This window comes from Acidimicrobiia bacterium (assembly GCA_030584185.1).
GTDB lineage: Bacteria > Actinomycetota > Acidimicrobiia > Spongiisociales > UBA11373.
In genome coordinates, this window is sequence record CP129495.1 from 1706670 (window position 1) to 1761415 (window position 54746).

Annotated in this window: 70 protein-coding genes and 1 pseudogene (2 of these 71 cut by a window edge); 61 read left to right on the forward strand and 10 right to left on the reverse strand. The window is 68.6% G+C overall.

The window, feature by feature from the left end; all coding sequences use genetic code 11:
• The 17 genes from rpsC to map form a co-directional block, all read left to right on the forward strand.
• Window positions 1–488, forward strand: partial view of a 30S ribosomal protein S3 gene (rpsC, locus tag QY307_08760; GenBank protein WKZ82165.1) — the 3' portion only. 604 nt of this gene lie to the left of the window's left edge; the window shows 488 of its 1092 coding nt (coding positions 605–1092); its start codon lies beyond the left edge, outside the window; the stop codon is at window positions 486–488.
• Between the two features lie 3 nt (window positions 489–491).
• Window positions 492–905, forward strand: a complete 414-nt coding sequence (rplP, locus tag QY307_08765; protein WKZ82166.1) for a 50S ribosomal protein L16 — start codon at window positions 492–494, stop codon at window positions 903–905.
• Window positions 902–1123: a 50S ribosomal protein L29 gene (gene rpmC, locus QY307_08770; protein WKZ82167.1), complete on the forward strand. Its 222-nt coding sequence runs from the start codon at window positions 902–904 to the stop codon at window positions 1121–1123. Before rplP ends, rpmC begins: the two co-directional genes overlap by 4 nt.
• On the forward strand, window positions 1120–1377 hold the full coding sequence (gene rpsQ / locus QY307_08775; protein WKZ82168.1) for a 30S ribosomal protein S17: 258 nt from the start codon (window positions 1120–1122) through the stop codon (window positions 1375–1377). The genes rpmC and rpsQ overlap by 4 nt, the downstream gene beginning before the upstream one ends.
• Window positions 1374–1742: a 50S ribosomal protein L14 gene (gene rplN, locus QY307_08780; GenBank protein ID WKZ82169.1), complete on the forward strand. Its 369-nt coding sequence runs from the start codon at window positions 1374–1376 to the stop codon at window positions 1740–1742. Before rpsQ ends, rplN begins: the two co-directional genes overlap by 4 nt.
• On the forward strand, window positions 1742–2047 hold the full coding sequence (gene rplX / locus QY307_08785) for a 50S ribosomal protein L24 (GenBank protein WKZ82170.1): 306 nt from the start codon (window positions 1742–1744) through the stop codon (window positions 2045–2047). The genes rplN and rplX overlap by 1 nt, the downstream gene beginning before the upstream one ends.
• The gene (rplE, locus tag QY307_08790; protein ID WKZ83783.1) at window positions 2047–2610 is read left to right on the forward strand and encodes a 50S ribosomal protein L5; all 564 of its coding nucleotides are present in this window, start codon (window positions 2047–2049) and stop codon (window positions 2608–2610) included. Before rplX ends, rplE begins: the two co-directional genes overlap by 1 nt.
• Window positions 2610–2795 (forward strand): type Z 30S ribosomal protein S14, encoded by a 186-nt coding sequence (locus tag QY307_08795; protein WKZ82171.1) that lies wholly within the window; start codon window positions 2610–2612, stop codon window positions 2793–2795. Before rplE ends, QY307_08795 begins: the two co-directional genes overlap by 1 nt.
• Complete coding sequence (gene rpsH / locus QY307_08800) at window positions 2792–3190, forward strand: 30S ribosomal protein S8 (GenBank protein ID WKZ82172.1); 399 nt, start codon at window positions 2792–2794, stop codon at window positions 3188–3190. Before QY307_08795 ends, rpsH begins: the two co-directional genes overlap by 4 nt.
• Entirely contained in the window at window positions 3190–3732 is a 543-nt protein-coding gene (gene rplF, locus QY307_08805) for a 50S ribosomal protein L6 (protein ID WKZ82173.1), read from the forward strand. Before rpsH ends, rplF begins: the two co-directional genes overlap by 1 nt.
• Entirely contained in the window at window positions 3729–4079 is a 351-nt protein-coding gene (gene rplR, locus QY307_08810) for a 50S ribosomal protein L18 (protein ID WKZ82174.1), read from the forward strand. The genes rplF and rplR overlap by 4 nt, the downstream gene beginning before the upstream one ends.
• Window positions 4076–4669: a 30S ribosomal protein S5 gene (gene rpsE, locus QY307_08815; GenBank protein WKZ82175.1), complete on the forward strand. Its 594-nt coding sequence runs from the start codon at window positions 4076–4078 to the stop codon at window positions 4667–4669. The genes rplR and rpsE overlap by 4 nt, the downstream gene beginning before the upstream one ends.
• A gap of 11 nt (window positions 4670–4680) precedes the next feature.
• Window positions 4681–4866, forward strand: coding sequence for a 50S ribosomal protein L30 (gene rpmD, locus QY307_08820; GenBank protein ID WKZ82176.1), 186 nt, complete (start codon window positions 4681–4683; stop codon window positions 4864–4866).
• A complete protein-coding gene (rplO, locus tag QY307_08825) occupies window positions 4857–5300 on the forward strand; it encodes a 50S ribosomal protein L15 (GenBank protein WKZ83784.1) in 444 nt (147 codons plus the stop codon). Before rpmD ends, rplO begins: the two co-directional genes overlap by 10 nt.
• Before the next feature lie 110 nt (window positions 5301–5410).
• Entirely contained in the window at window positions 5411–6709 is a 1299-nt protein-coding gene (secY, locus tag QY307_08830) for a preprotein translocase subunit SecY (protein ID WKZ82177.1), read from the forward strand.
• Between the two features lie 87 nt (window positions 6710–6796).
• Window positions 6797–7351, forward strand: a complete 555-nt coding sequence (locus tag QY307_08835; protein ID WKZ82178.1) for an adenylate kinase — start codon at window positions 6797–6799, stop codon at window positions 7349–7351.
• Window positions 7348–8094, forward strand: coding sequence for a type I methionyl aminopeptidase (gene map, locus QY307_08840; protein ID WKZ82179.1), 747 nt, complete (start codon window positions 7348–7350; stop codon window positions 8092–8094). The genes QY307_08835 and map overlap by 4 nt, the downstream gene beginning before the upstream one ends.
• A gap of 37 nt (window positions 8095–8131) precedes the next feature.
• Here map and QY307_08845 read toward each other — a convergent pair whose 3' ends face one another.
• On the reverse strand, window positions 8132–9160 hold the full coding sequence (locus QY307_08845; protein ID WKZ82180.1) for a hypothetical protein: 1029 nt from the start codon (window positions 9158–9160) through the stop codon (window positions 8132–8134).
• A 259-nt stretch (window positions 9161–9419) separates the two neighbouring features.
• Between QY307_08845 and rpmJ the strand changes: the two genes are divergently transcribed.
• The 16 genes and pseudogenes from rpmJ to glmS all read left to right on the forward strand — a co-directional run bounded on the left by rpmJ (window position 9420) and on the right by glmS (window position 21611).
• A complete protein-coding gene (rpmJ, locus tag QY307_08850; protein WKZ82181.1) occupies window positions 9420–9533 on the forward strand; it encodes a 50S ribosomal protein L36 in 114 nt (37 codons plus the stop codon).
• Window positions 9534–9537: 4 nt separating this feature from the next.
• The gene (gene rpsM, locus QY307_08855) at window positions 9538–9921 is read left to right on the forward strand and encodes a 30S ribosomal protein S13 (protein ID WKZ82182.1); all 384 of its coding nucleotides are present in this window, start codon (window positions 9538–9540) and stop codon (window positions 9919–9921) included.
• Window positions 9922–9934: 13 nt separating this feature from the next.
• The gene (gene rpsK / locus QY307_08860; protein ID WKZ82183.1) at window positions 9935–10333 is read left to right on the forward strand and encodes a 30S ribosomal protein S11; all 399 of its coding nucleotides are present in this window, start codon (window positions 9935–9937) and stop codon (window positions 10331–10333) included.
• On the forward strand, window positions 10334–10960 hold the full coding sequence (gene rpsD / locus QY307_08865; GenBank protein WKZ82184.1) for a 30S ribosomal protein S4: 627 nt from the start codon (window positions 10334–10336) through the stop codon (window positions 10958–10960).
• A 12-nt stretch (window positions 10961–10972) separates the two neighbouring features.
• Complete coding sequence (locus tag QY307_08870; GenBank protein ID WKZ82185.1) at window positions 10973–11923, forward strand: DNA-directed RNA polymerase subunit alpha; 951 nt, start codon at window positions 10973–10975, stop codon at window positions 11921–11923.
• Window positions 11923–12270, forward strand: a pseudogene (rplQ, locus tag QY307_08875) (50S ribosomal protein L17). Before QY307_08870 ends, rplQ begins: the two are co-directional and overlap by 1 nt.
• A gap of 18 nt (window positions 12271–12288) precedes the next feature.
• Complete coding sequence (locus tag QY307_08880; GenBank protein ID WKZ82186.1) at window positions 12289–12783, forward strand: hypothetical protein; 495 nt, start codon at window positions 12289–12291, stop codon at window positions 12781–12783.
• 20 nt (window positions 12784–12803) lie between these two features.
• The gene (locus tag QY307_08885; GenBank protein ID WKZ82187.1) at window positions 12804–15068 is read left to right on the forward strand and encodes a chloride channel protein; all 2265 of its coding nucleotides are present in this window, start codon (window positions 12804–12806) and stop codon (window positions 15066–15068) included.
• 33 nt (window positions 15069–15101) lie between these two features.
• Window positions 15102–15887 (forward strand): LLM class F420-dependent oxidoreductase, encoded by a 786-nt coding sequence (locus tag QY307_08890; protein WKZ82188.1) that lies wholly within the window; start codon window positions 15102–15104, stop codon window positions 15885–15887.
• Between the two features lie 31 nt (window positions 15888–15918).
• The gene (locus tag QY307_08895) at window positions 15919–16407 is read left to right on the forward strand and encodes a YIP1 family protein (protein WKZ82189.1); all 489 of its coding nucleotides are present in this window, start codon (window positions 15919–15921) and stop codon (window positions 16405–16407) included.
• A complete protein-coding gene (gene truA / locus QY307_08900) occupies window positions 16407–17138 on the forward strand; it encodes a tRNA pseudouridine(38-40) synthase TruA (protein ID WKZ82190.1) in 732 nt (243 codons plus the stop codon). The genes QY307_08895 and truA overlap by 1 nt, the downstream gene beginning before the upstream one ends.
• A gap of 164 nt (window positions 17139–17302) precedes the next feature.
• Window positions 17303–17764 (forward strand): 50S ribosomal protein L13, encoded by a 462-nt coding sequence (gene rplM, locus QY307_08905; GenBank protein ID WKZ82191.1) that lies wholly within the window; start codon window positions 17303–17305, stop codon window positions 17762–17764.
• Window positions 17761–18153, forward strand: coding sequence for a 30S ribosomal protein S9 (gene rpsI / locus QY307_08910; protein WKZ82192.1), 393 nt, complete (start codon window positions 17761–17763; stop codon window positions 18151–18153). Before rplM ends, rpsI begins: the two co-directional genes overlap by 4 nt.
• Window positions 18154–18187: 34 nt before the next feature.
• A complete protein-coding gene (gene glmM / locus QY307_08915) occupies window positions 18188–19525 on the forward strand; it encodes a phosphoglucosamine mutase (protein ID WKZ82193.1) in 1338 nt (445 codons plus the stop codon).
• Window positions 19526–19532: 7 nt separating this feature from the next.
• On the forward strand, window positions 19533–19730 hold the full coding sequence (locus QY307_08920) for a hypothetical protein (protein WKZ82194.1): 198 nt from the start codon (window positions 19533–19535) through the stop codon (window positions 19728–19730).
• 54 nt (window positions 19731–19784) lie between these two features.
• Window positions 19785–21611, forward strand: a complete 1827-nt coding sequence (gene glmS, locus QY307_08925) for a glutamine--fructose-6-phosphate transaminase (isomerizing) (GenBank protein ID WKZ82195.1) — start codon at window positions 19785–19787, stop codon at window positions 21609–21611.
• Window positions 21612–21621: 10 nt separating this feature from the next.
• Here glmS and acpS read toward each other — a convergent pair whose 3' ends face one another.
• The 3 genes from acpS to QY307_08940 are packed head-to-tail and all read right to left on the reverse strand — an operon-like array spanning window position 21622 to window position 24038.
• Window positions 21622–21996 (reverse strand): holo-ACP synthase, encoded by a 375-nt coding sequence (gene acpS, locus QY307_08930; protein ID WKZ82196.1) that lies wholly within the window; start codon window positions 21994–21996, stop codon window positions 21622–21624.
• A gap of 29 nt (window positions 21997–22025) precedes the next feature.
• Window positions 22026–22901: a DUF368 domain-containing protein gene (locus QY307_08935; GenBank protein ID WKZ82197.1), complete on the reverse strand. Its 876-nt coding sequence runs from the start codon at window positions 22899–22901 to the stop codon at window positions 22026–22028.
• 24 nt (window positions 22902–22925) lie between these two features.
• Entirely contained in the window at window positions 22926–24038 is a 1113-nt protein-coding gene (locus QY307_08940; GenBank protein ID WKZ82198.1) for an META domain-containing protein, read from the reverse strand.
• An 86-nt stretch (window positions 24039–24124) separates the two neighbouring features.
• Here QY307_08940 and QY307_08945 point away from each other — a divergent pair, with 86 nt between their 5' ends.
• From QY307_08945 to groL, 10 genes are all read left to right on the forward strand, one after another.
• Window positions 24125–25537: an NAD(P)H-hydrate dehydratase gene (locus QY307_08945; protein ID WKZ82199.1), complete on the forward strand. Its 1413-nt coding sequence runs from the start codon at window positions 24125–24127 to the stop codon at window positions 25535–25537.
• Window positions 25534–26628, forward strand: coding sequence for an alanine racemase (gene alr / locus QY307_08950; protein WKZ82200.1), 1095 nt, complete (start codon window positions 25534–25536; stop codon window positions 26626–26628). The genes QY307_08945 and alr overlap by 4 nt, the downstream gene beginning before the upstream one ends.
• Complete coding sequence (locus QY307_08955) at window positions 26625–27515, forward strand: P1 family peptidase (protein ID WKZ82201.1); 891 nt, start codon at window positions 26625–26627, stop codon at window positions 27513–27515. The genes alr and QY307_08955 overlap by 4 nt, the downstream gene beginning before the upstream one ends.
• Complete coding sequence (locus QY307_08960; protein WKZ82202.1) at window positions 27512–28123, forward strand: uracil-DNA glycosylase; 612 nt, start codon at window positions 27512–27514, stop codon at window positions 28121–28123. The genes QY307_08955 and QY307_08960 overlap by 4 nt, the downstream gene beginning before the upstream one ends.
• Window positions 28120–28572, forward strand: a complete 453-nt coding sequence (gene tsaE, locus QY307_08965; GenBank protein ID WKZ82203.1) for a tRNA (adenosine(37)-N6)-threonylcarbamoyltransferase complex ATPase subunit type 1 TsaE — start codon at window positions 28120–28122, stop codon at window positions 28570–28572. The genes QY307_08960 and tsaE overlap by 4 nt, the downstream gene beginning before the upstream one ends.
• Window positions 28569–29273: a tRNA (adenosine(37)-N6)-threonylcarbamoyltransferase complex dimerization subunit type 1 TsaB gene (gene tsaB, locus QY307_08970; GenBank protein WKZ82204.1), complete on the forward strand. Its 705-nt coding sequence runs from the start codon at window positions 28569–28571 to the stop codon at window positions 29271–29273. The genes tsaE and tsaB overlap by 4 nt, the downstream gene beginning before the upstream one ends.
• On the forward strand, window positions 29264–29758 hold the full coding sequence (gene rimI / locus QY307_08975) for a ribosomal protein S18-alanine N-acetyltransferase (GenBank protein WKZ82205.1): 495 nt from the start codon (window positions 29264–29266) through the stop codon (window positions 29756–29758). The genes tsaB and rimI overlap by 10 nt, the downstream gene beginning before the upstream one ends.
• Window positions 29755–30762 carry a tRNA (adenosine(37)-N6)-threonylcarbamoyltransferase complex transferase subunit TsaD gene (gene tsaD, locus QY307_08980; GenBank protein WKZ82206.1) on the forward strand — a complete coding sequence of 336 codons (1008 nt, stop codon included), beginning with the start codon at window positions 29755–29757 and terminating at the stop codon, window positions 30760–30762. The genes rimI and tsaD overlap by 4 nt, the downstream gene beginning before the upstream one ends.
• A gap of 131 nt (window positions 30763–30893) precedes the next feature.
• Window positions 30894–31205, forward strand: coding sequence for a co-chaperone GroES (groES, locus tag QY307_08985; GenBank protein WKZ82207.1), 312 nt, complete (start codon window positions 30894–30896; stop codon window positions 31203–31205).
• Window positions 31206–31227: 22 nt separating this feature from the next.
• A complete protein-coding gene (groL, locus tag QY307_08990) occupies window positions 31228–32859 on the forward strand; it encodes a chaperonin GroEL (protein WKZ82208.1) in 1632 nt (543 codons plus the stop codon).
• 75 nt (window positions 32860–32934) lie between these two features.
• On the opposite strand, the gene QY307_08995 is transcribed toward groL, so the two are convergent.
• The gene (locus tag QY307_08995; protein WKZ82209.1) at window positions 32935–33537 is read right to left on the reverse strand and encodes a GNAT family protein; all 603 of its coding nucleotides are present in this window, start codon (window positions 33535–33537) and stop codon (window positions 32935–32937) included.
• A gap of 32 nt (window positions 33538–33569) precedes the next feature.
• On the opposite strand from QY307_08995, the gene QY307_09000 reads away from it, so the two are divergent.
• Genes QY307_09000 through QY307_09025 form a run of 6 tightly spaced genes read left to right on the forward strand, consistent with a single transcriptional unit; the run spans window position 33570 to window position 37076 of the window.
• Window positions 33570–34121 (forward strand): CoA pyrophosphatase, encoded by a 552-nt coding sequence (locus tag QY307_09000; protein WKZ82210.1) that lies wholly within the window; start codon window positions 33570–33572, stop codon window positions 34119–34121.
• A 55-nt stretch (window positions 34122–34176) separates the two neighbouring features.
• Complete coding sequence (locus QY307_09005; GenBank protein ID WKZ82211.1) at window positions 34177–34605, forward strand: Fur family transcriptional regulator; 429 nt, start codon at window positions 34177–34179, stop codon at window positions 34603–34605.
• Between the two features lie 33 nt (window positions 34606–34638).
• The gene (locus QY307_09010; GenBank protein ID WKZ82212.1) at window positions 34639–35289 is read left to right on the forward strand and encodes an energy-coupling factor ABC transporter permease; all 651 of its coding nucleotides are present in this window, start codon (window positions 34639–34641) and stop codon (window positions 35287–35289) included.
• Window positions 35286–35588 carry a PDGLE domain-containing protein gene (locus tag QY307_09015; GenBank protein ID WKZ82213.1) on the forward strand — a complete coding sequence of 101 codons (303 nt, stop codon included), beginning with the start codon at window positions 35286–35288 and terminating at the stop codon, window positions 35586–35588. The genes QY307_09010 and QY307_09015 overlap by 4 nt, the downstream gene beginning before the upstream one ends.
• Window position 35589: 1 nt before the next feature.
• Window positions 35590–36342 (forward strand): cobalt ECF transporter T component CbiQ, encoded by a 753-nt coding sequence (gene cbiQ, locus QY307_09020; protein WKZ82214.1) that lies wholly within the window; start codon window positions 35590–35592, stop codon window positions 36340–36342.
• Window positions 36339–37076, forward strand: a complete 738-nt coding sequence (locus QY307_09025; protein WKZ82215.1) for an ATP-binding cassette domain-containing protein — start codon at window positions 36339–36341, stop codon at window positions 37074–37076. Before cbiQ ends, QY307_09025 begins: the two co-directional genes overlap by 4 nt.
• On the opposite strand, the gene QY307_09030 is transcribed toward QY307_09025, so the two are convergent.
• The 5 genes from QY307_09030 to QY307_09050 are packed head-to-tail and all read right to left on the reverse strand — an operon-like array spanning window position 37052 to window position 40891.
• Complete coding sequence (locus QY307_09030) at window positions 37052–37741, reverse strand: aquaporin (GenBank protein ID WKZ82216.1); 690 nt, start codon at window positions 37739–37741, stop codon at window positions 37052–37054. The genes QY307_09025 and QY307_09030 overlap by 25 nt on opposite strands.
• On the reverse strand, window positions 37738–38373 hold the full coding sequence (locus tag QY307_09035; GenBank protein ID WKZ82217.1) for an arsenate reductase ArsC: 636 nt from the start codon (window positions 38371–38373) through the stop codon (window positions 37738–37740). The genes QY307_09030 and QY307_09035 overlap by 4 nt, the downstream gene beginning before the upstream one ends.
• The gene (locus QY307_09040) at window positions 38346–39023 is read right to left on the reverse strand and encodes a helix-turn-helix domain-containing protein (protein ID WKZ82218.1); all 678 of its coding nucleotides are present in this window, start codon (window positions 39021–39023) and stop codon (window positions 38346–38348) included. Before QY307_09040 ends, QY307_09035 begins: the two co-directional genes overlap by 28 nt.
• A gap of 56 nt (window positions 39024–39079) precedes the next feature.
• Window positions 39080–39775: a DUF554 domain-containing protein gene (locus QY307_09045; protein WKZ82219.1), complete on the reverse strand. Its 696-nt coding sequence runs from the start codon at window positions 39773–39775 to the stop codon at window positions 39080–39082.
• A gap of 33 nt (window positions 39776–39808) precedes the next feature.
• Entirely contained in the window at window positions 39809–40891 is a 1083-nt protein-coding gene (locus QY307_09050; protein WKZ82220.1) for a HEAT repeat domain-containing protein, read from the reverse strand.
• Between the two features lie 69 nt (window positions 40892–40960).
• On the opposite strand from QY307_09050, the gene trpS reads away from it, so the two are divergent.
• The 12 genes from trpS to mdh form a co-directional block, all read left to right on the forward strand.
• Window positions 40961–41938, forward strand: coding sequence for a tryptophan--tRNA ligase (trpS, locus tag QY307_09055; protein ID WKZ82221.1), 978 nt, complete (start codon window positions 40961–40963; stop codon window positions 41936–41938).
• 51 nt (window positions 41939–41989) lie between these two features.
• Window positions 41990–43147, forward strand: coding sequence for a GuaB3 family IMP dehydrogenase-related protein (locus tag QY307_09060; GenBank protein WKZ82222.1), 1158 nt, complete (start codon window positions 41990–41992; stop codon window positions 43145–43147).
• A complete protein-coding gene (gene guaA / locus QY307_09065) occupies window positions 43144–44691 on the forward strand; it encodes a glutamine-hydrolyzing GMP synthase (GenBank protein WKZ82223.1) in 1548 nt (515 codons plus the stop codon). Before QY307_09060 ends, guaA begins: the two co-directional genes overlap by 4 nt.
• A gap of 85 nt (window positions 44692–44776) precedes the next feature.
• A complete protein-coding gene (locus QY307_09070; protein ID WKZ82224.1) occupies window positions 44777–46822 on the forward strand; it encodes a response regulator in 2046 nt (681 codons plus the stop codon).
• Between the two features lie 34 nt (window positions 46823–46856).
• Window positions 46857–49058, forward strand: a complete 2202-nt coding sequence (pcrA, locus tag QY307_09075) for a DNA helicase PcrA (protein ID WKZ82225.1) — start codon at window positions 46857–46859, stop codon at window positions 49056–49058.
• Between the two features lie 40 nt (window positions 49059–49098).
• On the forward strand, window positions 49099–49491 hold the full coding sequence (locus QY307_09080; GenBank protein WKZ82226.1) for a cobalamin B12-binding domain-containing protein: 393 nt from the start codon (window positions 49099–49101) through the stop codon (window positions 49489–49491).
• Between the two features lie 9 nt (window positions 49492–49500).
• Window positions 49501–50652 (forward strand): ADP-forming succinate--CoA ligase subunit beta, encoded by a 1152-nt coding sequence (gene sucC / locus QY307_09085; protein ID WKZ82227.1) that lies wholly within the window; start codon window positions 49501–49503, stop codon window positions 50650–50652.
• Window positions 50652–51527 carry a succinate--CoA ligase subunit alpha gene (sucD, locus tag QY307_09090; GenBank protein ID WKZ82228.1) on the forward strand — a complete coding sequence of 292 codons (876 nt, stop codon included), beginning with the start codon at window positions 50652–50654 and terminating at the stop codon, window positions 51525–51527. The genes sucC and sucD overlap by 1 nt, the downstream gene beginning before the upstream one ends.
• Before the next feature lie 51 nt (window positions 51528–51578).
• Window positions 51579–52226, forward strand: coding sequence for a uridine kinase (gene udk / locus QY307_09095; protein WKZ82229.1), 648 nt, complete (start codon window positions 51579–51581; stop codon window positions 52224–52226).
• Window positions 52227–52278: 52 nt separating this feature from the next.
• Window positions 52279–53139 carry a bifunctional 5,10-methylenetetrahydrofolate dehydrogenase/5,10-methenyltetrahydrofolate cyclohydrolase gene (locus tag QY307_09100; protein ID WKZ82230.1) on the forward strand — a complete coding sequence of 287 codons (861 nt, stop codon included), beginning with the start codon at window positions 52279–52281 and terminating at the stop codon, window positions 53137–53139.
• 63 nt (window positions 53140–53202) lie between these two features.
• Complete coding sequence (gene icd / locus QY307_09105) at window positions 53203–54405, forward strand: NADP-dependent isocitrate dehydrogenase (protein WKZ82231.1); 1203 nt, start codon at window positions 53203–53205, stop codon at window positions 54403–54405.
• Between the two features lie 77 nt (window positions 54406–54482).
• On the forward strand, window positions 54483–54746 hold the beginning of the coding sequence (gene mdh, locus QY307_09110) for a malate dehydrogenase (GenBank protein WKZ83785.1). 678 nt of this gene lie beyond the right edge of the window; 264 of the gene's 942 nt are visible here — the first part of the coding sequence; its start codon is at window positions 54483–54485; its stop codon lies beyond the right edge, outside the window.

Consider the following 54746-nt stretch of genomic DNA (forward strand, 5'->3'; position numbering starts at 1 on the left):
TCTACAAGGGCGACGTCGTCGCCTCGTTGTCGGCCACCCGGGAGAAGATCGCCGCCGAGGCGGCGCTCGCCGCCGGTGGTCCGGCTTCGCGTCGCGCACCCGCCAAGGCGCGCGCCGAGCAGGCCGCCGGTGAGAGGCCGCGCACCCTGATCGAGGCAGGCGGCGGCAAGCGCCTGGTCGAGGCAGGGGGCGGCAAGCGCCTGGTCGAGGCAGGGGGCGGCCGTCGCGTCGACGCCGATTCGGCCGAGGCAGAGTTCGAGGAAGAGAGGGCGACCGCCGACGAGACGATCGACGTCAAGTCGGCGGACGAGACGCCGGCCACCGAGCCTGCAGAGGCCACCGAGGCCGCAGAGGCCGCCGAGGCTCCGACGAGCCCTCCGGCGGAGGAGGCGTCGCCCAAGAAGAAGCCCGTTCGGCGCCGCAAGGCCGCCGGCGAGGATGCTGCGGCGGATGCCCCGGCAGCCGACGAGGAAGAAGGGAAGAGCTGAGCCATGCTGATGCCCAAGCGCACCAAATGGCGCAAGCAGCAGCGAGGGAGCATGACCGGCTCCGCCAAGGGCGGTACCAGGGTCTCCTTCGGCGACTTCGGCCTTCAGGCCCTCGAACCGGCCTGGATCACCGCCCGCCAGATCGAGGCCGCTCGTGTCGCCATGACCCGTCACATCAAGCGCGGCGGGAAGGTCTGGATCACGATCTTCCCGGACAAGCCGGTCACTCAGAAGCCGGCCGAGACCCGGATGGGGTCGGGCAAGGGCAACCCCGAGTTCTGGGTCGCCGTGGTCAAGCCCGGGCGGATCATGTTCGAGCTCTCCGGGGTGGATGAGCCGCTCGCCAGAGAGGCGCTTCGACTCGCCGGCCACAAGCTGCCGGTGCGGACCAAGTTCGTGACACGGGAGGAAGCATGAAGGCCACCGACCTGCGCGACCTCTCCTATGAGGAGTTGACTGCGAAGCTGGACGAGGCGAAGACCGAGCTCTTCAACCTCCGGTTTCAGCTCGCCACCAACCAGTTGGACAACATTGCCCGGATCAGGACCGTGCGCCGCGAGGCCGCCCGTATCGCCACCGTGATGCGGGAGCAGGAGATCGAGGCCTACACGCGGATGGAGGAAGAACAGCGATGAACGAGCGCGCACGCCGCAAGGTGCTCACCGGTGTCGTGGTCTCTGATGGAGCCGAGAAGACCGCCATCGTCGAGATCGTGGAACTGAGCCGCCATCCGATCTATCACAAGACGGTTCGCTCGACCAAGCGGCTGCACGTGCACGATGAGGCCAACGACGCCCACATCGGTGACACGGTCAAGGTGATGGAGACCCGTCCGCTGTCCAAGACCAAGCGCTGGCGTCTGGTCGAGATCGTGGAGCGTGCCCGATGATCGGCCAGGAGAGCAGGCTGAAGGTGGCCGACAACACCGGTGCCCGTGAGGTGCTTTGCATCCGGGTGCTGGGCGGCTCCGGTCGCAGGTACGCCGGGATCGGTGACGTCATCGTCGCCACCGTGAAGGACGCCGTCCCCGGCGGCACGGTGAAGCGCGGCGAGGTCGTGAAGGCGGTCGTGGTTCGCACCCACAAGGAGCGTCGCCGGCCGGACGGAACCTACATCCGGTTCGACGACAATGCCTGTGTGATCATCAACGATCAGCAGCAGCCGCGCGGCACCCGCATCTTCGGGCCGGTTGGCCGCGAGCTGCGCGACAAGAAGTTCATGAGAATCGTTTCGCTCGCCCCGGAGGTGCTGTGATGCGATTGCGAAAGGGCGACACCGTGAAGGTGGTCTCGGGCAAGGACAAGGGCAAGGAGTCCCGCATCGCCCGGGTGATGCCCAAGGAGGGCAAGCTGATCGTGGAGGGTGTCGCCACCGCCAAGCGTCACACCAAGCCCCGCGGGCAGACCATGCAGGGCGGCATCGTGGACAAGGACATGCCCATCGACGCTTCCAATGTGATGATCGTCTGTCCCACCTGCGGTCCGACGCGCATCGGGCAGCGGTTCGATGGCGACGGCCACAAGCGTCGCGTCTGCGTCAAGTGTGGAGGTGACCTGTGATTCCGCGGCTCAAGCAGGAGTACGCCGATCGAGTGGCGAGCGAGATCAAGGAGTCGCTGGGTCTCGACAACCCGATGCTGGTGCCCCGCCTCTCCAAGATCGTGGTCAACATGGGCCTTGGGGATGCCGTCAATGACAAGAACGTCGTCGAGTCGGCACTCACCGACCTCGCCACCATCACCGGGCAGAAGCCGCGTGTCAACCGGGCTCGGCGTTCGGTGGCCAACTTCAAGCTGCGTGAGGGCATGCCGATCGGCGTCTCGGTGACCATGCGTGGTGACCGCATGTGGGAGTTCTTCGATCGACTCATCTCGGTGGCGATCCCACGGATTCGCGACTTTCGCGGGCTCAACCCGAAGTCGTTCGACGGGCGCGGAAACTACACGTTCGGCGTGACCGAGCAACTGATCTTTCCCGAGATCGACTACGACAAGGTGGCGAAGGTGAGAGGGATGGACATCACCATCTGCACGACGGCGGGCGACGACGAGGGCGGCAAGGCCCTCCTCGACGCCTTCGGTTTCCCCTTCCGCCGCCCCCAGACCCAGCAGGCAGGTGTTTGATGGCAAAGAAGTCCCTTATCGCCAAGGCGAGTCGCGAGCCCAAGTTCAAGGTGCGCGGGTACAGCCGTTGCGGGCGGTGCGGAAGGTCGCGAGCCTTCCTCCGTCGTTTCGGCATGTGCCGGATCTGTGTGAGGCAGCTGGCCCATCGCGGCGAGCTTCCCGGCGTGAGAAAGGCGTCCTGGTGATGATGACCGACCCGGTTGCCGACATGCTCACACGGATCCGCAACGCCTCCCAGGCGCTCCACGCCACGGTTGCGATGCCCGCATCCAAACTCAAGGAGGAGATCGCCCGCATCCTCGTGGCCGAGGGCTACGTGGCCTCGTACGAAGTGAAGGGTTCCGGGGTGCGACGCACTCTCGAGCTGACCCTGCGCTACGGCGCAGACCGCAAGCGGGTCATCGAGGGCCTGCGGCGGGTGTCGAGCCCGGGAAGCCGCATCTACGTGGGGGCCGACGAGATTCCCAGGGTCAACGGCGGCCTCGGCGTCGCCGTCGTCTCCACTTCCCAGGGCCTGCTCCCGGACCGCGAGGCGCGTCGGCGCCGTCTCGGCGGCGAAGTCCTCTGCGAGGTGTGGTGATGAGCCGGATCGGCAACGCCCCCGTCGCCGTGCCCTCCGGGGTGGAGGTTGCCGTCGACGGCGTACGCGTGACGGTCAAGGGCCCGCGCGGGTCGCTGACGCGTTCCTTCCCCGACCTGGTGTCGTTCACCGTCGACGAGGGCGTGGTCACCGTGTCGCGCGCCGATGACGAGCGCCGGTCGAAGGCGATGCACGGGCTCAGCCGCGCCCTGCTGGCCAACATGGTCACCGGTGTCTCCAGCGGCTTTCGCCGCGAGCTGTCGCTGGTCGGTGTCGGATATCGCGCCGCCCAGCAGGGGAATGGAGTCGAACTACAGGTCGGATTCTCCCACCCGGTGAAGATCGATGCCGTCGACGGGGTGGAACTCGAGGTTCCCGAGCCGACGAAGATCGTCGTCTCCGGGATCGACAAGGAGTTGGTGGGGCAGGTGGCCGCCGACATCCGGTCGGTTCGTCCCCCGGAGCCATACAAGGGCAAGGGGATTCGGTACTCGGACGAGACCATTCGCCGCAAGGCCGGCAAGTCGGGAGTTTCACGATGAAGACCAGGGACAAGGCGCGCACCCGCCGCCACCTTCGGGTACGGCGCAAGCTGAGCGGTTCCACGGCACGGCCGCGATTGGCGGTGTTTCGCAGCAACCGTTACATATATGCCCAGGTGATCGACGACGAGTCGGGTCGCACCGTGGCGGCGGCTTCCTCCCAGGAGCCGGCGCTGAGGGAGCGGACGCTCTCCGTGGGCACCGCCGCCGAGGTCGGCCGTCTGCTGGCAGAGCGCTGCAAGGCGGCGAAGGTGACCACGGTGGTCTTCGACCGTGGCGGATTCGCCTACCACGGACGGATCAAAGCGCTGGCCGATGCGGCTCGCGAGGGAGGTCTTGAGTTTTGACGTCGAGAGATTCGCGTGACAGACGCAGGGGTGACGGCTACGCCGCCGATGGTCCCCAGTTCGAGGAACGCGTCATCCACATCAATCGTGTGTCCAAGGTGGTGAAGGGCGGTCGTCGCTTCTCCTTCACGGCACTGGTCGCCGTGGGCGACGGTGCCGGAAAGGTGGGTGTCGGTTACGGCAAGGCCAAGGAGGTCCCCACCGCCATCCAGAAGGGGATCGAGAGCGCCCGCAAGACGATGAAGCCGGTGCCGATGGCGGGGACCTCGATCATCCACGAGGTGATCGGCGTCCACGGGGCTTCGCGCGTCCTGGTGAAGCCTGCCGCCCCCGGGACCGGTGTGATCGCCGGCGGGGCGGTACGTCAGATCCTCGAGGCTGCAGGCATTCGCGACGTGCTGGCCAAGTCGCTTGGATCGGCAACCCACATCAACGTGGCGCGAGCCACGCTCGATGCGCTTCGTTCGCAGCGGCGACCGGACCAGGTTGCCAAGCGACGTGGCAAGACCGCCGAGGAGGTCACCCCTCCTGCACTTCTCGCCGCCTACCGGGCCGCCGAGCTGGGCCGCGCCGCCCGGTCGGATACCTGAGGGGATAGGCGATGGCCAAGGGAATGCTCAAGATCAGGCTCGTGCGCAGCACCATCGGCGAGAAGCCGAAGACGCGCGGCGCCGTGCGCAGCCTCGGGCTGCGACGCATCGACCAGGTGACCGAACGACCGGACACCCCGGACGTCCGTGGCCTGATCGCCGCAGTGGCCCATCTCGTGGAGGTCGAATCCGAATGAAGTTGCATCATCTGAAGCCGGCAGCCGGCTCGAAGAAGGATCGGATTCGCGTCGGACGCGGTGAAGGCGGCCGGCGCGGAAAGACCGCCGGACGGGGCACCAAGGGCGACAAGGCCCGGGGCAGCACGCCGGCCTGGTTCGAGGGTGGGCAGATGCCGATCTACCGGCGGCTGCCGAAGCTCAAGGGTTTCAAGAACATCAACCGGGTCGAGTACGCCGTGGTGAACGTCGGACGCCTCAACGACTTCCGCAAGGGGAGCGTCGTCGGACCCGACGAGCTGCGCGCCGCCGGACTGATCAAGAAGCGCGGTTTGGTCAAGGTGCTGGGACAGGGCGAGCTCGACAAGGAGCTGACCATCAGGGCCCACGCCTTCAGTGTCGGCGCCATCGAGCGTATTCTGGCGGCGGGTGGCACCGCCGAAGTCATCGAATGAACGGTCGGCAGCGACTCGCCGGGCCGCGGGCGGAGATGCCGCCGGTCGCCGTCCCCGAAGCCCCGGTCGCCGGCACCCACCACCCGAAGTCCTAGAGAGGGGCCCGAGCAGTGCTCTCCGTCTACCGCAACATGTTCCGGATCCGGGATCTCCGGAACAAGGTGCTGTTCACGCTCGGCATCTTCGCCGTCTACCGGTTGGGTGCCGCCATTCCGGTGCCCGGCGTCGACCTCGATGCCGTCAAGGCCTTCGCCGACCAGGCGGAGTCGGCCGGGATCGTGGGCCTTCTCAACCTCTTCTCCGGAGGCGCCCTGGAGACCTTCTCGGTGTTCTCCCTGGGGATCATGCCCTACATCACCTCGTCGATCATCATGCAGCTGCTCGCCGTGGTCATCCCCAAGCTGCAGCGGCTGCAGGAGGAGGGTGAGGCGGGCCGCAAGGTGATCACCCAGTGGACCCGGTACATCACGGTGATCCTCGCCCTGCTGCAATCGACCGGCCTCACCTACCTGTTCCACCGGGGCACCCTCACCGGTGGAATCGACCTGGTCCCCAACTACACCCCGGGACGGGTCTTGATCATCGCCATCACCCTCACCGCCGGGACGGCTTTCATCATGTGGCTGGGTGAGCTCATCTCGCAGCGCGGCGTCGGCAACGGCATGTCGTTGATCATCTTCGTGAGCATCGTCAGCCAGATCCCGGCTCAGTTCGCCATCCTGGCGACCTCGGCCGGCGGTTACGCCAACGCCAAATTCATCGGCGTGTCGCTGATGTTCCTGGTGCTCACCGCCGGGATCATCTTCGTGGATCAGGGACAGCGCCGGATTCCGATCCAGTTCTCCAAGCGGATCCGGGGGCGGCGCATGCTGGGCGGACAGAGCACCTACATCCCGTTGAAGGTGAACACGGCCGGGGTGATTCCGGTGATCTTCGCCTCCAGCTTCCTCTACTTCCCGGCACTGGTCGCCTCGTCGATTCCGGCGGAGGGGTTCTTCGGGCCGATCCGGCGGTTCATCGACAACAACCTCGTGAGCGGAAACTCGTGGTGGTATGTGATCCTGTTCGGCCTGCTCATCATCTTCTTCACCTACTTCTACACGGCCATCCAGTTCGATCCGGCCCGACAATCGGACATGATCCAGCGGCAGGGCGGGTTCATCCCCGGCATCAGGCCGGGCTCGCAGACCACGCGCTACCTGGAGCACATCCTCAGCCGGATCACGCTGCCCGGTTCGCTGTTCCTGGCGGCGGTGGCGGTGCTGCCGTCGATCGTGGCGATCTTCTTCGGCCTCTCGCTCGGGTTCTCCGGGATCTCCATCCTGATCGTCGTCGGCGTGGCGCTGGAGACGATGAAACAGATCGAGAGCCAGCTGATGATGCGCAACTACGAGGGATTCCTGTCGTGAGGTGTGGCGCTCCCCTCGAGTCGGGGAGGCGGCCGGAGGGGATCTTTCGACGGGCGCCGGGTGGGAGTCGTGCCCGGTTGCAGGCAGATGGGTAGGCGGATCCTGCTCCTCGGGGCCCCGGGTGCCGGCAAGGGCACCCAGGCGGAGCTGCTCTGTCGAGCCCTTGGAGTTCCCCACATCTCCACCGGTGCGATGCTCAGGGAGCACGTGGCCGACGGCACCGCCCTGGGACTGCGGGCGGCGGCGATCATGGAGGCGGGCGATCTGGTGCCAGACGACCTGGTGGTGGCCATGGTCGACGAGCGCCTGGCCCGTCCCGACGCCGCTTGTGGCTTCCTGCTCGACGGATTCCCGCGCACCCTGAATCAGGCCGAGGCACTCGATGCCGCCGTCGGCGCCGAGGCACTCGATGCCGTGATCGCCATCGAGGTGCCTGAAGAGGAGCTCGTGGCCCGAGCCCTTGCTCGTGGCCGCAGCGATGACAGCGTCTCTTCCATTCGCAACCGGTTGGATGTCTACCGGCGCGACACTGAGCCCCTCATCGACCACTACCGCCGATCGGGGCGAGTCGTCCGGGAGGTCGATGGCGTCGGTGCCATCGACGAGGTCCTGAGCAGGATCGTCGCCACCCTGGCCTCATGATGACCATCAAGTCTGAGGCCGACTTCGCCGCGATGCGGCGCGCCGGCCGCATCGTCGCCCGGATCCACGAGGCACTTCGCGATGCGGCGTCACCAGGGGTCAGTCTGCTCGATCTGGATGCCATCGCCGCCCGGATCGTTCGAGACGGCAAGACGACCTCCAACTTTCTCGGGTACCACGGCTTTCCGGCCGTGACCTGCCTGTCGGTCAACGAGGAGATCGTTCACGGCATCCCCTCGGCCAGGCGCCTCGAGGAGGGCGACATCCTCAGTGTCGACGCCGGTGCCGTGTACGAAGGCTGGCACGCCGATGGGGCGATCACCTTCCCGGTGGGTGCCGTACCCGAAGAGACCAGTCGGCTGCTGGCGGTGACCGAGAAGGCCATGTGGGCCGGAATCGAGGCGGCGACCATCGGCACCCGGATCGGCGACCTGGGAGCGGTCATCGGAGCCGTCGCCGAAGAGGCCGGCTACGGGATCGTGCGCGACTACACGGGACACGGCATCGGCCGGGCGATGCACGAGGAGCCTCAGATCCCCAACTTCGGACGGCCCGGAACCGGAATGCGCCTCCGACGGGGGATGGCGGTGTGTCTCGAACCGATGTTCAACCTCGGCGGCGACGACACCCGCGTCCTCGAAGATGGCTGGACCGTCGTCACCGCCGACGGTTCGCTCTCGGCCCACTTCGAGCACACCGTCGCCATCACTCCCGATGGGCCGCAGGTGCTGACACTGGCCTGAGCGGGCGCCTCTCGGACGGAGGTGGCGACTGCTGTCCTCAGCCGCCCAGACGGAGGCGGTCCCACTCCGCCAGCGCCGGCCTTTCCGATCCTTCGGCCGTGATCAGGCCCATCCCCGAGAAGAGGGCCGCGGTGACGGCCAGGTCTGGGGGGGCGTCGACGAACAACGGATCGGGATCGGCAGGAAAGAACCACACCACGAAGGCCATGCGATGGCGGTCGGCAACTCGCCCCAGCCAGGTGACGTACTCCGCCTGACCCGCCGGGTCGTCGTCGCCGGGCCAACCCGTCTCGGCCACCACGAGCGGCCTTCCCAGACGGGCGAGCTCGTCCAGGGCGTCGTCGGGGGGCACATCGGTCGCTCCGAACACGGTGGGGTAGATGGACAAGCCGATGAGGTCCATCGCCGCGGCGAGGGTCGCCGACGAATCGGGGTCGATCGGGCTGTCGGCCTGCAGCGAGACCAGCGTCTCGATGTCGGGGTGGGTGGCGTCGATGTGCTCGCCAAGGTCGACCGCCAGCTGCTCGAGAGCGGCCCCGAGCGCCTCGTCGTGTTGGGCCACGAGGTTGATCTCCACGCCGACGTTCACCCAGGCCGGGTGCAGCCGTTCGACGAGCAGGTCGATCCAGGCCCTGGCCGCATCGAGTGCCTCGGACGAATCGGGCGGTGGCGGGACGCCGCCCTCGGCGCAGTCCGGGGCCATGGCGTCGCGGCCGATCGCCGAGAACGAGGTGGCCAGGTACACCGCCGATCCTTCGGGGGTCTGCTCCTGGCGAAGGCGCAGGGCCGCCTCCACCGAGTCCGGCAGGGGCGAACCGCTGGTGAGGGCGCCCCAGGGAACGCAGTCGTCGAGGTGGTGGGCGACGAGGTCGCCGTGCTCTGCCGCTATCCGATACGAGGTGAGGACCCCATCCAGGGAGGGTCGTGCCGGAAACGGAGTGAAGCCGAAAAGCGTTTCGGACCCGTAGGGGCCACCGACTGTGGGGGACGGGGTGGTGGCATCGATGCCGCCGTTCGACCCGCAGGCGGCGACGACGAGCACCAGTGCCAGGAGCGTCTTCGGCACGCCCGTAGAGTAGGTTCGCTCGACCGATCGATGGCGGTCGCACCCCGATCCCCGGACTTGTGACAATCCGCCGCTCGCGTTACTCTTCCGGTCCGGCCCTTCGGGGCCCATTTGGTGTGTGTGCAGCGGCGTGCCCCCGGGTGTGCCTGCTGTCCGGCTAGACGAAACCAACCAGCGCGATTCGGGCGTCGTCGTCGGGACCTCCAGATCACCCTTCGTGGGTGACCGGTGCGCCCGCCGACAGTGCCCGGGAGAGATCATGAAAGTACGTCCCAGTGCCAAGAAGATGTGCGAGAAATGTCGCATCATCAGGCGGCGCGGGCGCGTATGGGTGATCTGTTCCAACCCGCGTCACAAGCAGCGGCAGGGGTAGTCAGATGGCACGAATCTCCGGGGTGGACCTGCCCCGCGACAAGCGAGTTGTGATCGGCCTTACCTACATCTTCGGGGTGGGCAACAGCCGCGCCCTGGAGACCTGCCATGCGGCCAAGGTCTCCCCCGACACCAAGGTACGCGACCTCACCGACGACGAGGTCAACCGTCTGCGACGGACCCTCGACGACTCCGAGTTCCGAGTCGAAGGCGACCTGCGTCGTGAGGTCGCCCAGAACATCAAGCGCAAGGTCGAGATCGGCAGCTACCAGGGGGTGCGGCATCGTCGCAACCTCCCGGTGAACGGCCAGCGCACCCACACCAATGCGCGCACCCGGAAGGGGCCGCGCGTCGCCATCGCCGGCAAGAAGAAGGCCGTGAAGAAGTAGTCGGCTCGGAGGAGTGCACCAGTTGGTAGAGAAGAAGAAGTCGAGGCGCCGGGAACGGAGGAACATCCTCCACGGCGAAGCGCACATCACCGCCAGTTTCAACAACACGATCATCAACATCACCGACCTCGATGGGAACACCGTCGTATGGACCTCGGGGGGGACGGTCGGGTTCAAGGGATCCCGGAAATCCACCCCGTACGCCGCCCAGGTCGCCGCCGAACAGGCGGCACGCCGTGCCGGTGAGTACGGGATGCGCAAGGTGGACGTGATCGTTCGGGGTTCGGGTGCCGGCCGTGAGACCGCCATTCGTACCCTGCAGACCATGGGCATGGAGGTCACAGGCATCAAGGACGTCACTCCTCTGGCCCACAACGGTGTGCGCCTCAACAAGCGGCGGAGGAAGGGCTAGATGGCACGCTACGTCGGACCCGCCTGCCGGCTTTGTCGCCGTGAGCGCACCAAGCTGTTCCTCAAGGGAGCGCGTTGCGAGTCGAGCAAGTGCGCGATCGAGCGCAAGCCCTATCCGCCGGGGGAGCACGGCAAGGGACGGATCCGTGAGACCCAGTACCTGATCCAGCTTCGCGAGAAGCAGAAGACGCGCCGCATCTACGGCGTGCTCGAGAAGCAGTTCCGCAGGTACTACGCCGAAGCGGCGCGCAGCAAGGGGATCACGGGCGAGAGCCTCCTCCAGATCCTCGAGAGCCGGCTCGACAACGTGGTGTTCCGCGCCCACTTCGCCGAGTCCCGGGCTCAGGCCCGGCAGCTGGTCAACCACGCCCACTTCCGGGTGAACGGCCGCCGGGTCGACATTCCTTCGTACCGCGTCCGGCCCGGCGACGTGATCACGATGCGGGAGCGCAGCAAGGGGATCCTCCCCGTACAGCACTCGGTCGACACCGCCTCTCGGCGTGCCGCAGTCGAGTGGCTGGACGTGGAGGTAGCCGATCGCAAGATCACCGTCGTGAGCCTGCCGAGCAGGGCTCAGATCGACACCCAGGTTCAGGAGCAGTTGATCGTCGAGTTGTACTCGAAGTAAGGGGTCGTCCAAGTGCTGATCGTCCAGCGTCCACAGATCGAAGAAGTAGTCGTCGACGAGTGTCGCTCCCGTTTCATCGTGGAGCCGCTCGAGCCGGGGTTCGGCTACACGCTGGGCAACACCCTGCGCCGCACCCTGCTCTCCCGTATCCCGGGAGCGGCCATCACCTCGGTGCGCATCGAGGGCGTGCAGCACGAGTTCTCCACCGTGCCCGGGATCGTCGAGGACGTCGTCGACATCATCCTCAACCTCAAGGGTGTGGTGCTTCGTGTCGAGGTCGACGGACCGCAGACTCTCTACCTCTCGGCGCGCGGCAAGGGCGACGTCACCGCCGGAGACATCAAGGCGCCCGCAGGAGTCGAGGTCGTCAATCCCGACCTCCACATCGCCTCGCTCTCGTCCTCTGGAAAGCTCGAGATCGAGATGTCATGTGAGCGCGGCGTCGGATACCGCAGCGCCGATCGCAACAAGCGCGGCGAAGGCATCGGGGTGATCCCTATCGACTCGATCTTCTCACCGGTCCGCAAGGTGGCCTACACCGTCGAGTCCACCCAGGTCGGTCAGATGACCAACTTCGACAAGCTGGTGCTCGACGTGTACACCGACGGCGCCGTGAGCCCGAACGAGGCACTGTCGTCGGCGGGAAAGACTCTCGGTGAGCTGCTCGGCCTGTTCGCCGACTTCGGTGAGGGCATCGGGCTGGAGCTCGGCGACGTCATCACCACGGAGTCCGCTTCGCCAGACCTCGACCTTCCCATCGAGGCTCTCGATCTCTCGGAGCGTCCCCGCAACTGCCTTCGCCGCGCACAGATCCAGACCGTGGGCGAGCTCGTGCTCAAGAGCGAAGAGGACCTGCTCAACATCACCAACTTCGGGCAGAAGAGCCTCGAAGAGGTGATCGCCAAGCTGGACGAGCTGGGCCTGTCGCTCACCGTGTCGCGCGACAGCGAAGGCGGGGTCTGATGCCGCGTCCCAAGCGTGGACGCCGCTTCGGCGGTGATGCCGCCCACCAGAAGGCCCTGCTCAGCAACCTCGCCCAGGAACTGTTCTGGGACGACAAGGTGACCACCACCGTGGCCAAGGCCAAGGCGCTCAGGCCGTACGCAGAGCACCTGATCACCAAGGCCAGGACGGGCACCCTGCACGCCCGCCGCACCGTCCTGCGCAAGATCGAGGACACCGAGGTCGTCACCCGTCTCTTCGACGAGGTGGCGCCGCGGTATTCAGATCGTCCCGGGGGTTACACCCGCATGACCCGCCTCGGTCCCCGCCGTGGCGACGGCGCGGAGATGGCCATCGTCGAGCTGGTCTGAGGTTCGTCGGAGCCGATGATTCAAGCGGCCCGGCGACTCCATCCTTCGATGCTCGCCGTGGCGGTCGTCCTGGCCCTTGGCTTCTTCGCCATCGCCGCCGCAACCATCGTCTCGGTGCTGCAAGACGAGGTGCCGTCTCCCGCCAGGATCGACGATCTGGCGATACCTGTCGGCTACCGGATCATGGGCTCACATCAGACCTGTACCGCCGACGCCTGTGACGGCGAGGGCGCCGTCTTCGATCTCCCCGGGCGATCCACCGCCGCTGCCCTCGATCTCCTGGCCGGGTCGCTCCTGGCGACCGGGTGGCATGAAACCGGGTGCTCGGCTGTGGAGGGCCGGTGCATGGAGTCGAACGATCGCCGTCTGCTGCTCATCCCGTGGTCGGTGGTCAGCGAGGAACCGGCGACTGCGGCGATGCGGGCGGGAGTCGAGTCCCGTTCGATCGACCAGTCACGGCTCATCTACGTGCGGATCGTCCGATGCGGCATCACCAGTCCCTGCTCGTGAGGGGCAGTATCGTCGGAGGCGTGTTCTCCAGACTCGGATCGATGATCGCCGGCCTTCTCCGACGCCGCGGCCCGGCCGTGTTCCTTGCGCTGGCGGCCGCCATAGGGGTGATCGTGGGAGTGGCTGCCGCTGCCATGATCGGGTTGATCGAGGCCGTGGCCGAGGGTGTCCATGAGTTCGGTGATGCCCTCGGTGCCCCCAAGGCGGTGTTCCTGATCACGATTCCCGCCGGGTTTCTTCTCGCCTGGTGGATCGCCCGTCGTTTCGCTCCCGAGGTGGCAGGCGACGGCGCACCCGAGGCCATGGCGGCGCTGGCGCTGCGGTCCGGCGTGGTGCCCGCCCGGGCAGCACCACTCAAGATCCTGGTCACGGGCCTCACCGTCGGCACGGGGGGCTCAGGGGGGCGCGAGGGGCCGATAGTCCTGGTGGGTTCTTCGATCGGTTCGTCGATCGCTCGTGCCACCGGTCTCGGCGAGGATCGCGTGCGCAGCCTGGTGGCGGCAGGCGCCGGCGCCGCCATCGGCGCCTCCTTCAACGCCCCCATCGCCGGGATGCTCTTCGCCATGGAGGTCATTCTCGGGAACTTCGCCGTGAGGCATCTGAACGCCGTGGTCATCGCCTCGGTATCGGCTGCCGTCACCACCCGGTCGATCGTCGGCGAGGAGCTCATCCTGCGGGCCTTTCCCCATCGGGTGAAGGACGCCCGGGAACTCCTCCTCTACGCCGTGTTGGGAGTGCTGGCCGCCGTCGTGGGCTGGCTGTTCCTGAGGCTGCTCGACCTCGCCGAGCGTCATCCGCTTCCCGGACGGTCCTGGGTGCGACCGGCCCTTCTCGGGCTCGCCGTGGCCGGGATCGGCTGGCTCGAGCCCGACGTGCTCGGAACCGGTCAGACCTTCGTGCGCGGGCTGCTCACCGAGCTAAGCACCAGCGCCGTCATCTGGTACACCCTCGGTGCCATCGCCCTGGCCAAGGTGCTGGCGACAACCCTCACCATCGGGTCCGGGGCCTCGGGCGGTGCCTTCATGCCCAGCCTGTTCATCGGCGCCGCCCTCGGCGCCGGGTTCGCCGGACTTGCGGCCGAGGTGTGGACCATCTCCCCGCTTGCCCCCGGCGCCTTCGCCGTCGTCGGCATGGCCGCCACGTTCGCCGCCGTGGCCCGTGCGCCGTTGACCTCGATCCTGATCGTCTTCGAGATCACCCAGGACTACGGGTTGGTGCTGCCCTTGATGCTCGCCGCCTCCCTCGCCACCTACCTGGCCGACAGGCTCCATCCCGAGTCCGTGTACACCATGGCCCTGGTCCGGCGAGGGATTCGCCTCTCGCGGCGCTCCGAGGTCGATCTGCTCGATACGGTGGCGGCAGGTGACGTCGTCGCCCTCGATCCGATGGTCGTCGCGCCCGGGGTGTCGGTAGACGATGCGCGCCGGCTCATGGACGAGGGTCGCCTCCACGGACTCCCGGTGGTGGATAAGGGACACCTGGTAGGGATCGTGACCGTCACCGACCTGCTGCGCGCCACGGCGGAGGGGGCGACCGTCGCCGATGTCATGACCCCGCGACCGTCCACGGCGACGCCATCCACGCCGGTGTCGGCCGTGCTGGAGCGGATGGCTGCACTCGGGGTGGGGCGCATCCCCATCGTCGCCGAGGATGATTCGACCCGTCTGCTGGCGGTCTTCAGGCGTGAGGACGCGGTGCGCGCCTACCACGCCGCCCTGGGGCGGGAGGTCGACCACGACCTGGGCCGGTCGCGCCTTCAGGTACGGATCGGCTCCGATGCCGGCTTCCATGAGGTCACCATTCCCGCAGGCTCGGTGGCCGATGGGCGAGCGCTGCGTGAGATCCCGATTCCCGGCGGGGCGACGGTGGTCTCGGTGCGCCGCGGCACCGAGGTGCTGGTACCCGACGGAAGCACCGCACTGCTCGCCGGCGACGTCCTCACCGTCTTCGCCAGACCCGGGCTCGACGTTCGCCTGCTGGAGCGGCTTCACGCCGGCGACACCGCCGAGCTGGATCTCATCGCCGATGATGGCGCCCGCTTCTTCGATGTCGAAGTCCCGGTCGGGTCGGTGGCCGACGGAAGGCCGATTCGCGAGGTGGCCATCCCCGGCGGGTGCACCGTGGTCTCGGTGCGGCGCCGCGCAGATGTGATCGTGCCCGACGGGGGCACGATCTTGCATGGCGGCGACGTACTCACGGTGTTCGCCCGGTCGGTGTCACGCCGCACGTTCGTAGAGCGTCTTCAGGCTTCGGCACCCCAGGGTGATGGTGGCGGGGCCGTCTAGCGTGCCCTCACGCGCCCCGAGAGGAGACGACCGATGACCCGTCCTGTCCGGCTTGCAGTCCAGGTGCAGCCGCAACACGCTTCATACGGCGCCCTGCGCGATGCTGCCATCGAGGTCGAGGAGCGGGGCGCAGACATCCTCATGAACTGGGATCACTTCTTCCCACTCTGGGGGGAGGCGGACGGCCCCCACTTCGAGTGCTGGACACAGCTGGCCTCGTTCGCCGAGGTGACCAGCCGGGTCGAGGTCGGACCCCTGGTGGCATGCAACTCGTATCGAAACCCGTCACTCGTCGCCGACATGGCCCGCACCGTGGACCACATCTCGGGAGGCCGGGTGATACTCGGAATCGGTGCCGGTTGGTTCCAGCGGGACTACGAGGAGTACGGCTACGACTTCGGCACCGGGCCCAAGAGGGTGGCGGCGCTTGGACGCGACCTACCGGTGATACGTCGGCGGCTCGAAGCCCTCAACCCGCCACCGCTGAGGCGAATGCCGATCCTGGTCGGAGGCGGCGGAGAGAAGGTCACGCTGCGCATCACCGCCGAGCACGCCGACATCTGGCACGGGTTCGGCGACCCCGACCTGATCCGCCGCAAGTGCGGCGTGCTCGACGCCCACTGCACTCGCTTCGGCCGCGACCCGGAAGAGATCGAGCGGTCGGCGGGCGTGCCCCGGGCCTCGTTCGACGACCCTTCCTACGGCGACGCCCTGGTGGAAGCGGGAGCCACCCTGCTCACCTTCGGAGTGGACGGGACCGATCTCGACCTGCGCTTCCTCGACCGTTGGGTTGCCTGGAGGGACGCCCGCAACGCATGACCGACGGCGTGTCGCACCTAGGCTCTCGGTCATGATCCGGCGAGCACTCGAGGCGGCACTGCTCCGCCGTGAGCCCTACCTGATCATGGTGGTTCGACCCGACGGGGTCGCCGACGGTGCGATCGTGGTCGCCATCACCCACGCCCTGCTCTCCATCCCCTTCGTCTGGGAGGGTGGCCGTCTCCTCCTGGCGGTGCGAGTCGTGCTCTCCGGTGTCGTCGCCTGGATCGTCATCTCCGGGCTCATCTACCTGATCGGTCGCCACCTGCTCGAAGGCGACGGCTCATTTGCGGGAACGATGGCCGCCACATCGATCGGCTTTCCGGTCCTGCTGACGGCCCTCCTGCTTGCCCCCTTCATCAGCCCGCTGCGCTCCACGCTGGTCGCCTCGGTGTGGCTGGTGGCGACGCTGTGGGTGGCGGCCAAGGTCGCCCTCGATCTTCCACCGGCAAGGGCAGCCGCCGCCGCCACGGGTGGCTGGCTCTCCTATGTGGTGATATCGCTCCTCTTTCGCCTCTGATGGCCGTATACCGGATCGATCTCGCCTACGACGGAACCGGCTTCCGGGGCTGGGCGCGCAACGCCGGAGTCAGAACCGTGCAGGGAGCGATGGAGGACGCCCTCGCTGCCGTGCTCGGCGAGAAGGTGTCCCTCTCAGTTGCCGGCCGCACCGATGCCGGCGTCCATGCCCGACGCCAGGTGGCGTCCTTCGAGTCACCCGAAGGACTCGACGGCGACGGATTGGGTCGGTCCCTGCGGCGCATGCTCGGTCCCGAGATCTCGGTCCGCTCGGTGACACCAGCGCCAGAAGGATTCGACGCGCGTTTCTCGGCGACCGCTCGCTCCTACCGGTACTTCGTCGAGGAGGCGCCCAGGCACGATCCGCTCCGGGCGAGATGGGTGTGGCACCTGGGAGAGACCCTCGATTTGACGTCGATGAACCAGGCGGGGCAAGCGCTGGTGGGTGAGCACGACTTCGCCTCGTTGTGCCGCTCCTCGGCCGGCCGTTCGACGGTCAGGCGTGTGCTCGAGGCGAATTGGCAACGCGATGAACTGCTCACCTTCGGGGTGACCGCCACCGCCTTCTGCCAGCAGATGGTCCGCTCCATGGTCGCCCTACTGGTCGACGTGGGCAGAGGGAAGGTGCCGGCTTCGGCGGTCCCGGCGATAGTCGACGCCCGCGACCGGAGCGCAGCACGGGGTGTGGCACCGCCCCATGGGTTGATCCTCTGGGAGGTCTCCTATGGGTGACTCGCGGGGCGAACATCCCCGATGACGGGCCCGGCCCCGGTCGCCCACGGCCATCCCGGCCGATTGGCATAGAGCCTTCCCGGGGCGTTACCATGTCGTGCCGCCCCGCACCGCGGGGCGCGTCTGTGTGCGCCGTCGGCGCCCCCGGAAGGGACCACATCCCGATGAAGTTGCAGAAGACATTCACGCCGCGGCCGGTAGACGTCGACCGCGCCTGGTGGCTGGTCGATGCCACCGACATCCCCCTCGGCCGGCTCGCCTCCGAGGTGGCAGCGCTGTTGAGGGGCAAGCACAATCCCAAGTTCGCCCCGCACATGGACATGGGCGATTTCGTCGTCGTGGTCAACGCCGAGAAGGTCACGCTCACAGGTGCCAAGGCGGACCAGAAGCGCTACTTCCGCCACTCCGGATACCCCGGTGGACTGACCGAGACCGGTTTCCTGGCGATGCAGGCCAAGCACCCCGAGCGTGTGATCGAGAAGGCGGTGCGCGGGATGCTCCCTCACAACCGGCTGGGTCGCGCCATGGGGCTCAAGCTCAAGGTCTACGCCGGCCCGACCCATCCCCACGCCGGACAGGCGCCGCAGCCGTACACCCTGACCGCCAGAAAGGTCGAAACCGCATGACCAAGCCCCTCGCCCTGACCGTGGGCCGCCGCAAGACCTCGGTGGTCCGGGTGCGCCTTCGCGACGGCTCGGGAAAGATGAGCCTCAACGGTCGCAGCCTGGAGGACTACTTCCCGACGATGGCCAACCGCATCCGGATCCTGGAGGTGTTCAAGGTCGCCAATCTCGAAGGGCGATATGACCTCGAGGCGATCCTCGAAGGCGGTGGTGTCACCGGGCAGGTCGACGGGCTGCGGCTGGGAATCGCTCGGGCCCTGATCGAAATAGATCCCGAGCTGCGGCCATCGCTGAAGCGGGCCGGACTGCTCACCCGCGATGCTCGCGCCGTGGAGCGCAAGAAGTACGGTCTGCGCAAGGCTCGCCGGGCAACACAGTTCACCAAGCGCTGAAGCGCTGCGGCGCCTCATGGCGAAGGAGCCGCCCATGGCCGAGAATCGACTCTTTGGAACCGACGGTGTTCGCGGCCTGGCGAACGTCGAGATCACCCCGGAGCTGGCGGTAGGCCTGACGCGAGCTGCCGCCGCCGGCCGATCGGGCACGGTCGTCGTGGGTCGGGACACGCGCCGCTCCGGACAGATGTTGATCGCAGCTGTCGTGGCGGGGTGCAACTCGGCCGGTCTGGACGCCGTCGACCTGGGAATCGTCCCCGTCGGGGCGGTGAGCCACCACACAATCGAGCGGCGTGCCACCCTCGGCGTGATGGTCTCGGCCTCCCACAACCCGGCAGCGGACAACGGAATCAAGTTCTTCGGCTCCGATGGGGCCAAGCTCGCTTCCGAGGAAGAGGCTGCGATCGAGGCCCGGTTCCGGTCGTCGGAATCCGGCGGCCGCCTCAGCGGTGAAGAGATCGGTGTTCAGCTGCCGGACCCGGCGGCCGTCGACGAGTACATCGACCATCTGGCGTCGCTCTCGCAGTACCGGCTGAGCGGCATCAAGGTCACCCTCGATTGTGCCAACGGCGCCGCCTTCCTGGCGGCGCCAAGGCTCTTCTCGCATCTCGGCGCCGAGACCGAAGCCCTCTTCGTGGCCCCATCCGGGATGAACATCAACGACGGCTGTGGCGCCGTGTCGCCCGGGGTGCTGGCGTCGCGGGTGGCGGGTGGCGTCGGGCTGGCATTCGACGGCGACGCCGATCGTTGCATCGCCGTGGATGAGGACGGGCAGGTGTGCGACGGCGACGTGATCATGGCGATCATCGCCCGGCACCTGAAGGAGAACCAGGCGCTGCCCGGTGACCGGCTGGTGGCCACGGTCATGTCCAACCTCGGGTTCCGCACCGCGATGTCGTCCCTGTCGGTCGCCGTCGAGGAGACCCCCGTCGGTGATCGGTACGTGCTCGAGGCAATGCGTCGCACCGGGGCCGCCCTTGGTGGTGAGCAGAGCGGCCACGTGCTGTTCGGCGGCCGGGCCACCGGTGACGGCCTGCTCACCGGTCTGCGCCTTCTCGAGGTGATGGCAGCCACGGGCAGGCCGCTTCGGGAGCTGCGCCGGGTGATGACCGCGTTCCCCCAGGTGCTTCGCAACGTTCGGGTCCGCGTGAAGGAGCGATTGGGTGATGCCGAGGCCATCTGGGAGGCGGTGCGGCGTGTGGAGAAGCGCCTCGGTGACGAGGGTCGAGTCCTGGTGCGCTCCTCGGGGACCGAGCCTCTGGTTCGGGTGATGGTCGAGGCCCGGGCACCGCACGAGGCCGCCTCTGCGGCCGACGACATCGCCGCCGTCGTTCGGCGCGAGTTGGGCGCCACATCCGACGACGAGGGCTAACCTGGGTTTGCCGCCGGTGACGGTGGTCGGCAAGAAGAAGCAGACCGGAGACACAGTTCTGCAGCGCCTGGCCTCCTTCCGGGGAGGTGACGAGGAAGAGGGAGCATCGAAAGATTCGGCGGATGCCCTCTCGGCCGCTCACGGTCGTGACGTCGTGGAGAAAAGCCCGGGGGTGACCCCGGTGGACAGAGACCACGGCGAGTGAGGCGGGTTGCGGCCCGCACCCGGCTCCGGTCTCCCGACGAAGGGAGACACTCTCGTGTGTGGAATCATGGGCTACGTGGGGCCGCGTCAGGCGTCCCCGATCGTCGTCGACGGCCTTCGCCGTCTCGAGTACCGCGGATACGACTCGGCGGGTATCGCCGTCCACGACGGGGACCGCCTGGGGGTCGCCAAGGCGGAGGGCAAGCTCGCCCGGCTCGACGACCTGCTCCAGCAGCACCCGCTCTCGGGAACCTGGGGGATCGGCCACACGCGCTGGGCGACCCATGGCGCCCCCAGCGACCGGAACGCGCACCCTCACGCCGATCCGCACGGAGAGATCGTCCTCGTGCACAACGGGATCATCGAGAACTTTCTGGAGCTCAAAGAAGGGCTGGAGGAGGAAGGTGCCGATTTCAGCTCCGAGACCGACACCGAGGTGCTCGCACACCTCGTCGCCGCCGAGTACGACGGCGATCTCCTGGAGGCGGTTCGCCGGGCGGTGGCCAGGGCTCAGGGCGCCTACGCCCTGGTGGCGATGGCCCGCAACGAGCCGGGGCGCATGGTGGCGGTGAGGATGATCTCCCCACTCGTGGTGGGGATCGGCGACGGTGAGATGTTCCTCGCCTCCGACGTCCCGGCGCTCTTGCCGCACACGCGCCAGATCGTCATCGTCGAGAACGGCGAGGTCGTCGACATCACCGCCAACTCGTTCCACATCGAGACCCTGGGCGGGGAGCGGGTGGAGAGATCCCCGATGGAGATCACCTGGAGCGCCGAGCAGGCAGAGCGTGGCGGGTTCCCACACTTCATGATCAAGGAGATCCATGAGCAGTCCCGGGCCGCCACCGAAACCTTGAGCGGACGGGTCCAAGCCGACGGGTCGGTGGACCTCGAAGGCGTCGCCTTTCCAGGCGGCTTCGCAGCCGGCCTGGAGAAGGTGTGGATCACCGCCTGCGGAACCGCGCTGCATGCCGGGCTGGTGGGCAAGCACGTGTTCGAGAGCCTGCTTCGCATCCCCACAGAGGTCGCCTACGCCCATGAGCTTCGCTACTCCCACCCGCTGATCACTCCGGGCACCCTCACCATCGCCATCAGCCAGTCGGGGGAGACCGCCGACACCCTGGCGGCGGCGACGCTCGCCAAGAGCCTCGGCTCCCGTCTGCTGGCACTCACCAACGTGGTCGGCTCGACGCTGAGCCGAGAGGCGGACGACGTCCTCTACACGAGAGCCGGACCGGAGATCGCCGTCGCCTCGACCAAGGCCTACCTCACCATGCTGGTCGGCGAGTACCTGTTGGCCCTGTCCGTCGGACAGGCTCGTCGGTCGATCCCCGATGCGGTCGTCGCCGAGCTGACCGGGGCGCTGCACTCGATCCCCTCCCGGATCGACGGGGCCCTGAGCAACGAGCAGGCGATCGCGGCCCTGGCCAAGCGGCTTGCCGGGCACGAGCACGCCTTCTTCATCGGGCGGGGCCTGGATCATGCGGTTGCCATGGAGGGCTCCCTGAAGATGAAGGAGATCTCCTATGTGCACTCCGAAGCGATGCCCGCCGGTGAGCTGAAGCACGGCACGCTAGCCCTGGTCACTCCGGGCACACCTGTGGTGGTCGTGATCACTCAGGGGGAGACATATGACAAGACCGTCTCCGCGATCCAAGAGGTGAAGGCGCGGGGGGCGCAGGTGGTGGCAGTGGCCTTCGACGACGACTCCGAGATCGGGAAGCATGCCGACGAGGTGATGCGGGTTCCGCGGGTGCCCGACATCCTCTCGCCGTTGGTGGCGATCGTTCCCCTGCAGCTCCTCGCCTATCACCTGGCTGCAGAGCGGGGGCACGACATCGACCAGCCGCGCAACCTGGCCAAGTCCGTCACCGTCGAGTAGCCGCAGGCAATCAGTGCTCGCCAAGGGCGATGGCGAACACCATGGCGTCACGATCGGTGTGGGTGATGGTGATCTCCACGCCGGTGACTCCGAGCATCTCGGCCCGCCTGGCGGCGGTCCGATGGAGTCGCACGGTCGGCTTGCCACCACCGGTGATCTCGACGTCGCGCCATCGAATGCGGCGCCAGCCGCTGCCCAGGCTCTTCATCACCGCTTCCTTCCCGGCGAACCGGGCTGCCAGGCGGCGTTCGGGGGCGGCGAACCGAAATGCGTAATCGCGTTCGGCCTCGGTGAAGCAGCGTTCGGCGAACCTCGGGTATCGGTCGAGCACCCGGCGGACGCGCCCGATCTCGGCGAGGTCGACCCCCAGTCCGATGATCCGCATCGACCCCTCCTGGCTGTGCCAGGCTCAGGCTATCGCGCCCGGGGCGTCCCTCCCACCCGCGACACCCAACCGATCCCGAGGACCACGCCCAGTCCCAGCGCAGCCAGCAGCAGGGGAGCGAGTGGATCCTGTGGCGCCGCCAGGCGGGCGGTGGCGGTTCCGTCGGGCCAGGGCCAGAGGACGCGAAGCGAGCCTGCCATCAGGCCGATCAGCGCTGCCATCACGGTGTCGTGATGATGGCGGAGGAGTCGATCGAGAACGGTGGCGAACGACGAGAGGCCGATTGCGGCACCGGCGACGAACACCGAGATCACGCCCAACCGCCTGTCGTTCACGGCATCCAGAACCGGCTGGTACATCCCCAGCATGAGGAGGATGAACGACCCGGATATCCCCGGAAGGATCATCGCCACTATCGCCACCGCCCCGGCGACGAAGAATGCGGCTGCCGCGGGATTCGCCACCTCGCCCCGTCGGAGCCCGAGGAGCAAGAAGGCCGCGACGGCGACCGCCGCCAGCACCACCAGCCGTCCGAGGTCCCAGCGGCCCACCAGCCTCCAGGCGATCAGGATCGAGGCGAGTACGAGGCCGAAGAAGAGGGCGGCGGTCTCGACCGGTTGCTCCTCGAGCATGCGGTCGATCAGCGAGGACAGGGTGAGCACCGCCAGCGCGATGCCGGATAGCAACGGCACCAGCAGTCGCCACTCGACCGCTCCGAGGCGGCGCCCTGCCTCCTGCCAGCGCCCCCTGATCAGCGCCCCGAGTGACGAAGCGGCGTGATGCACGGAGGCGACCAGGCGCTCGTAGATGCCGAGCACGAGGGCCACGGTGCCACCGGAGACCCCGGGCACCACGTCGGCCGAGCCCATCAGGAATCCTCGGGCGACATCGATGATGAGGTTCACCGGGGGCAGGCTAACCCTGCAGGGTCAACCTGCGCGGTACTGAAGGTTCTTGCCGGCCGGGCCCCGGATGGTGAGGGTCTCCCCGTCGATGTCGAGGTCTGCGCCTTGGCCGAGCACGGTGAGCACGAACGCTTCCTGGGCCATGATCTCCTCCCCGCATGCCATCTCCGTGGCAGTCGTCGGGCCGAAGCCGAGATCGTCGTCAAGGGTCCCCGAGATCTGGTTGCAGCCGCTGCTCCCCGTGAACGAGCCATCGGCGTCGAAGAGCAGGAATGCGGGCGCCACCGGTGCCGTGGCGACCTCGCCGTCGACGAGCATCTCCAAGTTCCACTCAATGCCGGCCAGGGCAGCAACCTCATCCGGCTCAACGGCCAGGAGTCGTAGCGCCTTCCCCGAGGGGTGGGTGATGGTCAGCGAGTCGCCGGCGATCGAGACATGAGCCGGGCCCGAGAGCACGCCCAGCATCAGCCGTTCCTGGTTCATGATCGCCTCGTCGCAGGCGATCAGGGTGGCGACGATCTCGGTGAACCCGAGAACCGGGTCGTATGAGCCGCCGAAGCCGTTGCACCCGTCGTGACCGCTCACGGCGCCGTCCTCGGTGAACACGATCCAGGCCGATGCCGCCGGCGTCGAGGTGGAGTCCCCGTCGACCAGCGTGTCCAGCGTCCAGTGGGTACCGGTGAGGGAGGCGTCCACGGCCGACGGCTCGGGCTCGAACCGCAGCTCCACGCCGTCGCCGGTCAGGAGCACACCTCCGCCGGAAGCGATCACCTGCTGCACGCGCACCAGGGCGTCGAGGAACGCTGCTTCGAGGTCCATCACCCCCGTCGCCTCGCACCACATCTCGGTCCGGGCCAGTCCCTCGCCCTCTCCGATGGAGACCTCGCTTCCGTCGAGAAAGACGGGACCTCCGTAGTGGTTGCAGGCGGCGGTCCCGGCCACTGTGCCATCGTCGACCCGCAGCGTGACGGCGTGTCCGGGTATCGGCTGCAGGGAAACCCCATCGACCGAGCCCGAGGTGAGTACCCAGGTGCGGTCGCCGAGAGGGTTCCCCGCTCCCATGTCGTCCTCCTGGCCGCAGGAGGCGAGTACGAGCGATGCGACGACGAGGGAGGCGATGAGGGCGGTGCGTTTCATGCCGGTTCGACGGGGCCGGCCTCGCTGCCGGTTCCCGGGACCATCGGCGGTGCCTCACCCGCTCCGAGCGCCGTACGATCCACGGCATGCGCCCGGTGATCACACCTGCCGAGTCGGCCCGCCTCGACGAGGCCGCCGGGACTCCGGGGCGCCTGCTCCTCGAACGCGCCGGTCTGGCGGTGGCGCTGGCGGCGGTCCGAATGGGCGCCGGGTACGGCCGTCGCGTCGCCGTGCTCACCGGCCCGGGGAACAACGGCGGTGACGGATGGGTAGCGGCGCGACACCTTCGCCGTCGCGGCGCCGAGGTGGTGGTCCACTCCCTCGGCTACCCGAGAGGCGACTCTTCACCGAGACGGGCCGCCGCCATCGCCGCCGTTCGCAGCGGCGTATCGGTGCGTCTGCTGGGCGAGACGAATGAGTGCGACCTCATCGTCGACGCCCTGTTCGGGTCGGGGTTCCGCGGCTCGCTGCCCACCGCAGTGGCGTCCTGGACGGGCCTGGAGGTACCGGTCCTGGCGGTGGACCTCCCGTCGGGTCTGGACGGGCTCACCGGAGAGGCCCAGGGGCCCGTGTTCCGGGCGTCGCGCACGGTTACCTTCCACGCCTTGAAGACCGGCCACTTGGTGGGGGACGGGCCCGACCTGTGTGGTGAGGTGGAGGTGGCAGACATCGGCCTCGGCGGCGAGATCCCCGAGTGGCTGCTCTGCGAGGACGCAGACGCCGGCGTACCGGAGCGGCCATCGCGAGCACACAAGTGGTCGGCCGGTTCGGTGGCGGTGGTCGGTGGGTCCCCGGGAATCGTCGGAGCGTCGGTGCTCGCCGGAGGCGCCGCATTGCACTTCGGCGCCGGCTCGGTACGGGTTCTGGTGCCGCGGGGAGTGGGCGGGCTCGCGGCGGCGATGGATCCCGGCCTCACCACCGAGGCGGTCGGGGACGCCGAGTCCTTCGACGATGGTGACGCCCCCGTAGTCCTCGAACGGGCCTCTCGCTTCGACGTGATGCTCCTCGGCCCCGGGTTGGGGCCCGAGAGCGGCGGGTTCGCCGAAAGCCTGATGCGGGGCTGGCCCAAACCGATGGTGATCGACGCCGATGCCCTGCGCATGATCACCCCCTCGATGCTGGCAGGGCGGCCCGCTGCGACCGTGATCACCCCGCACGCCGCCGAGTTCACCGCCTTGACCGGAGAGGCGGCGATCCCCGAGAGCGCCGCCGGGCTGGCGTCCTCGACCGGGGCCGTGGTCCTGCTCAAGGGTGCTCCCACGTTCGTGATGGGCACGCGGCGGTGGGTCGTGACCTCAGGCACCAGGGATCTCGCCACGATCGGCACGGGTGATGTCCTGGCCGGGATGGTGGCCGCCCTGATGGCGCGAGGGATGCCGCCCGAGGATGCCGCTCGCGCCGCCGCCCACCGGCACGGGAGGGCGGGCCGCAGGCTGGCGGAGACAACTACCGTCACCGCTCCGCGGCTCATGGGCGAGATCGGGAGGTGGGCTTGGTGAGGCCGTCTTGGGTGGAGGTGGATCTCGACGCCATCCGACACAACGTGACCGAGATGGCTGCGGCCATCGCCCCGTCGAGACTCTGCGCCGTGGTCAAGGCCGACGGCTACGGGCACGGCGACGTCCCGGTGGCGGCGGCTGCACTCGAAGCGGGGGCCTCGATGCTGGCCGTGGCGCTGGTCTCGGAGGGTGCCGGACTGCGCGAAGCGGGGATCGAAGGTCCGATACTCCTGCTCTCGGAGCCGGAAGCCGGCGATGCCGGCGAGGTCGTGCGCTGGGACCTCACACCCACCGTGTACCGCGAGTCGTTTCTCGAGGCATTGGTTGCGGTTGCCCCCGACGGCCATCCGGTACACGTCAAGGTGGACACCGGGATGCACCGTGTGGGCGCCACGCCTGAGACCGCGGTGTCGCTGGCCACCGCCGTCGCCGCCTCTCGCCTGCGTCTGGAGGGGCTGTGGACCCACTTTCCCGTCGCCGAGGCCGATCATGAGTTCACCCGTGGCCAGGTGGCCACGCTCCTCGACGTCGCCGCCCGCCTCCGTCTCGCCGGCGCTGCCCCGGAGATGCTGCACGCCGCCAACACCGCCGGTGCCCTGGGCCTCCCCGCCGCCCGGCTCGATCTCGCTCGCGTGGGTATCGGGACCTATGGGCTTCGCCCGGCGCCGGGGTACGCCCCCGAGATCGATCTGCGGTCGGCGATGCGGGTGGTGAGCCGGGTGGGGCACCTCGCCCGGCACCGAGCCGGGGAGCGCCCCTCCTACGGACGGATCCGACCGCTGGCCACCGACTCGACTATCGCCACCGTGCCCATCGGGTACGCCGACGGGGTGAGGCGGGCACTCTCGCACAACGGCGGCGAGGTGATCATCCGGGGCCGCCGGTATCCGTTCGCCGGGACCATCACCATGGATCAGGCCCTCGTCGACCTGGGTGACGACCCGGTCGCCATCGGCGACGAGGTCGTCCTGCTGGGCCGACAGGGAGATGCCGAGATCACCGCCGACGAGTGGGCGCAGCGCCTCGGAACCATCAACTGGGAGGTGGTGTGCGGCTTCGGCCCCAGACTTCCCCGACGGTACCTGGGGTGACCCTCACCGCCGTCCCCGGTGTTCGTGTCGGCCACTGGACCGACCCCGTCGGACTCACCGGGGTGACCGTCGTGGTTCCGCCCGAGCCCAACGTCACCGGGGTTGAAGTACGCGGGGCTGCACCGGGAACCCGAGAGACAGCACTCCTCGCCCCGGGGATGAAGGTGGAGTCGGTGCAGGCGATCGTGCTCGCCGGCGGCTCCGCCTTCGGGCTGGCCGCCGCAGACGGCGTGGTGTCCGCCCTGGAGGCCGAGGGCCGGGGCCACCCCACGTTCGCCGGCGTGGTCCCGATCGTTCCGGCAGCGATCATCTTCGACCTCGGTGTCGGTGATCGACGATCCCGTCCCGATGCCGCTGCCGGTGCCGCCGCCTACCGGGCGGCGACGACGGAGCCCGTGGTCATGGGATCGGTGGGGGCGGGTACCGGGGCCACGGTCGCCGGATGGCGGGGGTTCGACCATCGAAGGAGGGGTGGGGTCGGTTCCCACTCCGAGCCCGTGGGCAGGGCGACGGTGGGTGCCCTTGCAGTGGTCAACGCCGTCGGTGACGTGTTCACCCTGGAGGGGGAGCCGCTCACCGGCGGTGTGCTGGTTCCCGAAGGCCCGCCGGTGGCCCCTCGTCCCCTGGAGAGCACCACCTTGGTGGTCGTGGCCACCGACGCCAGGCTCGACCGCACCGCCCTCTCCCGGCTTGCCGTCCAGGCGCACGACGCCCTGGCGGTATGCCTCCGGCCCAGCCACACACGCTACGACGGGGACGCCGCCTTCGTGGTGTCCTGCGGAGGGATGGAGGCCGATCCGGACGCCCTCGGTGTGGCCACCTTCCGGGTGGTCGGGCGGGCGATCGAGGCGGCGATGCGGTCAGCACCGGCGGGGGTGGTCGGATGACCGCATTCGCCGATCTGACTTCCCTGGCGGCCGCAGCCTCGTCTTGCACCGACTGCCGCCTGGCGGAGACCCGCACCAGCGTGGTGTTCGCCGATGGCGGCGAGGGTGCCGACCTGATGCTCATCGGTGAGGCGCCGGGAGCCAACGAGGACAGGATGGGGGTTCCATTCGTCGGTGCAGCGGGGAGGCTGCTCGACGGGTTGCTCGGCGAGATCGGGCTGCAGCGTCAGGATGTCTACATCGCCAACGTGCTCAAGTGCCGCCCGCCGGGCAATCGCGACCCACAGCCCGACGAGATCGAGGCGTGCAAGCACTTTCTCCGCCGCCAGATCGAGCTGGTCGATCCTCGGGTCGTGGTGACGCTGGGTAACTTCGCCACCCGTCTCCTGCTCAGGAGGGATGTGGGGATCACCCGCCTGCGGGGCCAGGTGTACCCGTGGTGGCGGAGGCATCTGGTCCCCACCTTCCACCCGGCTGCCGCCCTGCGGTCCGGTGAGCGAGTGCTCGACCAGATGCGACAGGATCTCGCCATCGTCGCCGGGCTGTTGCAGGACGAGCCTCCTCCGGGCTCGGAAGGGGACGGCGAGCAGTTGGGGCTGTTCTCATGATCCGCGCCGAATGCGCCACCGAGGCCGACACCCGGGCACTGGGCCGTCGCCTTGCCGGGCTGTTGCGCCCCGGAGACGTCGTACTCCTCGCCGGCGATCTCGGCGCCGGAAAGACCGTGTTCGCCGGGGGACTGGGAGAGGGGCTGGGCGTGGACGATCCGGTGGTGAGTCCCACCTTCGTCCTGGCACGGCGTTACTCGGGGTTGATGCCGATGGTCCACGTCGACATCTATCGGGTCGGCTCCTGGGCCGAGATCGAGGATCTGGATCTGGACACGGAGGCGGGGGACGGCGTCCTGGTGGTCGAGTGGGGGCAGGCCGCCGAGCAGTCGTTCGGCGAGGATCACCTTCTGGTGAGTATCGAGGTCGGGTCCGAGGGGGCCCGCATCGTGGAACTGGTGCCGCACGGAACATGGATCGATCGCCCTCTCCACGAGGTGCTGTCATGAGGATCGTCGCCATCGAGACGGCCACGGCGGCGTCCTCGGTGGCTCTCGGCGATGCTTCCGGCATCGTGGCCGCGGCACGACGGGTCGATCGTCGGGGTCACGTCGGGTTCATGGTGCCGGCACTCGAATTCTGTTTCGAGCAGGCGGGATGGCTGCCCGACGAGATCGATGCCGTCGCCGTCGATGTCGGGCCGGGCCTGTTCTCCGGGATCCGCGCCGGGCTGGCCACCGCCCAGGCGTTGGCGGTGGCTGCCGGCGTCCCCCTGTTCCCGGTGACCTCGCTGGATGCCGTCGCCCTGGAGGCGAGGACCGGTCATCGCCGCATCTGGGCGGTGGTGGACGTTCGCCGCGGCGAGGTGGCGGCCGGCCCCTACCAGCCCGTGCCCGGCGGTGTCCTGCGCGACGGCGTCGCCGAACTGTGCACGCCGGAGGCCTTTCGGGCGATGTTGGAGAGCGACCCGTCCGAGGGGCTGGTCGTCGGCGAGTGGCAGGCACTGCCCGACGGGACCCTGCTCGGCCTGCATGCCATCAAGACCGGCCGGCCACGGCATCCTTCTGCGGCATCGGTCCACGAGATCGCCCGGGGTCTCGCCGCCCGCGGCGAGGCTCCTCACCCCGACGATGTGCGCCCGCTCTACATGCGCGAGCCGGACGTGGCCATCAACTGGTCCGACTACCGGGAGGAGGGGCCATGGCGGTGACCGCCCCGGTGGTACGGCCGATGACCGCCGCCGACGTGGCCGGAGTCACCGAGCTCGAGGCGGCCTCCTTCCCCGACCCGTGGTCGGCGGCTGCGTTCTTCGAGGAGATCGTCCAGCCGAGCAGGCTCTATCTGGTTGTCGAGGACGGGGGCCGGGTCGCCGGCTACGGCGGGATCATGATCATCGAGGAGGACGCCCACGTGATGACGATCGCCGTCGCCCCGGAAGACCGCCGCCGTCGGTTGGGTACCCGGCTGATGCTGGGCATGGTCGAGGTGGCCCTGAAACGCGGCGTGCAGAGCCTGACGCTCGAGGTTCGACCCTCGAACACAGCCGCCCGCACCCTCTACGAGCGTTTCGGGTTCGTCGAGGTGGGCACCCGTCCCGGCTACTACCGGGACGAGGACGCGATCATCATGTGGGTCGTGGACGCCGCCGGCCCCGAGTATCGAGCCCGCATCGACTCCATCCGGGGTTCGGCATGAGCCTCACCATCCTCGGGCTGGAGACCTCTTGTGACGAGACGGCGGCCGCCGTCGTTCGCGACGGCACGGTCCTCTCCAACGTGCTCTCGTCGCAGGTGGACGAGCACGCCCGGTTCGGCGGCGTGGTGCCCGAGGTGGCGGCCAGGGCGCACGTCGAGGCGATCCGATCCCTCACCCACAAGGCGCTGCGGGACGCCGGGGTGCATCAGATGGACCTCGACGCCGTTGCCGCCACCCGCGGTCCGGGCCTCGCCGGGGCGCTCATGGTCGGGTTCTCCTATGGAAAGGCGCTGGCGTGGGCGCTGGGGAAGCCGTTCGTCGGGATAGACCACATGGAGGGGCATCTGTTCGCTCCCCGCCTGGAGCACGACGGGTTCCAGCCACCGGCGGTGGTGCTGTTGGCCTCGGGCGGGCACAGCCAGATCGTCCACATGCGCTCCTGGGGCGAGTACGAGGTGGTGGGGGCCACCATCGACGACGCCGCCGGCGAGGCGTTCGACAAGCTGGCGAGGTTCCTTGGCCTGGGCTACCCCGGCGGCCCCGCCATCGATCGGGAGGCCGAGGGCGGCGATCCGTCATCGGTGTCCTTCCCCAGGGCGATACCAGACCGACCCACCGATTTCTCCTTCTCCGGTCTCAAGACCGCCGTGGTGGAGTTCGTTCGCAGGCGCCACTCCGAGGGGACGCTGCCCCCGATGCCCGACCTCGCCGCCGCCATCCAGGAGGCGATCGTCGACGTGCTCGTCGACAAGACCATGAACGCCGCCGAGCAGACCGGTTCCCCCGCCGTGGGCGGCGGGGGAGGGGTCCTGGCCAACAGAAGGCTGAGGCAGCGACTCTCGGATGAGTGCGGCCGCCGCGGTCTCGACCTGTTCCTGCCGTCACCGGCGCTGTGCACCGACAACGGGGCGATGATCGCCGCCGCTGCCGCCTTCCGCTTGGCAAGGGGAGAAACGACCCCGCATCGCTGCGAAGTGGATCCTTCGCTGCGGTTGGGTGGCTGAAGGGCATCCTTCCCAAGAAACCTGAGTCGATGGCGCTCATCTTCGGGCCGGTCGACTAGCACTCCGCGTTCCCGACTGCTAGCCTTGGCAATCGTAGCCGACGAGTGCCAATGAAGGAGGAGATTCGTCACATGGCAACAGCAACCGCCAAGAAGGTCAAGCTGCAGCCCCTGGGCGACCGCGTCGCGGTCAAGCCCCGGGAGGAGACGGACATGAGGACGCCCAGCGGCCTGGTGATCCCGGATACCGCCAAGGAGAAGCCGCAGCTCGGCGACGTCGTCGCCGTAGGCCCCGGCGACTACCAGGACGGAGAGCGCGTTCCGCTCGACATCGAGGTCGGCGACACGGTCGTCTACTCGAAGTACGGCGGGACCGAGGTCAAGTTCGAGGGAACCGAGTACCTCATCCTGTCATCCCGCGACGTCCTGGCCGTCATCCGCTGAGTCCTCAGGAGGAAGTGAACGAATGAGCGCAAAGGAACTTCGGTTCAACGAGGAGGCCCGCCGCGGCCTCGAAGCCGGCGTCGACAAGCTGGCGAACGTGATCAAGGTGACGCTCGGCCCCAAGGGCCGCAACGTCGTCCTCGAGAAGAAGTGGGGCTCCCCCACGATCACGAACGACGGATACACCATCGCCAAGGAGATCGAGCTCGACGACCCATGGGAGAACATGGGCGCCCAGCTCGCCAAGGAAGTGGCCACCAAGACCAACGACGTGGCCGGTGACGGCACCACCACGGCAACGGTCCTGATCCAGGCCATGGTCCACGAGGGTCTGCGCAACGTCGCCGCCGGGGCCAACCCGATGGAGCTCCGTCGCGGCATCGCCGACGCCGTGGAGAAGGTGGTCGACTTCATCGCCACCACCGCCAGCCCGATCGATGCCAAGGACAGCGAGAAGATCGCCTTCGTCGCCGCCAACTCGGCAGCCGACGCCCTGGTGGGCGAGAAGCTGGCCGAGGCGATGAAGAAGGTGGGCAACGAGGGTGTGATCACGGTCGAGGACAGCCAGACCTTCGGGATCGATCTCGAGTTCACCGAGGGAATGCAGTTCGACAAGGGCTACATCTCGCCGTACTTCATCACCGACGCCGACCGACAGGAGGCCGTCCTCCAGGATGCCTACGTGTTGATCGTCAACGGCAAGGTGACCGCGGTGCACGATCTGCTCCCGGTGCTGGAGAAGGTGATGCAGGCTGGCAAGCCGCTGGCGATAATCGCCGAGGACGTCGAGGGCGAGGCCCTGGCGACCCTGGTGGTCAACCGTCTGCGCGGCACGTTCTCCTCGGTGGCGGTGAAGGCTCCCGGTTTCGGCGAGCGTCGCAAGGCCATGCTGCAGGACATCGCCATCCTCACCGGTGCCACCGTGATCTCCGAGGAGGTCGGCCTGAAGCTGGATGGCGTCACCGTCGACATGCTGGGCAAGGCCCGCAAGGTGGTCGTCAGCAAGGACAACACCACCATCGTCGAGGGCGCCGGATCCAAGGGCGATGTCGACGCTCGTATCAAGCAGATCCGTCGTGAGATCGAGAACTCCGACTCGGACTGGGACCGCGAGAAGCTCCAGGAGCGGCTCGCCAAGCTGGCAGGTGGCGTTGCGGTCATCAAGGTCGGCGCCGCCACCGAGGTGGAGCTGAAGGAGAAGAAGCATCGCATCGAGGATGCCATCCAGGCGACCCGCGCCGCGGTGGAGGAGGGCATCGTCGCCGGCGGCGGCGTGGCCCTGCTCCGGGCGCAGGAGGCGATCGACAAGATGCGGGGCGGCACCCCCGATGAGAAGACGGGGCGCATGCTGGTGCGCAAGGCTCTCGAAGAGCCGATGCGCCAGATCGCCTTCAACGCCGGTTACGAGGGTGGCGTGATCGTGGAGCGTGTCAGGACCCTGACCGGGTCCGACGGCTTCAACGCCGCCACCGGTGAGTACGTCGACCTGGTGAAGGCCGGGATCGCCGACCCGGCAAAGGTGACCCGGTCAACGCTGCAGAACGCCGCCTCGGTGGCATCGCTGCTGATCACGACCGAGGCGATCATCGCCGAGAAGAAGGAAGACAAGCCTGCTCCCGCCATGCCTCACGGCGGCGGGGACATGGACTTCTAGACGAATCGAGCCGATCGATCACGGAAGGGGGCGGGCATGGGCCCGCCCCCTCTCGTTTGGAAGCGTTGCGGGAGGCTACGGCTCGAGCCAGCCCCGATCGACCCACCGGGTGTGCTCGGTGCGGTACTCGTCCTCGAGGAGTGCCCACAGGCCGTGGTCCATCCACACACCGTGGACGTGGACTTCGCGTCGCAGCAGGCCCTCGCGCACGAAGCCGAGCTTCTCGGCGATCCTCTCACTGGCGCGGTTGCCTGCGGCGATACGAAGGGTGATCCGGTGCATTCGCAGCTCCTCGAAGCCCATCTGCAGTATCCGGGCGGCGGCCTCGGTTCCGATGCCGTGGCCGGCCGCCGACGAGCGCACCCAGTAGCCGACCTCCCCCGATCGCTCGCGGCGCGACAGCGGCCAGATCGAGATGTTCCCCAGGTGACCGGGCAGGTCGGAGCCCCGGATTGCCAGGTCGTAGGCGCGGCCCTCCGACCAGGCCGCGGCAGAGTCGCGCACGAAGCGCGCCGCCTCGGGGCGACCGTAGCCGGCGTGGGCCCAGGGCAGCCAGGCGGCGAGGTCCTGCCATGACTCCTCCACCGCTTCGACCATGGGGTCGATGTCTCGCCTCCTGAAGGGGCGAAGCTCCAGGCGGGGGGTGACCCTCGCCCTGGTGGGAACGGACCGCAGCATTGCGGCCGAGCCTATCGCCGTACCATGCGCCGATGGTTGCTTCCTGGGAGGCACTCTCCGCGCTGCCTCCGGTTCCGCCCGGTGACGAGGTACGCGCCGCCGTGTTGGTGCCGATCTACGAGGATGCCGGGCGCCTTCGCCTGATAATGACCCGGCGCCCCGACGACATGCGCGCCCACCCCGGGGACGTGGTGTTTCCCGGAGGCACGATCGAGCCGGGCGATGCCGACCCGGTGGCTGCGGCGATGCGCGAGGCCTCCGAGGAGGTCGGCCTGCCGCGCAGCAGCATCGTCGAGGTCCTCGGCGGATTGACCCCGGTGCATGCTCGTTCGGTGACCATGATGATCGCCCCCGTGGTGGCCCGGGTCCAGCGACCCGAGCGCCTGGTCCCGCAGCCGGGGGAGGTGTCGGCGATCATCGAGCCGCTGGTGGATGATCTGCTCGACGACGACAGGTGGGTGAGTCGCAGTTGGGGGCCGGGTCGGAAGATGTGGTTCTTCGAGTTCCCCGAGGGCGTGCTCTGGGGGGCCACCGCATTCATGGTGCGCGACCTCCTCGAGTACTTCCGGCGGATCGAGTCCTGACCGGGGTCTGGCCGTTCCTCCCGGACAGCACAGGTGTGGGCCGTAGGCTGGGGCCGTGCACGTCACATGGGAGATGCTCGCCGATCGTCTGCGCTCCTCGGGGCTGAGGATCACCGGGCCGCGGCGGCACGTCCTGACCGTTCTCGCCTCGAATCACCAATGTCATCTGACCGCTCCATCCATCACGGAGACTCTCGCCGGCAAGGTGGATCCGGCCACCGTCTACCGGACCCTGGACACGCTCGAGGCGGTAGGCGTTGTCACCCACAGCCATCTGGGCCATGGGCCCGCCGTCTATCACTTCGCCGACGAGCCACCACACCAACATCTGGTGTGCTCCAGCTGTGGAGTGGCGGTGGAGGTCGACATGGATGTCATCCGGCTCAGCCTCGGCGAGATGACCGCCCGCACCGGCTTCGTGCCCGATCCCACCCACTTCGCCGTCTCCGGCACCTGTGCCGCCTGCATCGCCGCCGGCGCCTGATATCCTGTTGCGAGTCAGTCGCAGGAAGATCCGATGCACATTCCCGACGGCATCGTGAACGGTGCCACATCGGCCGGCTTCGGCCTGGTGGCGGCAGGCGGATTCGGCGCTTCGGTGAGGCGCGCCCGCCGGGTCCTGGAGGACCGCCACGTCCCCCTCGCCGCCCTCACCGCCGCCTTCGTCTTCGCCGCCCAGATGGTCAACTTCCCCGTCATCGCCGGCATGAGCGGACATCTCCTCGGCGGTGTGCTCGCCTGCGTGTTCGTCGGCCCTTCGACCGGGGTGGTGGTGGTAGGCATCGTCCTGGTGGTGCAGTCGATGCTGTTCGCCGACGGCGGACTCACCGCCATCGGGCTGAACATCACCAACATGGCTCTCATCGGCGGACTCGGCGGATACGGGGTGTTCCGCCTCCTGCGGTCGGTGCTTCGCCGGGCTCCGGTGGCGGCACTCGCCGCCGTCGCCGCCTTCGTCTCGGTTCCGCTGAGTGCCCTCGGCTTCGTGGCACAGTTCGCCATGGGCGGGGTGGCCGAGGTCTCGCTCGGCGCGGTGACCGCGGCGATGCTCGGCACCCACATTCTCATCGGTATCGGCGAGGGCGTGATCACGGGCTTCGTCGTCGCCGCCGTCGCCGCCTCCCGGCCCGACCTGGTGCTCGGAGAGCCCGCGAGGGTGCGGGCGTGAACCGCCGCTTCGCCGTCACCGCCCTTCTGGTGACACTCGGGGTCGCCATCGGCGCGAGTCAGCTGGCCTCCGATGCCCCCGACGGCCTCGAGTTCGTGGCCGGGCAAGAGGGCTTCGCCGGCACCGCTCGTGATCACGCCCTCGCCGACACGCCTCTTGCCGACTACGGCGACGACCTCACCGGCCACACCGCCCTCGACACCGCCATCGCCGGGCTGGTCGGCGTGTCGGCGACCATCGGAGTCGGCTGGCTGCTGCTCGGTGGCAGGCGGCCGAGCAGCGCGTCGCGGGAGGGCTGAGGTGGCCGGAGGCCACCTCCACGCCCTCTACCGGCACGGCTCCTCGCCGGTGCACCGGGCAGCGCCCCATCTGAAGGTGCTCGCCACCCTCGGGTTCGTCGTCGCCGTGGTGCTCACCCCCAAGGAGCAGGCGTGGGCCTTCGGTCTCCATCTCGCCGTTGCCGTGGCCGCCCTCATGGCGGCGCGCATCCCCGCCCAGTTCGTGGCGGCACGCTTGACGGTGATCGTGCCCTTCCTCCTCGCCGCCGGCACGCTCCCGTTCCTGGCCGCGCCGCCCGACAACTCGTGGGGCCTCTCCGTACCCGGGCTGTGGGCGGCCTGGAATGTCGCCGCCAAGGCGACGCTCGGGACTCTGGCCTCGATCACCCTGGCCGCCACCACCGAGCCCTCCGAGCTGATCGCAGGGCTGGAGCGGCTGCGCGCCCCCAGGATCGTCACCGCGATCCTCGGCTTCATGATCAGGTACCTGGACCTTGTCGCCGCCGAGATGGGCCGGATGCGCGTCGCCATGCGCTCGCGCGCCTACCGGCCGCGCTGGCTGGGCGGGGCCAGCGCCCTGGGCCGGGGGGTAGGCAACCTCTTCTTGCGGTCGTACGAGCGTGGTGAGCGCATCCACCTTGCGATGATGGCACGGGGGTATTCCGGGTCACTGCCGCCCGCCCCGCCTGACGCGGCCTCGGTCGCGCCGATGGCGACGGTGGCTCCGGCGGCGGCCGCCTGGCTGGTTCTCGCCGCAGCCCTGGCTGCGCCATGAGCATCCCGGTGATCGAGGTCGTCGGGCTCTGGTTCACCCATCCCGACGGGACCGAGGCTCTGCGGGGAATCGACCTGCACGTGCACCCCGGGGAACGGGTCGCCCTGCTCGGCCCCAACGGCGCCGGCAAGACCAGCCTGGTCCTCCATCTCAACGGTATCCATCGTCCCCAGCGTGGCTCGGTGCTGGTGTCCGGCGAGGACATCGCCGCCGGCGACCTGATCGAGGTGCGTTGCCGGGTCGGCGTGGTGTTCCAGGACCCGGACGATCAGCTGTTCATGCCCACGGTGTGGCGCGATGTGGCCTTCGGTCCCCAGAACCTCGGTCTCACCGGAACCGAACTGGACCGGCGGGTGGAGAGGGCATTGGACGCCATGGAGATGTCGGAGCTGGGCGACCGACCGCCCAACCACCTGAGCCTGGGTCAGCGAAGGCGCGCCGCCATAGCCGGCGTGATGGCAATGGATCCAGAGATCCTGGTCCTTGACGAGCCGACCTCCAATCTGGATCCGGCGACCCGCCGGGAGCTGGCCGGGATCCTCCTCGGGCTGGACGTCACGCTGCTGGTCGTCACCCACGACCTGCCGTTCGCCCTCGAGGTGTGTGAGCGGTCGGTGATCATGGATGGGGGCAAGGTCGTCGCCGACGGGCCGACACGCGACCTGCTCGGCGACACCACCCTGATGCGGCGCCACCGGCTGGAGCTTCCCTACGGAATGATCCTGGATGGCTGAGCCCGACGGTCGACGGGAGACAGCGACCATACCCACCACACGGCCACCAGGGAGCCCAGGACCTCGCCGGCGAGGAACACCCACACCGATCCGGGGTCGATGCCGGCCGGCGATCCGGTGAACACTCTCGCCAGGGTGACCGCAGGGTTGGCGAACCCGGTCGATGCGGCGAACAGGTGAGCTCCGGCCACGAACGCCCCGACGGCGGCACCGACGGACGCCTGGCGACCGGCCCGGACCAGGAGGAAGATGAAGGCCACCAGCCCGGCCGTTGCCACCGTCTCGGCCACGAAGGCACCGGCCCCCGCTCTCGGCATGTCGGAGATCGACAGCAGCGGATCACCGAAGCCGGCGTGGGCCACGACAACGCCGAGGACCCCACCCGCCACCTGGGCGAACGCGTAGGGAACCGCCTCCGACACCGGAAGGTGGCCCAGCAGCACCGCGCCGAGACTCACCGCCGGGTTGAAGTGGGCGTCACCCACGGTGCCGAGGGCGGCGATCAGTGCCGCAAGCACGCCGCCGACCGTGATCGCCGAGGCGAGGAGGCCGATGGCGGGCGACGCCCCCAGGCGTGCCGCCGTCGTCGCCGCACCGACGACGGCCAGCAGGAGGAAGGCCGTGCCGATGAACTCGACGGCGAGGCGACGTCCCAGGGATCTCACCTCGGTTCGAAGACGCCGAGCTCGGCGAGAAGACCGGAGACCCGGTCCCTTATCTCGTCCCGGATCGGCCGCACCTGGTCGGCGGTCATCCCGGCGGGATCGGTGATCTCCCAGTCGAGGTACCTGATCCCGGGGAACACCGGGCAGGCGTCCCCGCAGCCCATCGTCACCACCACGTCGGCCGCCCTGACCACCTCGTCGGTCCAGGGGAGTGGTCGCTCGCCTGCGAGGTCGATGCCCTCCTCGGCCATGGCCTGGACGACGGCAGGGTTGACCTCGCTCGCAGGGTCCGATCCGCCGGAGAACACCTCGATGGCGTCGCCACCGATCCTCCTGGCCCATGCAGCGGCCATCTGCGATCGCCCTGCGTTGTGGACACAGAGGAACACCACCGCCGGCTTGCGGTCCCTCGGGGGGGTCCGGAGACGTGAGGCGGCCTGGAGGCGGTCCCTGGCGAGGCGCTCGATCAGGATGGGGAGCCAGGTGAGTATCCGCGCCCTGCTCTCGAGCATCTCCTGCGACTCGGCCATGAACCGGGCGATCGTCTCCACACCGAACACGCCATCGAAGTCGCGCTGCACACGCTGTGCCGCCTGGTCGATCATCAGTTGGGTCTCGGGAGGAAGTGCCATGGTGTCCTACTCCTTGCTCCGGTCGCCCGGACTCTCTTCTCCAGGGTGGTGAGGGCGTCGACGAAGGCACCGCGGGTGCCGATCGGGGCGGGATCGGGGGTCGACCAGTGCACCGTTGGTTCGGAGAGCGCCTCGTGTGCCCGGTCGCAGACGGTGACCACCGTCGCCCAACCGCCTCCGGCGTCGTCGAGGTGTCGCGGTGAGGCACCGGTCAGGTCGATCCCGGCCTCTCCGGCCACTGCGACCGCCATGGGATGCACCCTGCTCGCCGGCTCGGTCCCGGCGCTTCCGGCGACGCCGCCGGTCGCGGTCCGCCACAAGGCGGCGGCGATCTGGGAGCGCGCCGAGTTCTGAGTGCACACGAACAGGACCGGCTCGCCCAGAGGCCTGGCATCGAGGCCGAGGTCTCGCGCCGCCTCCGTCACCAGGCTCACATAGCGTCTGCGTCCGTCACCCTCCGACCGGGTGCGTCGCACCAGCCCTGCGGCTTCGAGGACCTCCAGGTGATGGGCGAGCAGGTTGGGGCGGACACCCAGCGATGCCCCCAGTCCCGCTGGGGAGAGATCACCTCGCGTCAACGCCTCGGCCACCGCCAGGCGAATGGGATCGCCCAGTGCGGCGTGACGCCCGGCTCGTGTCTCGAGGTCCACCGACTCAGAATACCTCAATGTTGATTGAAGTATCTCTTTCCGGGTGGTGCCCCGCTCTACCCCCACCATCCGACGAAGATCGGGGCCAGGACCACCGCTGGGAGCAGGTTGGCCACGCGCACCTGCTTGAGGTCGAGCAGGCGAAGGGCGATTCCGAGGAGGAGGATCCCTCCGGCTGCACCCAGGGCATCGATCATCGGGTCGGTGAGGATGCCATCGAGGGTGCCCGCACCGAGGGCGATCCCGCCCTGGATGAGGAGGACGGTGAGGGCCGAGAAGCCGACGCCCCACCCGTAGACGGCTGCGAAGGCGATGGCGGCGAACCCGTCCAGGGCAGCCTTCACGAGGAGCAGCTCGGCGTCGCCCAGGCCGTCCTGGATCGACCCCACGATGGTGAGTGGGCCGACGCAGAAGACCAGGGAGGCGATCACGAAGCCCTCGCCCATCCGGGCGTTGCCCCGAGGAGTGTCGCCGTCCCCGGCCACGACCCGCTGCAGGAAGGCGCCCAGCAGATGCAGTCCCGCCTCGATCCGCATCGCCTCGCCGAGCAGGGCGCCGAGGAGCACGGCTCCCAGGACAAGGGGGAACTCCTCCGTGGGGAGGATCTCCCGGACGGCGATGGCGGCCGTGGCCAGCCCGAGGGTGGCCATGACCGTCTCTCTGACCCGCTCCGGGAAGCGGGTCCCGGCCATGGCGCCGATGACCGTGCCCACCAGGACGGTGGCGACGTTGGTGATGGTCCCGATGGGCATTCGAGCGATGTTATGCCCCCGACCTCGGTTCGCTCACCCGAGGTCGGGCCGGAGAGCCGCCGCAGCCTCGAACCGCACCCGGAAGTCCTCGTCGGCCGTGGCCACGATCAGCATCTCGCTGCTCCGCTCCGATCCCAGATCGGCGAGGGCTCGCACCGAGCGCCATCGGATCCAGGGATCGGTGTCGAAGAGGGCGTCCTCGAATAGGGGTCGGTACGCCTCGTCCTCGAGATCGGCGGCGGCGTCGACGGCCGCCCGCCGCACCAGGCGGGATGCGTCGGCGTAGCCGGTCACCAGGGCCGCCTTGGCGACCGCCTCGTCGGCGGAGAGGGCGAGGGTCACCACCGCCGCACGCCGCCTCCTCGCCTCGGCGGAGTCCAGCGCCGCCACCAGAACCTGGCGGTGCTCGTCACGATCCGGGTTCATCAGGTGGAGGTCTTCGGGTCGCATCGAGGCCAAGCTCAGGTGTCCGGCCTCGTCGATCAGGTCCTCGCGGGTCCGTCTCGGGCGGCTCCTCCCGGCGCCGGTCCAGAAGAGGTCGGTGACGCGCCGCAGCACCGGCTCCAGGCGCTCCTCCCAGGAGGCCGATCCGATCAGGCCCACGGTCACGAAGTCGCCGGCCACCATGACATCGGTGACATCGAGGTCCTCGAACAGCGTCGCCACCCGTGGGTCGTCCACTTCCTCGCCCCGTCGATACCAGACGCCCGGAGCGGGCTCGCCGCCGACGTCGAACTTGACCTTGCGGGGATGTGGCGTCGGCTGGGGGCGGACCGGCCCGGCGAACGCCCGCTCGAACATGCTGGGCGTCTCCGAGACGGTGGTGCCGACCACCTCGATCTCGTAGCGTCCCTCCCTGATCCCGTGGCGCAGCCGCAGGCCGTGGCCCAGATCGTGCTCCCACCAGCCTTCGGCGAGGTGGGGGGTCACCAGGTCGGAGAGGCGGGTGGCGTCTTCGGGGCCCCATGGCGCCGCCGAGAAGAAGCGCTTCAAGGCGTTCTTGAAGGGGATGAGGATGTGGAACGGGAGGTGGATCGCCACCTCCTCGGTGAGGTGGTTGGAGGCGACGGCGACCAACTCCAGGTTGGCGACCTCGGTGCGGGGCTGGCGCGACATCGGCCAATGGTCGCACACGGCGAAGCGGGCGGGCATCGCTACCCTGCTCCTCCCACCGGTGGAGGCGAGTTGGAGCGCAAGAGGGTCTTCTCGGGACTGCAGCCGACAGGCAACGTGCACATCGGCAACTACCTGGGCGCCCTGCGCAACTGGGTGCGCCTCCAGGATGAGTACGACTGCGTCTACTGCATCGTCGATCTCCACGCCATCACCGTCGAGTACGACCCGGCACAGTTCGCTCGCGAGCGAACCGACGCCGCCAAGGTGCTCATCGCCTGTGGTGTCGATCCGGCCCGTTCCCTGTTCTATCGCCAGAGCCGGGTGCCGCATCACACCGAGCTGGCCTGGATGCTGGGGACCATCGCCTCGATGGGCCAGCTGAGCCGGATGACCCAGTACAAGGAGAAGTCCGATCGCACCGGTGAGAGGCTCGGGATCTTCGCCTATCCGGTGCTCATGGCTGCCGACATCCTGCTCTACAGGGCCCATGCGGTGCCGGTGGGCGACGATCAGAAGCAGCACCTGGAGCTGACCCGGGATCTCGCAGAGCGCTTCAATGCCAGGTTCGGTGAGGAGTTCCCGATCCCCGAGCCGATCATCCCCGAACACGGCGCCCGGATCATGTCCCTGCAGGACCCGACCTCCAAGATGTCCAAGTCCGACCCCGACCCCTCGAGCCGCATCCTGGTGCTCGATCCGCCCGACACCATTGCCCGCAGGGTGAAGCGGGCGGTGACCGACTCGGAAGGTTCGGTGCGGCTCGACTGGGAGAAGAAGCCCGGCATCTCCAACCTGCTCGAGGTGATGGCCCTCTTCACCGGAGAGTCGATTCCCGAGATCGAGGCCGAGTACGGGACCGGCGGTTACGGGCGCTTCAAGGAGGCAGTGGCCGAGGCGGTCGTGGAGGGCCTGGCTCCGGTGAGGGAGCGATTCGCCGCCCTTGACGACGCCGATGTCGAGGCGGGGCTGGAGGAGGCGGCAAGGGTCGGGGCGGAGCGCGCCGAGGTCCTGCAGCGACGGGTGCGGGAGCGTCTCGGGCTGGTCTGAGGTCGTCACCGCCCCGGTCCGGGGCGGCATCTCACCCACTACGCTGAGGGCATGGACGTCGAGATCGGCAAGGGCAAGTCGGGAAGGCGGGCGTACGGCCTCGACGACATCGCCATCGTCCCCAGCCGGCGGACCCGCGACCCCGACGATGTCGACATCTCCTGGAAGATAGACGCCTACGAGTTCGCCCTTCCCATGCTCGCCTCGGCCATGGACTCGGCGGTCAGCCCGGCCACGGCCATCGAGATCGGCCGCCTCGGCGGTCTGGGAGTCCTCAACCTGGAGGGCCTCTGGACCCGGTATGAGGACCCGGACCGTGTGTTCGAGGAGATCGCCTCGCTCCCCGCCGAGAAGGCGACCCGTCGCATGCAGGAGATCTATCAGGAACCCATCGACCAGGATCTGATCGTCACCAGGATCCAGGAGATGAAGGCGGCAGGCGTGGTCACCGCCGCCAGCCTCACGCCGCAGCGGGTTCCGCAGTACGCCGCGCTGACGGCGAAGGCCGGGCTGCACATCCTGGTGATCCAGGGAACGGTGGTCTCGGCGGAGCACGTCTCGACCCGGTCGGAGCCCCTCGACCTGAAGCGCTTCATCGCCGAGTTCGAGATCCCGGTGATCGTCGGCGGCTGCGCCTCGGAGTCGACCGCCCTCCACCTGATGCGAACCGGGGCGATGGGGATCCTCGTGGGCGTGGGACCGGGTGCTGCCTGCACCACCCGGGGAGTGCTCGGCGTGGGGGTCCCGCAGGCCACCGCCATCGCCGACGCCGCCGGCGCTCGCATCAGGTATTTGGACGAGTCGGGCCGGTACGTCCATGTGATCGCCGACGGCGGGATGCGCACCGGCGGCGACATCGCCAAGGCGATCGCATGCGGTGCCGACGCCGTGATGCTCGGATCGCCGATCGCAGCGGCCGCCGAGGCACCGGGAAAGGGCTTTCACTGGGGAATGGCCACTTTCCATCCGACGCTCCCCAGGGGCACCCGTGTCGAGGTGGGGAACCTGGGGACCCTGGAGGAGATCCTCGTCGGTCCCGCCCACGAGAACGACGGCCGTCGCAACCTTTTCGGAGGACTCCGGGTGTCCATGGCCACCACCGGCTACGCCGACCTCAAGGCGTTCCAGAAGGCCGAGGTGATGGTGGCCCCCGCTCTGCGCACCGAAGGCAAGGCCCTGCAGCGCGATCAACGGGTCGGCATGGGGTGATTGGGGAAGGCGGTGCCACCGAACGGGTCCTGGTGGTGGATTTCGGCGCCCAGTACGCCCAGCTCATCGCCCGCCGGATCCGCGAGGCGCACGTCTTCTCCGAGATCGTCGCCCGCGATGTGACGGCGGCCGAGGTCCGGGCCATGGTTCCGGTGGGGATCGTCCTCAGCGGCGGACCGGCATCGGTGTACGCCGAGGATGCCTATGACCTGGACCCGGCGATCCTCGCCCTGGGGATCCCGGTGCTGGGGATCTGTTACGGGCATCAGGTGATGGCCCACTCGCTGGGGGGTGAGGTGGTTCGCACCGAGACCGCCGAGTTCGGACGCACCCGGCTCGAGGCCGCTCCCGGATCGGTCCTCTTCACCGACCTGCCCGAGGAGCAGGAGGTGTGGATGAGCCACCGCGACGCCGTGGTCAAGCCGCCGCCCGGCTTCCGGGTGACCGCCACCACGGCCGAATCGCCGGTGGCCGCGATGGAGGACCCGGATCGCGGTCTGTGTGGCGTCCAGTTCCACCCCGAGGTGGCGCACACTCCGCGCGGCCAGGATGTCCTGAAGCACTTCTTGTACGAGGTCTGCGGCGCCCGTCCGACATGGACCCATGTCGGCATCATCGAGCGCGCCGTCGAGGCGGTCGCCGCCCAGGTCGGCGATTCGGGCGTGATATGTGCCCTGTCGGGCGGTGTGGACTCGGCGGTGGCTGCGGTGCTCGTCCACAGAGCGGTGGGGGACCGGCTCACCTGCGTCTTCGTCGACCATGGGCTGATGAGGGAGGGAGAAGCTGACCAGGTGGTCACCGCCTTCCGGGATCACCTCGACATCGACCTGGTTGCGATCGACGCCTCGGAGCGGTTCCTCGGCGCCCTCGCCGGGGTCACCGATCCCGAGCAGAAGCGCCGCATCGTCGGCGAGACCTTCATCCGGGTGTTCGAGGAGTTCGCCCGCAGCCACCGCAACGCCCCTTTCCTGGTTCAAGGGACCCTCTACCCCGATGTGATCGAGTCGGGCACTCGCGACGCCGCCCGGATCAAGAGCCATCACAACGTGGGTGGCCTCCCCGAGGACATGGACTTCGCCCTCGTGGAACCACTGCGCGACCTGTTCAAGGACGAGGTGAGGGCAGTCGGCGAGGAGTTGGGGTTGCCCGAGGCGATGGTCTGGCGGCAACCGTTTCCCGGCCCCGGGCTGGCGGTGCGGATCATCGGCGAGGTGACCGCCGAGCGGCTCGACCTGCTGCGTCGCGCCGACGCCATCATCACCGAGGAGATCCGTCGTGCCGGTCTCGATCGTCGCGTGTGGCAGGCCTTCGGCGTCCTCCCCGCAATCAGGTCGGTCGGGGTCCAGGGCGACGAGCGGACCTACGCCCACCCGCTGATACTGCGTGTCGTCTCGTCGGAGGACGCCATGACCGCCGACTGGGTGCGTTTGCCCTACGAGGTACTGGAGCGCATCTCGTCGCGGGTGATCAACGAGGTCGACGGGATCAACCGTGTCGCCTACGACGTTTCCTCGAAGCCGCCCGCCACCATCGAGTGGGAGTGAGACGCCACCCCGTCGTGGGGTCCCATCCTTAAGATGGGGTGGCGGTGGGTCGATATCGACTCAATCCCTCTAGACCTGGACTCCCGTGCCTTTCGACGATGATCTCGAGCTTCAGCGGCTGTTCGTCGGCGAGGTCGGCGAACGCTCTGCCGCCTTGATCGCCGGCGGCGAGGCTCTGGCGCGCTCCGACATCGACGAAGAGCAGATCCGCACCATGGTGCGCGAGGGGCACACCCTCAAGGGGACGGCCCGGATGATGGGATACATCGCCATCTCCGATGCCGGCAAGGTGCTGGAGGATGCCTGGCGCTCCATCTCGACGGGCGAAGTGCCGCCAGGTCCGGAGCTCTCCAAGGCACTGATCGAGCTGGCGCGTCAGCTGGCTCCTGCCGTTCCCGCAGACCCCACATCGGGGACGCCCGGGTTGGCTTCGGCGATCCGCCATCTGCGTCGAGCCCTCAAGGACGACCTTCCTGCTGCCACGGCGGAGGACTCCAGGACCGCTCGGCCCGAGAGCGACCTCGACGGGCTGCTCGGTGCCATCGACACCTGGGCGTTCGGTGAGACGGTGCGGGTGAACGCTGCCGGTCTCTTCCGGCTCATCAACGAGATCGTGTCGTTGCGGGTCGAAGCCGAGCTCGTCGGCGAGACGGTGCGCCGGCTGGCCGAGATGCCCGACGGTCCGCCGAGAGACCGGGACATGGAGCACCTTTCGCTGTTGGTGCGCAACGCCGAGCAGGCCCTACTCGAGTTGCAGACGCGGGCTTCGGAGCTCTCGGCTGCGCCGCTCTCCGACGTGACCGGCACCTTCAAGCAGCTGGTTCGCTACATCTCGCGCCGGGCCGGCAAGGAGGTCCGCTTCGACGTCGTCGGCGACGAGGTGCGGGTCGACCGACAGGTCCTGGAACGGCTCTCCGACCCGCTTCGCCATCTGGTGGTCAACGCCGTGCAGCACGGCGTCGAGGTCCCCGAGCGCAGGGAGGCGGCGGGCAAGGTGCGCACCGCCACCGTGACGTTGCGGGCCGAGGTCGAAGGGCAGCGGCTCTCCATCGTCGTCGAGGACGACGGCAAGGGAATCGACTGGAGCTCGGTGCGTCGGGTCGCCCTGGAGCGCGGCCTGCTCACCGAGGACGAGGCCCATGATCAGGAGTCGCTGCGCCGTGTCCTCTTCTCGCCGCACTTCAGCACCGCAGAAGCCGCCGACACGGTCGGCGACGGCCAGGGGCTGGCGACGGTGACTGCCGCCGTCGAGGGCCTTCAGGGGACTCTGACCCTGGACTCCGAGCCCGGCCAGGGATCACGGATCGCCATCACGGTTCCGACGAGCCGCTCCCTGCAGGACGCCGTGCTGATCTCGTCTGCAGGCCAGACCTGGGGGATCCCGGCGATCGCCGTCCTCGACCAGCTCCCGCTGGCCGGGCAGACGCTGTGGGAGCGGGATGGCCGGACCGAGACCACATGGGAGGGCAGCACGATCCCGGTCCTGTCCTTCGCCGAGGCGGTCGGGTTGAGCGAGACCGGTGAACCCGAGCGCATCGTGGTCGTCTCCACAGCCACCGGACCGGTTGGCTTCACCGTCGTCGCAGAGATGGGACGGCGCCAGGTGGCGGCGCGGGAGCTGGGGCCGATCCTGGAGGGGGTCCCCCACCTCACCGGGGCCGCCATGCTGGGTGGAGGCGACATCGTGGTGCTGGTGGATCCGAACCGCCTGGCAGCGCTTGCCCGTGCCGAACGCGAGACCGGACCCCGCCTGCGGGTCCTGGTCATCGACGACTCACGCGGAGCCCGCCAGGTGGTCGGCGGCGCCCTGGGCTCGGCCGGTTTCGAGGTCGATCTCGCCGGGAGCCCCACCGAGGCGCTCTCGGTGCTCGCCGATCAGCAGTTCGACGCCATCGTGATGGACTACGTGATGCCGACCATGGATGGCGCCACCCTGGCGGCACGGGTGCGGTCGCTCGGCGTGCGCACGCCGATAGTGATCCTCTCCGGCGCCGCCACCACCGATGATCAGCGCAACGCCCTGGCCGCCGGCGCCGACGCCTACCTCGACAAGGACGACGTGCGCCGCGGAGCCCTAGCCGAGGCGATCCTCGACCTGGTCGGGGGCCGCCGCATCGAATCACACGCCTGAGATTCGAAGACCACCCCCTCGGTAGACTCGGCCCATGCCGGAGTCCGAGTTCTTCGAGGGTCTCAACCCGTCGCAGCGGGAGGCCGTCGCCGCCATCGAGGGCCCCGTCCTGGTGGTCGCCGGAGCCGGCTCGGGCAAGACCCGGGTGCTCACCCATCGGGTCGCCCATCTGATCGGCGACATCGAGGTGTCGCCGTATCAGATCCTGGCCATCACCTTCACCAACAAGGCGGCCAACGAGATGAAGGAGCGGGTGGCCCGGCTGGTCGGGGGAGTGGTGCGGGGGATGTGGGTGTCGACCTTTCACTCGGCGTGCGTCCGCATCCTGAGGCGGGAGGCGAGCGCCTTCGGGTACAAGTCGCAGTTCACCATCTACGACGACCTCGACTCGCGGCGTCTGGTCGAGTTCTGCCTGCGCGAGCTCGACCTCGACCCGAAGCGGTTCCCTCCGCGGGGTGTCCTCGCCGCCATCAGCAACGCCAAGAACGAGCTGGTCGACTTCGAATCGTTCGGCGAGCGGGGCTCCGGCCCGTACCACGAGAAGGTGTCCGAGGTGTACCGGCTCTATCAGCGGCGCCTGCGTGAGGCGTCGGCGATGGACTTCGACGATCTTCTCATGGTCACGGTCGAGCTGTTCGGCGCCTTTCCCGAGGTGCTGCAGACCTACCAGGAGCGGTTCCGCTACGTGATGGTCGACGAGTATCAGGACACCAACCACGCCCAGTACAGGTTGGTGCAGATGCTGGCCCAGCGGCACCGCAACCTGTGCGTCGTGGGCGACTCGGACCAGAGCATCTACGCCTTCCGGGGGGCCGACATCAGGAACATCCTCGAGTTCGAGCGCGACTACCCGGATGCCCGGGTGGTGGTGCTCGACCGGAACTACCGATCCACCCAGACCATCCTCGATGCCGCCAACGCAGTCATCTCCAACAACTCGGGGCGCAAACCGAAGCGCCTCTGGACCGATCTCGGCACCGGGTCGCCGATAGCGGTGTTCCGTGCCGAGGACGAACACGACGAGGCGGCATTTGTGTCCGAGCGGTTGAGCCTCCTCGCCGACGAGGGGCTGTCACTGTCCGACGCCGCCATCTTCTACCGCACCCACGCCCAGTCCCGCGTGCTCGAGGAGGTGCTCTCCCGGCGTGGGATCAGGTACCAGATGATCGGGGGGGTCCGCTTCTACGAGCGAGCGGAGATCAAGAATGCCATGGCGTATCTGAAGGCGATAGTCAATCCCGGCGACACTGTGGCCGTCAAGCGGATCGTCAACATACCGCGGCGCGGAATCGGCGACACTACCATCGCCCACCTCGACAGGCTCGCCGAGAGGGAGAGGATCGGATTCTTCGACGCCATGCGCCGGGCCGTCGAGTGCCCCCATCTCTCCGGTCGGGCCCTCGGCGCCGTCGGCGAGTTCGTGGCCCTCATCGAGGAGTTGACGGCTGTCGCCGAGGATGGCCCCCGTGCGGTCCTGGAGGCGGTCCTGGAACGAACCGGGTACGTCGGCGACCTGGAGCGGGACGGCTCGATCGAGGCGCTGGGCCGCGTGGAGAACCTTCGGGAGCTGCTCTCGGTGGCGGGTGAGTTCGAGGAGAGTGGCCCGATCACCGATCTCGGCGACGAGGTGTGGGAGGAGCTGGACGGTCTGCGCCGCCTGGAGAGGTTCCTCGAGTCGACCGCCCTGGTCTCAGACGTGGATGCCCTCGACACCGCCGACCCGGACGGTGGAGTGCCCTCGGGGCAGGTGACGATGATGACCCTTCACAACGCCAAGGGCCTGGAGTTCCCGGTGATCTTCATGGTGGGGATGGAGGAGGGGGTGTTCCCCCATCTCCGCAGCCTCGGCGACCCCGACCAACTGGAGGAGGAGAGGCGTCTCGCCTACGTCGGGATCACCCGGGCGATGCGGCACCTCCACCTCACACATGCCACCACCCGCAACCTGTTCGGTCAGAGCAACTACAACACGCCCAGCCGGTTCATCAAGGAGATCCCGGAATCGCTGAGGAACGAGCCATCGGGTCCCCGCCCCCGTCGTGAGGCGCCCGCTGCCGGCCCGACGCTCACCGTCGGCGAGATCGCCGAGGGTGATCGGGTTCGGCACCGGCGATGGGGGATGGGCACTGTGGTCGGAGTCTCCGGAGACGGTGAACGCGCCGAGGCCGTCGTTCGATTCGACGAGGCCGGACAGAAGCGACTCCTCCTCATGTGGGCGCCGTTGGAACGGGCCTGAGCGGAGACCGTCATCGGGGCAGCAGGTAACCTCGGGTCCCATGCCGCGCCGGATACTCATCGCCAAGCCGGGCCTCGATGGGCACGACCGCGGGGCGAAGGTCATCGCCCGGGCCCTGCGGGACGCCGGCAACGAGGTGATCTACTCGGGGCTCCACCAGACGCCCGAGCAGATCGTCGAGACCGCCCTCCAGGAGGACGTCTCCGCCATCGGGCTGTCGGTGCTCTCCGGGGCGCACATGACGCTGTTCCCCCGTGTCGTCGAGCTGCTCGCCGAGCGTGACGCCGCCGAAGTGGTGGTCTTCGGAGGTGGCATCATTCCGGCCGCCGACATCCCCGTCCTCGAGGAGCGGGGGCTGGCGGCGATCTTCACACCGGGAACCCCCCTCGCCGAGGTGGTGTCCTGGGTGGAAGAGCACATCCCCGAGCGCTGAGAGGTTTCAGTGGACCTGTTCGAATTCCAGGGAAAATCGCTGTTCGCCCGTTCTGGAGTCCCGGTGCCCGAAGGCCGCGTTGCGGCCACCCCGGAGGAGGCGGAGGCGGCGGCGCGCCAGTTGGGCGGGGGCCCGGTGGTGGTGAAGGCGCAGGTGCAGGTGGGCGGTCGCGGCAAGGCGGGGGGGATCAAGCTCGCCGCCGGGCCCGAGGAAGCGGGGGCCCGTGCCGCCGAGATCCTCGGCATGGACATCAAGGGCCACACGGTGCACCTGGTCTGGGTGGAGCAGGCATCGGAGATCGTCGCCGAGTACTACGTGTCCTTCACGCTCGATCGCTCGGCGAAGCGACATCTGGCGATGGTGTCCGCCAGGGGGGGAATGGACATCGAGGCGGTCGCCGTCGAGACGCCGGATGCGGTGGTGCGGATGCACGTCGACCCGGTGATCGGGCTGGCGGGGTGGCAGGCGTCTGAGCTGGTGTACCGCGCCGGGTTCGACCGGGCCACCGCCCGGCGTTCGGCAGCCGCCCTGCAGAGCCTCTACGGCGCCTTCGTGGCGCTCGACTGTGATCTCGTCGAGGTGAACCCGCTGATCCTGACCGGCGATGGCGAGATCGTGGCCCTCGACGCCAAGGTGACCCTCGACTCCAACGCCTTCTTCCGGCACCCGGAGTTCGAGGAGTTCCGCCAGGCGTTCACCCCGGATCCGATCGAGGAGATGGCCCGGGAGCGCGACCTCAACTTCATCAAGCTCGAGGGGTCCGTCGGGATCATCGGCAACGGGGCAGGCCTGGTGATGTCCACCCTCGACGTGGTGTCGCTGGTCGGCGGCCGTGCAGCCAACTTCCTCGACGTCGGCGGCGGCGCCGGCGCGGACACCATCACCGACGCCCTCGAGGTGCTCACCCACGACCCATCGGTGCGGTCGGTACTGATCAACATCTTCGGCGGGATCACCCGTTGCGATCTGGTGGCCGAGGGCATCGTCGAGGCGCTGGGGAGGCTCCGGCTGCCGTGGCCGATCGTGGTCCGCCTCGATGGCACCAACGCCGTCGAGGGAAGGGCCATCCTCGAAGGGGTCGCCTCCGACCGGGTGATCGCCTCGCCGACGATGCGGGAGGCGGCGGAGCAAGCCGTAGCCCTGGCCGGAGGGGAGGCCTGATGGCGGTTTACGTGGACGAGTCCACCCGTCTGCTGGTGCAGGGTCTGACCGGCTCACAGGGTCGATTCCATGGCTTCCGGAACCGTGACTACGGAACCCACCTGGTGGCCGGGGTGACCCCGGGCAAGGGCGGCTCCGATCTCGACGGGGTGCCCATCTTCGACACGGTCGCCGAGGCGGTCGAGGCCACGGGCGCCAACACCTCGATGGTGTTCGTCCCGCCGGCGTTCGCTGCCGACTCGATCCTCGAGGCGGCCGCTTCGCCGGGGATCGGCCTGATCGTGGCCATCACCGAGGGGATCCCGGCCCACGACGAGGCCCGGGTCTACAACTACGTGAAGATGACCTCCGCCGCGACCGTGATCGGACCCAACTGCCCGGGCCTCATCTCGCCTGGGCGGGCGAATGTCGGGATCATCCCGCACGAGATCACGCTCCCCGGCGACGTCGGCGTGGTGTCCCGGTCGGGCACCCTCACCTACCAGGCGATACATGAGCTCACGGTGCGCGGCATCGGCCAGTCGACCTGCGTGGGCATCGGCGGCGACCCGGTCCCGGGCACCACCTTCGTCGATGTGCTGCGGCGTTTCCAGGACGATCCCGACACCAGGGCCGTGGTCATGATCGGCGAGATCGGAGGCAGCGCCGAAGAGGAGGCGGCAAGTTTCATCGCCGAGGCGGTCACCAAGCCGGTGGTCGGCTACATCGCCGGTGTCACCGCCCCTCCGGGCCGCAAGATGGGGCACGCCGGGGCGATCATCTCCGGATCCACCGGGACCGCCTCTGCCAAGCAGGAGGCTCTGCGCGCCGCCGGTGTGGTGGTCGTGGACGACCCGACCGCCATCGGCGTGGCGGTGGCCGCCCTGGGCGGATAGGGTCACACGGCGGCGCATTCACCGCAGCCTCTGCCGGGTACCCTCACCGCAATGCCGCCGTCGCCTCCTTCATGGCCCACCGCAGGGCCGTTGACCATCGGGATCGCCGGAGGCTCCGGTTCCGGAAAGACGACCATCGCCCGGTCGATCGTGGACGCCATCGGGGTGGAGCGGGTGACGCTTATCCAGCACGACTCCTACTACCGGCGTCAGTCCCACCTGTCGCTCGAGGAGAGGGCCCGGGTCAACTACGACCATCCCGACTCCCTGGAGACGGACCTCCTGGTGAGCCACCTGGAGCAGATGATCGAGGGCAAGGCGGTGGAGATCCCGGTGTACGACTTCACGGTGCACGATCGTTCCGAGGAGACCGTGCCCGTCCAGTCTCGGCCCGTGATCATCGTGGAGGGGATCCTGGTGCTCTTCGAACCGGCCCTGCGCAGGCTCATGGACCTCAAGGTGTACGTCGACACCGATGCCGACCTCAGGATCGCCCGGCGATGGACGCGCGACATGGACGAGCGGGGCCGGACCTTCGAGTCGGTCCGGGAGCAGTACCTGTCGACGGTGAGGCCGATGCACCTGCAGTTCGTCGAGCCCACCAAGCGATACGCCGACATCGTGATCCCGGAGGGGTACAACCTCGGCGCCGTAGGCACCGTGATCTCGATGATCAGGGAGGTGCTGCGCGGCTCGTGAAGGGAGCCGGCTGCCGACGGATCTCGAGCGCGCGAGGGGTACCCTCCCCGCCATGAAGGATCCCACCGCCGGACGCCTGCTCTCCGGCCTCGAGGCGGCCGCCTTGTGGCGGGCCGAGACCGCAGGAAGGGTCGGCGCCCTGGCCGATCTTGGGATTCGTGTCGGCCTGGCCACGCTCCTGGTCGGCGACGATCCCGCCTCGATGGCGTATGTGCGGCGCAAGCACCAGGCGGCCGAAGCGGCGGGAATGCGTTCCATCGATCGACGCCTCCCAGCCCAGGCCTCACCGGGCCAGGTCGAGGCGGCCATCGACGACCTGAACTCGGATCCGGTCGTCCACGGCTACCTGGTGCAGCTCCCCCTCCCGCCACAGGTCGATCCCGCTCGCATCCTGGAGCGGATCGATCCCGCCAAGGACGCCGACGGCCTCCATCCCCAGAACCTGGGCCGGCTGATGCTCGGGCTTCCCGGGCCGCGCCCGGCGACCCCCACCGGGATCTTGAGGCTGCTCGATCATCACGGTGTGGCCACCTCGGGCCGCTCTGCGGTGGTCGTGGGACGCTCATCGCTGGTGGGCAGGCCGCTCGCCGTCATGCTCTCATCCCCGGGCCGGGACGCCACGGTGACCGTGGCCCACACCCGGACCCCCGACCTGGCATCGGTGACCCGGGATGCCGAGATCGTGGTGGCCGCCGCCGGGAGCCCCGGCCTGATCGGGCGGGACCATGTGGCGCCCGGCGCCTTCGTGGTCGATGTGGGCACCACCCGTGTGGGCGACGCCCTCGCCGGGGACGTGCGGTTCGAGGAGGTGATGAGCGTCGCCGGGGGGGTCAGTCCCGTCCCGGGAGGTGTCGGTCCGATGACGATCGCAGCGCTTCTCGCCAACGTTGTCGGACTCGTCGAGGGATGGTGACGCCGGTCGCGATGCCTCGTCGCCCCGCGATAATCGATTGGTCCAACAAGAGGAGTCCGACGAATGCCCGCCAACATCACCATGGGGCCTGCCGGCCTGGACGTTCCCGACGACCCCATCCTGCCCTTCATCGAGGGTGACGGCACCGGCCCCGACATCTGGGCGGCGGCGGTGCGCGTCTTCGACGCCGCCGTCGAGTCCGCCTACGGCGGCTCCCGGCGAATCCATTGGACCGAGGTGCTCGCCGGTCAGAAGGCGTTCGACGCCACCGGGGAGTGGCTTCCCACCGAGACCATCGCCGCCTTCGAGCGGCATCTGGTGGGGATCAAGGGGCCGCTGACCACGCCGGTCGGCGGAGGGATTCGGAGCATCAACGTCTCCATCCGACAGATCATGGATCTCTATGCCTGCGTGCGGCCGGTCAAGTGGTATCGGGGGGTTCCGTCTCCGGTGAAGCACCCCGAGAAGGTGGACATGGTCATCTTCCGCGAGAACACCGAGGACGTGTACGCCGGCCTGGAGGTGGCTGCGGGGTCCCCGGAGGCGACCCGGCTGCGCCAGTTCCTCGAAGACGAGATGGGCTGGAAGATCAGACCCGACAGCGGCCTCGGGCTCAAGCCGGTCTCCGAGACCGGCTCCAAGCGGCTGGTGCGCGCCGCCATCCGTCACGCTCTCACCCAGAAGCGGCGGTCGGTGACGCTCGTCCACAAGGGCAACATCATGAAGTTCACCGAGGGCGCCTTTCGCACCTGGGGCTACGAGGTGGCCGAGGAGGAGTTCGGCAACACGACGGTTTCGTGGGAGGCCAGTGGCGGCGACCCGGGTGACCGGCTGCTGATCAAGGACTCGATCGCCGACGCCTTCTTGCAGCAGATCCTCACCCGATCCGACGAGTACGACGTGATCGCGACGCTCAACCTGAACGGCGACTACGTGAGCGATGCCCTGGCCGCACAGGTGGGAGGGATCGGGATCGCCCCGGGCGGCAACATCAACTACGACAGCGGGCACGCGGTCTTCGAGGCGACCCACGGGACGGCGCCCAGGTACGCCGGACAGGACAAGGTCAATCCGGGTTCCCTGATCCTCTCCGGGGTGATGATGCTGCGCCACATGGGCTGGGCCGAGGCGGCGACCGGCATCGAGACCGCCATGGAGGCAGCCATCTCCGATGGAATCGTCACCTACGACCTGGCCCGTCTGATGGAGGGGGCCACCGAGGTTCCGACCAGTGGGTTCGCCGACGCGGTGATCGCCCGCCTCTGAGACCGGGGCTGCCCCGGATCGAACCCCGATGCATGGGGTTAGCCTTGGCGAGGAATGGGTTTGGACGACAAGGAGCGATCGTGAGCCGAGTTACCGTGGTCGGTGCGGGAAAGTACGGGTCCACCACAGTGCAGCGCCTCGCCGAGGCCGGTGTCTGCGATGAGATCGTGATGACCGACATCGTCGAAGGTCTGCCCCAGGGTCTGGCACTCGACATGAACCAGGCCCGGCCACTCGAGCGTTACCGCACACGCGTGGTGGGCACCAACGACTACGCCGACACCGCCGGCAGCGACGTCGTGGTGATCACGGCGGGCCTTCCCCGAAAGCCGGGCATGAGC

Bases quoted from the DNA above. Each gene is read 5' to 3' on its own strand.
- rplP (WKZ82166.1), top strand. From the start codon at position 492: ATGCTGATGCCCAAGCGCACCAAATGGCGCAAGCAGCAGCGAGGGAGC.
- rpmC (WKZ82167.1), top strand. From the start codon at position 902: ATGAAGGCCACCGACCTGCGCGACCTCTCCTATGAGGAGTTGACTGCG.
- rpsQ (WKZ82168.1), top strand. From the start codon at position 1,120: ATGAACGAGCGCGCACGCCGCAAGGTGCTCACCGGTGTCGTGGTCTCT.
- rplN (WKZ82169.1), top strand. From the start codon at position 1,374: ATGATCGGCCAGGAGAGCAGGCTGAAGGTGGCCGACAACACCGGTGCC.
- rplX (WKZ82170.1), top strand. From the start codon at position 1,742: ATGCGATTGCGAAAGGGCGACACCGTGAAGGTGGTCTCGGGCAAGGAC.
- QY307_08795 (WKZ82171.1), top strand. From the start codon at position 2,610: ATGGCAAAGAAGTCCCTTATCGCCAAGGCGAGTCGCGAGCCCAAGTTC.
- rplF (WKZ82173.1), top strand. From the start codon at position 3,190: ATGAGCCGGATCGGCAACGCCCCCGTCGCCGTGCCCTCCGGGGTGGAG.
- rplR (WKZ82174.1), top strand. From the start codon at position 3,729: ATGAAGACCAGGGACAAGGCGCGCACCCGCCGCCACCTTCGGGTACGG.
- rpmD (WKZ82176.1), top strand. From the start codon at position 4,681: ATGGCCAAGGGAATGCTCAAGATCAGGCTCGTGCGCAGCACCATCGGC.
- QY307_08835 (WKZ82178.1), top strand. From the start codon at position 6,797: ATGGGTAGGCGGATCCTGCTCCTCGGGGCCCCGGGTGCCGGCAAGGGC.
- map (WKZ82179.1), top strand. From the start codon at position 7,348: ATGATGACCATCAAGTCTGAGGCCGACTTCGCCGCGATGCGGCGCGCC.
- rpmJ (WKZ82181.1), top strand. From the start codon at position 9,420: ATGAAAGTACGTCCCAGTGCCAAGAAGATGTGCGAGAAATGTCGCATC.
- rpsM (WKZ82182.1), top strand. From the start codon at position 9,538: ATGGCACGAATCTCCGGGGTGGACCTGCCCCGCGACAAGCGAGTTGTG.
- rpsD (WKZ82184.1), top strand. From the start codon at position 10,334: ATGGCACGCTACGTCGGACCCGCCTGCCGGCTTTGTCGCCGTGAGCGC.
- QY307_08880 (WKZ82186.1), top strand. From the start codon at position 12,289: ATGATTCAAGCGGCCCGGCGACTCCATCCTTCGATGCTCGCCGTGGCG.
- QY307_08890 (WKZ82188.1), top strand. From the start codon at position 15,102: ATGACCCGTCCTGTCCGGCTTGCAGTCCAGGTGCAGCCGCAACACGCT.
- QY307_08895 (WKZ82189.1), top strand. From the start codon at position 15,919: ATGATCCGGCGAGCACTCGAGGCGGCACTGCTCCGCCGTGAGCCCTAC.
- truA (WKZ82190.1), top strand. From the start codon at position 16,407: ATGGCCGTATACCGGATCGATCTCGCCTACGACGGAACCGGCTTCCGG.
- rplM (WKZ82191.1), top strand. From the start codon at position 17,303: ATGAAGTTGCAGAAGACATTCACGCCGCGGCCGGTAGACGTCGACCGC.
- rpsI (WKZ82192.1), top strand. From the start codon at position 17,761: ATGACCAAGCCCCTCGCCCTGACCGTGGGCCGCCGCAAGACCTCGGTG.
- glmM (WKZ82193.1), top strand. From the start codon at position 18,188: ATGGCCGAGAATCGACTCTTTGGAACCGACGGTGTTCGCGGCCTGGCG.
- acpS (WKZ82196.1), bottom strand. From the start codon at position 21,996: ATGCGGATCATCGGACTGGGGGTCGACCTCGCCGAGATCGGGCGCGTC.
- QY307_08940 (WKZ82198.1), bottom strand. From the start codon at position 24,038: ATGAAACGCACCGCCCTCATCGCCTCCCTCGTCGTCGCATCGCTCGTA.
- QY307_08945 (WKZ82199.1), top strand. From the start codon at position 24,125: ATGCGCCCGGTGATCACACCTGCCGAGTCGGCCCGCCTCGACGAGGCC.
- QY307_08960 (WKZ82202.1), top strand. From the start codon at position 27,512: ATGACCGCATTCGCCGATCTGACTTCCCTGGCGGCCGCAGCCTCGTCT.
- tsaE (WKZ82203.1), top strand. From the start codon at position 28,120: ATGATCCGCGCCGAATGCGCCACCGAGGCCGACACCCGGGCACTGGGC.
- tsaB (WKZ82204.1), top strand. From the start codon at position 28,569: ATGAGGATCGTCGCCATCGAGACGGCCACGGCGGCGTCCTCGGTGGCT.
- rimI (WKZ82205.1), top strand. From the start codon at position 29,264: ATGGCGGTGACCGCCCCGGTGGTACGGCCGATGACCGCCGCCGACGTG.
- tsaD (WKZ82206.1), top strand. From the start codon at position 29,755: ATGAGCCTCACCATCCTCGGGCTGGAGACCTCTTGTGACGAGACGGCG.
- groES (WKZ82207.1), top strand. From the start codon at position 30,894: ATGGCAACAGCAACCGCCAAGAAGGTCAAGCTGCAGCCCCTGGGCGAC.
- groL (WKZ82208.1), top strand. From the start codon at position 31,228: ATGAGCGCAAAGGAACTTCGGTTCAACGAGGAGGCCCGCCGCGGCCTC.
- QY307_08995 (WKZ82209.1), bottom strand. From the start codon at position 33,537: ATGCTGCGGTCCGTTCCCACCAGGGCGAGGGTCACCCCCCGCCTGGAG.
- QY307_09000 (WKZ82210.1), top strand. From the start codon at position 33,570: ATGGTTGCTTCCTGGGAGGCACTCTCCGCGCTGCCTCCGGTTCCGCCC.
- QY307_09010 (WKZ82212.1), top strand. From the start codon at position 34,639: ATGCACATTCCCGACGGCATCGTGAACGGTGCCACATCGGCCGGCTTC.
- QY307_09025 (WKZ82215.1), top strand. From the start codon at position 36,339: ATGAGCATCCCGGTGATCGAGGTCGTCGGGCTCTGGTTCACCCATCCC.
- QY307_09035 (WKZ82217.1), bottom strand. From the start codon at position 38,373: ATGGCACTTCCTCCCGAGACCCAACTGATGATCGACCAGGCGGCACAG.
- QY307_09045 (WKZ82219.1), bottom strand. From the start codon at position 39,775: ATGCCCATCGGGACCATCACCAACGTCGCCACCGTCCTGGTGGGCACG.
- QY307_09050 (WKZ82220.1), bottom strand. From the start codon at position 40,891: ATGTCGCGCCAGCCCCGCACCGAGGTCGCCAACCTGGAGTTGGTCGCC.
- QY307_09060 (WKZ82222.1), top strand. From the start codon at position 41,990: ATGGACGTCGAGATCGGCAAGGGCAAGTCGGGAAGGCGGGCGTACGGC.
- pcrA (WKZ82225.1), top strand. From the start codon at position 46,857: ATGCCGGAGTCCGAGTTCTTCGAGGGTCTCAACCCGTCGCAGCGGGAG.
- QY307_09080 (WKZ82226.1), top strand. From the start codon at position 49,099: ATGCCGCGCCGGATACTCATCGCCAAGCCGGGCCTCGATGGGCACGAC.
- sucD (WKZ82228.1), top strand. From the start codon at position 50,652: ATGGCGGTTTACGTGGACGAGTCCACCCGTCTGCTGGTGCAGGGTCTG.
- udk (WKZ82229.1), top strand. From the start codon at position 51,579: ATGCCGCCGTCGCCTCCTTCATGGCCCACCGCAGGGCCGTTGACCATC.
- QY307_09100 (WKZ82230.1), top strand. From the start codon at position 52,279: ATGAAGGATCCCACCGCCGGACGCCTGCTCTCCGGCCTCGAGGCGGCC.
- icd (WKZ82231.1), top strand. From the start codon at position 53,203: ATGCCCGCCAACATCACCATGGGGCCTGCCGGCCTGGACGTTCCCGAC.